Genomic DNA, 57,671 nt, shown 5'->3' with positions numbered 1-57,671 from the left:
CCTCGATTTCTTCCTCCCCATGCTGTGCGAACCTGCCATGCGCGCCAAACAGGAGCATTTCTTGCGCGAGCAGCTGAAGATCGCCCGCGACTTCGATTTGCCGGTGCTGACCCACGTGCGCCGCTCGCAGGACATCGTCCTCAAGCACGCGCGCCAGATCCGCCCGAACGGCGGCATCGCGCATGCGTTCAATGGCAGCTTCCAGCAGGCGCAAGGCTATATCGATCTCGGTTTCAAGCTGGGGTTTGGCGGCGCCATGACGTTTACCCGCGCCTTGCAGATACGCCGCATGGCCACGGACCTGCCTTTGGACGCCATCGTGCTGGAGACGGATGCGCCCGACATTTCCCCTGCCTGGATACACCCTGGCCGCAACAGTCCCGAAGAATTGCCGCGCATCGGCGCCGTGCTGGCCGGGTTGCGCGGCCTTGATATTGCGCAAGTAGCAGCTGCCACCAGCGCCAATGCGCGCGCCGTGATGCCCCGATTACCCCTGATGGAGTGAGACCATGAACAAGAAAATGCTTGCGGGCGCCCTGGCAGCCAGCCTTGCCGGCGCGTTTGCGCCCGCCATGGCGGCGACGGCCAGCGCTCAGTGCGACGGCTTGCCCCGTCTCGACGTCAGCACGCCGGCCGGCTTTTGCGTGGCCGTGCTGGCCGACGGCCTGAAATTCCCACGCGGCGTGCTGCCGCTGACGAATGGCGACATTCTCGTCACGGACATGGCGGGATGGGCGCCGAAGCAGGGTAAACTATGGCTGTTGCAGCCGAAGGCGGCTGGCGCCGGCTACGAGCGCAAGCTGCTGCTCGACAAGCTCGATCGTCCGAACGGCATCGTGCAGGGACCGGACGGCATGGTCTACGTGGGCGAAGTGGGACGTATTTTCCGTTTCGACTTGCGCGACACCACGCGCACGCTGACCGACGTGATCGGCGGCACGGCCAAGACGCCGCGCCTGCCGGGCCTCGGTTTGCACCTGTTGACGAACATGCGTTTCAGCCCCAAGGGCGACCTGTATGTGAACGTGGGCTCGAGCACCGACCATTGCGAGAACGATGGCAAGGCGCCCGATCCGGCCAAAGCCTGTCCTTCGGCGGAAGGCCCGGAAGCGCTGGGCGCCATCCGCGAATACACGATGGCGTGGCCAGCCGGCACGGTGACGAGCTGGCGCACGCATGCGCGCGGCTTGCGCAATTCGATGGCGCTGGCCTTCCACCCTGCGACGGGCGAGCTGTGGCAGGCGGAAAACTCGCGCGACGCCATCCAGGCGGCCATGCCGCAACTGAAAAGCGACGAAAACCTGCCGCACGAAGAACTCAATCTGATCAAGGCCGACCGGCACTATGGCTGGCCCTACTGCTACGACGACAACGTCGCCAGCCCTGAATATCCGAAGACGGCATGCGACGCCCAATATGCGGCGCCGCAGCGTCTGTTGCCCGGCCATGCCGCGCCGCTGGGCATGACCTTTTATACGGCCAGCCGCTACCCGGCGTTGTACAAGAATAGCCTGATTATCGGCTACCACGGCTACCGCAGCAACGGTCACCGCCTGGTCGCCCTGCTGCCCGACAAGGCCGGCGCGCCGCTGGGCAAGTCCGTCGACTTGATCAGCAACTGGGAACGCAAGGGCAAGCAGGGCAGGGGCGCGCCCGTCGACGTGAAACAGGGGCAGGATGGCGATATCTATATGGCCGACGATCACAATGGGCTGGTGCTGAAACTGCATTACGCGGCGGCCAAGCCGTAATGCATATCGCTTGACCTCGCTCAGTGCGGGTTTGCCGCATCCTTCTACAATCGGCCTGAGGTTCCCTGTCGACCAGGGGCGACGGGAGGCTGACGTGAAACCTGCATTCATCAAGCTGCGTGAAAATTACGCGAGCGTGGCCGCCGTCGATCAGGCGGCCCTGTTCCGCGAAATCGGCTGGGAAGACTTGATCGGCAAGGACAGCTTTGCCAATACCTGCGCCATCCGCGTCAGCCTGGCCCTGATCAAGGCCGGCGTCCAGGTCAAAGGCCGCATGGCGATTCGCAAGGGGCCATTCAAGGGCGCGCTGATCGAGCCGGGACAGGCCAAGCTGGCGCACATGCTGGCCAGCCCGTCGATGTTCGGCGCGCCCGAAAAATTCAGCCGCGATGCGGCCATGGCCGGCATTGGCCAGCGCCAGGGCCTGGTCGCCTTCTTCCGCATCCCCGGCTACCTGGGCGGCGCGGGCGGCCATATCGACCTCCTGCTGCCATCCATCGGCGCCAAGGTGTGCGGCACCGAATGCTACTGGGATTGTGGCGAGGTCTGGTTCTGGCCACTCGGTTGACGCTTGCTTTTTACGCTTATTTGAACTTCTTCGAGCGTCCGCGCGACGCCGCATTGTGCGCGCGCAGGATGGAATCGACCCGCTCGGACGCGTCGCGCGACAGATTTTGCGCCACGGCGATATCGGGGAAGAATTCGGGCAGGCGGTAGCTGAGCCACGCATACGCCGAGTAGTAGCGGCAGGTGTCTTCCACCTGCTGCAAATTCTGCGTGCCGCCGCCGTACGCGTGCTGGCGCAAGGTGCTCGTTTTTCCCTGCGACAGATTCCTCGCCCAGTGTTCCCACGCCGTTTGCAGCGAGGGCACCTTGCTCGATATCGGCACCAGCGACAGGGTGAACTTGTCTGCCACGGACAGGGGCAGGGTGTCGAGCCAGACGGCGCGCTCCTTCTGGTCTTCCGTGATGCGGGGGAAGAAGAAGCCGTCCGGCACGTCGATATTGTGGATGAAGCGGCGCAGCAGTTTTGACAGCGACAGTTCGCCCGTCACCGACGAAATGCGGTGCAGATGTTCAAGCGAGGGCGCCACGGCAAAGCCGCTGGTGTTCAGCGGATGCAGCTTTTCCTTCAGCAGGGCGCGCATCACTTCATGCGTCTCGTTGTCGTAGCCTGCCACCAGGCCCTCTTCATGCACGCCGTAGCGGCCCGCGCGGCCGGCGATCTGGCGCGCCAGCGCGGCCGAAATCTCTTCCTCTTCCCGGCCATTGTATTTGACGCAGGTAGTCATGACGATGCGCGCGATCGGCATGTTCAGGCCCATCGCCAGCGCATCCGTGCCGACGACGATATCGGCCGTGCCGTCGCGGAAGCGTTGCGCCTGCGCGCGCCGCACTTCGGGCGACAGGTTGCCGTAGACGGTAGCCACCGACAGGCCCGTTTCCGTGATCATGTCGCGCCACATCAGCACTTCGCGGCGCGAAAAGGCGATGACGGCGTCACCGCGGCGCAGGTTGCGCACCTTGCGCACGGCGCTCGGTTCCATCGACAGGGGCGCCATGCGTTTTAATACATGCACGACCAAAGGGCAGTCGAGGCGCTCGGCCAGCGCCTCGATGGCGTGCCGCGCTTCGGGCGCCCCTACCAGGTAGACGGTGTGGGCGGGCGCGCCGCAGACGGCCGCCGTCCACGCGGCGCCCCGGTCCGGGTCGGCCAGCATCTGGATTTCATCGATGACGGCCACCTCGACGACGGTTTTCGTGTCCAGCATTTCCACCGTGCTGGCCACGTGCGTGGCGCCGTCGACGACCCGGCGCTCCTCGCCCGTGATCAGGCTCACGGCCAGCGGCTTGCCGTGCGGCGCGGCTTCCTGCAGGCGTTCGTAGTTTTCCAGGGCCAGCAGGCGCAGGGGCGCCAGGTAGATGCCGCTTTTCGCCTTGACCAGCGCTTCCATGGCGCGGTGCGTCTTGCCGGAATTGGTCGGACCCAAGAGGGCGATGAAGCGGCGCGGCAGGCGGCGTGCCATTTCGAACGAGGCCGGATACTCGGCCAGGTTGATGCTCTGGCGCGTGCGCGCCGCATGCTGTTCTTCCTGCTGGCGCTCGATGGCGTGATTGAAGCGCTGGCGGATGCGGTCGAACACCATGCCGGCCGGCTCGGACGTCTGCATGTCGGCCAGCGTGTGCAGGAAAACCATCGGGTCCGTGTCCACATCCTCGCTCAAGCCCGCGATATCGGCGACGAAATCGATCACGTGCTGGCGCAGTTCCTCGAACACGGCCGCGCTGGCCCGTTCGCGCACCAGGGCCAGCTTGGTCTCGCGGTCCATCTTGCGCCACTTGGCCGGCCGTGCCAGCACGCCCTGGCTTGGTACCAGCGCATACGGCACCACGAGATGGCCAGCCTTGACCACGCCGGAAAAGCGCACGAAGACGCGGCCTTCCATTTTCACCAGGCGGATATGCTCGGCCAGTTCCCCCAGTTCCGCGACCAGGGTGGCGTCGTTATTGTCTTCGCTGCTGTCGGAAATGTCGGTGGAAGTATCGGGGGGAAGTGCGGAGGAAGTCATGTCGTGCCTGGGTGTTGAAGTAAGCGAGGCCGATTATACCGTGTGCAGGACAAAGACCTTACCCCGTGCGCCGTGCGGCTGTCACAAGAGCACTGATTTTTAAAGCGATGATTCTTTGTGCCGGATAAGCAACTGGCAGGCATTGAGAGCGGCGCTTCCATTCTGGCGAGTCACCTTGCTTGAGCGTGGAATCGGAATGCGATATCTGGTACTTTTCGCTTATCGTATTTTTCCTGTTCCATTTTTATTCGGCTGAATTTTTAAATATATTTTCATTAAGTTCGTTTGATTTGTTAAATTTAATTGTGAAACTTTAATTGCCGTAGCGTCGATAATAACAAAGAGTAAGTTTCTATTGATATCCACGGTGGTGATATTCGTATCATGTGCAGATTGTTTTTCTGGATGCGAGGTCGCAGGTGTTCTCTTGCACGCATCCGGCAGTGGCTAATTATCGCCACGCTCCCGTGGTGCCAGCAGCATCTGGCATGACTGAACGCGCCTTACCACGCTGTCGATTTGAAATTAAGCACGGCGGGATCGTTTCCTTATCGCGTCTGTATTTTTCATTGCGTGAGAAATTATCCGCCGGTGCGAAATGAATCGAATTAACTTGACAATTAATAAAGTCGAGCTGATGATGGCATCATATTTTACAAGGGGATTTTTGGCATGTTTTCAAAATAGCTGAAATTGACGGCGATGTGCGGCATTATTCTGGTTATCGAATGAGGCGCGCCGCGTTTTATATGAACGGCTTTGATTTGACGGTGCTCCAGGATGCGCTGGCGACCGCAATACTTTTCACTTCGCGCTGACGCACAGCCAGCTTGCGATGACACTCGACATACCTGTGTATGTGACCCTGCGCCAGAGGATGGCGCGCGCAGGGATTTATCAGCCATCCGACTTTGGGAGAACTCCATGAATAAAAAGCTCGCTGCATTTCTTTTTGCGTCAGGCCTCGGTTTGGCGGTGACTGCGACGCCAGCCTTTGCAAGCTGCGCTAGCGCCTGCGCCGCCGAATGGCGGGCTTGCATTGCTGGCGGTACCGCTCAAGCTGAGTGCAACGCCGAGCGGTCCGCTTGCCAGCAAACCTGCAATTGACAGAAGGAGTACTGCGCGCCGCGGCAGCAACTATCGTAGCCTGTTGCCTCTGACGCCAGCAAGCCATGGCATCGATGGCAGTTCAGGCTGCCCGTGCGCGTATGGCCCGTAGTCCCCAGCCGGTGGCGATCAATCCGTCACCGGCTTGCAGTGGCGTCACGGCATCCATGAACGCGCCGCGCAGGCGCTGCCTGCCGCCGTCGTCCAGGCGGTCGATATCGTAGGTGTCCAGCAGGGCGGCCCACAGTTCGCCCGGCGTGGGCGTCCATGGGACGTCGATGTCGTCAAATTCAACATCTGCGAAACTGCCATCGAGCAGTTCCCTCCAGCCGGCTTCCGACCCCGTGCGGCGGTCGCCGAAGCGCAGCGGCAGCAGCTCGGTGCTGGCGATCGGTTTGAACACGCGCATGAAAACGTCGTTCACTTCACCCAGCAAGAACGTCCTGCCGACGATGGCCGCGAACTGGCCAGCGGGACGCAGCACGCGGCGGATTTCGCGCATAACTTGCTCGATGTCGTCCATCAGCATCAGTGCCATGTGCGAGACGAGACAATCGATACTGGCCGATGGCAGGTCGAGAGCCTGGCCGCGGCCTTGCAGCAGTTGCACGGAGGCGGGCAGGGCTGCGCGCGCGACGGCAAGTTCCGCCTGGCTCATGTCGACGCCGAGCAGTTGCAGCTGCGGCTGCCGTCTGGCTGCCAGCAAGCCCAGCAGATAGCCGTCGCCGCAGGCCAGGTCGAGCACGCTCAATGGCGTATCCACAGCCGGTATCTGGCTGGTCAGTACATGGTAGGACGAGGCCCAAGTGCCTGCGGGGGAATTGGCCGGCAGATGGGCAAACGCGGCGCTGGTCACGCTCACTTGTCTTTGATGAAAGTCCTGCAAATAGGTTTCTGCCGCAGTCAGTGGGGTCATGCAGGGTCCGCAAAGTCGTGGCGCCTGGGCGCCGGATGGTCATCTTAGCATGCGGAAAGTTTCGCCAGCGGTGCTGCCGAATGGCATGCCTGAGCTTTCTTATTCAAGGCACCATTGCGCCAGATCAGAGGGCAAGGCGTGGAAAGCGATCATAGTAGCTGAGCCCCTTTCGCAGCGAGCGAAGATTCTGCCTTGATCCTGCCTTCTCATGCGCACCCTGATACTCGGCTTTGCCGCTGGCGCCGCCTGGTTGCAGACGCAGGCAAGCTTGCCATCGCAGGCGGGCACGTTGCTGTGGGTGATCGCTGGCGTAGGGTTTATTGCTAGTCTGGCGCTGCGCCACTACGCGCACTGGCGTTGCGTTGTTACGCTTGCCGCTGGCGTGGGACTGGGTTTTTACTGGGCCGCCTGGCTGGCCCAGGCCGCCATGGCGCCGCAACTGGCGCTGGCTGATGAAGGCCAGGACATTGTTGTCACGGGTACGGTAGCCAGCCTGCCGTACCGCTTCGAGCAGGGCGTGCGCTTCAATTTTGCCGTGGAAAAGGCTGTTGGGGCGAAGGTGCCGCCCTTGATCGCCCTGTCTTGGTACGCAGGTTTTCGTGATGAAGTGACGAACGAGGTGGGCGACGTGCAGCCGGGCGAGCGCTGGCGCCTCACGGTGCGGCTGCAGCGTCCGCACGGCAACGCCAATCCCATGGGTTTTGACTATGAAGCGTGGCTGCTGGAGCAGGGCGTGCGCGCCACGGGCTATGTGCGGCCGCAGCCGCGCGCCGATACGCCGAACGTGCGCCTGGCCGCCTTCGTGCCCGGCTTTGGCAACGTGGTGGAAGCCAGTCGCGCGGCCCTGCGCGCGCGCATCTTGCGCAGCCTGGAAGACAGGCAGTATGCGGGCGTGATCGTGGCGCTGGTGGTGGGCGACCAGCGCGCCATTCCCCAGTCGGATTGGCAAGTGTTCAACCGCACGGGCGTGAGCCATCTGATTTCGATTTCAGGCTTGCACATCACCATGATCGCGGGACTGTTTGCCATGGGGGCGGGTGCCTTGTGGCGCCGCTCGTTTTTTACCGACCGGCAACTGCCACTGCGACTGCCGGCGCAAAAGGTGGCGGCCCTGGCCGGCGCGCTGGCGGCATTTTTGTATGTGCTGCTGGCCGGCTTTGGCGTGCCCGCGCAGCGCACCTTGTATATGTTGCTGGTGGTGGCGCTGGCCCTGTGGCTGGAACGCATCACCAGCATAGGCCATATCCTGTGCCTGGCACTGGGTGTGGTCGTGCTGCTCGACCCGTGGGCCGTGCTGTGGCCTGGCTTCTGGCTGTCGTTCGGTGCCGTCGCCACTATGCTGTACGCCACGGCAGGGCGCACCACTGCGCCGATGCCGCTGCAGGCCGGCCGCTGGCGCCGTTTGCGCGCGGCCGTAGCGCTGGGCGCGCATACGCAGTATGTGGTCACGGTAGGGCTGGTGCCGTTGACGATGCTGCTGTTCTCGCAAGTGTCGCTGGTGTCTCCCGTCGCCAATGCGCTGGCCATCCCCATCATCAGCCTGGTCGTCACGCCCTTGTCCCTGGCTGGCAGCCTGCTGCCGGCGCCCCTGTCTGACGGTTTACTGTTGCTGGCGCACGCCATCGTGCAGATGCTGGCGCAGGTGCTGGAATGGCTGGGCGCGCGCCGCTTTGCCATCTGGACGGCGCCCGCGCCACCATGGTGGAGTTTTTGCTGGGCACTGTTTGGCACTGGCTGGCTGCTGGCGCCACGCGGATGGCCGCACCGCTGGGCGGGCATGCTGGGCTGGCTGCCGCTGCTGACGGCCTTGCCGTCCAGCCCTCCGCCCGGCCACATGTGGATCACGGCCTTTGATGTGGGACAAGGCATGGCCGTGTTTGTGGAAACGCATGGCCACCGCCTGCTGTACGACACGGGCCCCGCCTACAGCCTCGATTCCGATGGCGCCAGCAGGGTCATCGTGCCTTACCTGCGTGCACGCGGCATCGCCAAACTCGATGGCGTGATCATTTCTCACAGCGACCTCGATCACGCGGGTGGCGCCGTGTCGCTGCTGGAAAACGTGCAAGTGGGCTGGCTGGCCTCGTCCCTGTTCGACGGCCACCCGGCCGTCGAGGCGCGACGGGAGTTGCACAAACCCTATCTGCACTGCATGGCGGGCCAGAGCTGGACGTGGGAAGGCGTGCACTTCGCCATGCTGCACCCCTTGCCCGCCAGTCACATGGACATTGCACTGAAGCCGAACGCCCGTAGTTGCACCGTAAAAATCACGGCAGGGAAACATTCAATCTTGCTGGCCGGCGACATCGAGGCGGCGCAGGAGGCGCAGTTGCTGGCGCGCTCCGCCGAAGGCGAACTTGCCGCCGACGTGCTGCTGGCACCGCACCACGGCAGTGGGACGTCTTCCACGCAGGCATTTTTGAACGCCGTCCATCCGACCCTGGCGATTTTTCAGGTCGGGCACAGGAATCGCTATAAACATCCGAAGGCGCAAGTGTATGCGCGCTATGGCGAGCTGGGGATTGCCCGGCTGCGCACGGATGTGGAAGGGGCGGTGGTGCTGGAGTTTGGGGAGGGGATAGCTGTGACGCGGTATCGGGACATGCATCCGCGGTATTGGTATTATTAATGCTGTAAGGCAATTTTATAATATATCCCTTGGCCGATCACTCTTCCCATTTACTAACTCGTATATTTTTAAAATGAATAATTATCGCTACCCCCATGAAACGAATGGGCCTGATGCCAAAGAAATTGCACTGTTTCATCGACCACCAAGCTTTTCGGAATGGATTACTTTGTTGTCCAATAGCGAGAAGAAAAAAACGCCTACTTCATGGAAAATTTCCCTTTCGATACTAGGATGCTGTTTTTTAGTAATTTTGGTATTACTTTTGGCGCATGAAATGAACTGGTGGAACCGCGAGCTGCTAAGCAATGCTTCACTTATCTGTTTGCTTATCATGTGGGTCACTTGGATAGTAGTAACGCTATGGGACGTTTGGAAGCTGATTCGAAGTTTGACGAGCCCTAGTAAATTCATGGCCCAGCAATTGGATCGGCAGTATCTTAGAGAGCGTGACCTCGTTGCTAGGTTTCGAGCCATTCCGAACGCAGTTTTAATCGGACAATATAGACGATTGGATGCCTATCTAATTGTGTGGGAGAAGTGGCTCGATATAGCCCGTATCTTTGGTTTGCTGGGAACGGCATTGGTATTGATGTTAAAAGGTGATGCCTTGGGGTTGCCTATGGCTGTGAAGCAGTATGCTGAAATTTATGTGTCAGCCACTGTGATAGGCGTACTGTCCGGTGCACTGATTGTTAGAACAGGTATCCGTGACCTTCAACAGATTCTTGCGGCCCTTAAGACCATATCCGCGCAAAAGGAGGGAAAACGCTCGCGATCAGAGAGGAAGGCAACTTCTGAATCTTGACTTGGAAATCGGTTAGTCAGATAGCCATTGCATCCTCTCATCGGGTATCTCCAGCCCCCGCTGCCGCACATATTCCAGAAACAGCCGCGCCCCTTTGGCCATCCTCGACGTGCCGTAAACGGCATGGATGCTGGGGTCGAGTTCCTTCGACGAAGTCAGCCGATACGCCGTGCAGACCCGGCGCAGGGTGCCTGCGGCTACGGCGGGCTCGGCCAGCCAGCTGGCCAGGCGCACGATGCCGGCGCCTTCCAGGGCCGCCTGGAACGTGGCGATGCCGGAAGTGAAGCGGAAGCGCGGTTGCACCTGGTAGCGCACGTTGCGTTCGCTGGAAACGAAATGCCAGTCGCGCAGGATGCGGGGGGCCGAGTGCATGATGATGTCGTGGCTGGCCAGCTCTTCCGGTTCCTCGGGCGCGCCCATGCGCTCGATATAATCGGGCGAGGCGTACATGTAGCGGCGGTAATTCCACAGTGGGTAGCCGATCAGCTCGCTCGACTGAGGGAAGGCGCCGCGGATGGCAAAGTCCAGCTTTTCCTGGATGGGGTCGATCGATTTGTCCGAAAAATGGATGTCCACCGACACGTTCGGGTAGTCGCGCGAAAATTGCGCTACCACCTTCGGCAAGAAACCCAGCGACAGGATTTCCGGCGCCGAGAGGCGCACCCAGCCTTGCGGCGAGTTGCTCAATTCCGCCAACTGGTCTTCCGCCTCGGCCTGCGTTTCCAGCAAGTGCTTGGCGGACGCGTAATACGTTTCGCCGGCCGTCGTCAGGGTGAACTGCTTTTGCGTGCGCAGGATCAGCTCGGCGCCGATGGCGTCTTCGAGGAACTGGATGGCGCGCGTGACGGCGGACGGCGAGCGTCCCAGCATGCGCGCCGCGTGGATAAAGCTGCGCTTTTCGACTACGGTACAGAAGGCGCGGATCTCCCACATCAGTTTCATCGACATCGGTGACTCCCGGCAAAAGAGGCCAGTAGACCGCATGGAGCGCATTCCGTCAAGCGTTACGCCTGATTGCGTTTTCCGCAACATGAAGTTGCATCCGGAAAAATCCACGGCGCCTATACTGCCGCTGTCGCCCATTCCTCCTTGCCTATCATGCTGACCATCTCGCTGCTGTGTTTATTTGCCTTCTTTGCCGGCCTGATCGATGCCGCCGTAGGCGGGGGTGGGCTGATACAGCTGCCGGCCCTGTTCAACCTGATGCCGAACATGGCCTCGACCTCGTTGCTGGGCACGAATAAACTGGCGTCCGCCTGCGGCACCACGTTTGCCGCCCGTTCCTTCGTTGGCAAGGTGCACATTCCGTGGTTGCTGGTGCTGCCGGCCGTGGCCAGCGCCTTCATCATGTCGTTTATTGGTGCGGCCGCCGTGTCCTACGTGCCGCAGCAGGTGGTGCGCCCGATGGTGCTGGTGTTGATCATCATCATGGCCATCTACACCTTCATCAAGAAGGATTTCGGCACGACGCGCGAAGCGCGCCCCATCGGTCCGCGCGAACGCATCCTCGCCATCGTCATCGGCGGCGCCATCGGCTTTTATGACGGCCTGTTCGGTCCAGGCACGGGCAGCTTCCTGATTTTCCTGTTCATCCGCGTCTTCGGCTTCGATTTCATCCTCGCCTCGGCCTGCTCGAAACTGGTGAATATCGCCACCAACGTGGCTGCGCTGGCCTTCTTCATTCCCGCCGGTCACGTGGTCTACGCCGTGGCTGCTCCAATGGCTGTGTGCAATATCCTGGGCGCGCTGACGGGCACCTGGATCGCCGTGCGCCGCGGCGCCGCCTTCGTGCGCATCCTCTTCCTCGTGCTGCTGGTGCTGCTGATTGTGAAATTGTCTTACGACATCTTCTTCAAGTAAGTTTTTGAACGACAACAAGCCATGAAAACCATCCAGGGCGTGCTGTGGGACAACGATGGCGTGCTGGTCAACACCGAGCAGCTGTTTTACGAAAGCAACCGCGACTTGCTCTTGCCCTACGGCATAGACCTGACGCCGAAGCAATTTTTTGACTGGTTCCTGGACAATAACTACGGTGCCTGGCATGTGCTGCTGGGGCAGGGCCACGACATCGAGCTGGTCGAACGCCTGCGGGCCGAGCGCACCGTGCTGTTTGCGCAGCGCCTGCGCCAGGCGCGCCGGCTGGCCATGCCCGGCATCGGGCAAGTGCTGGCGGCGCTGCGCCCGCACGTGGCCATGGGCGTGGTCACCAGTGCCTACGAACAGCATTTCCGGATCAGCCATGCGGCCACCGGTTTGCTTGGCCACTTCGACTTCGTGCTGACGCGTGAAATGTATGGCGACAGCAAGCCGGCGCCCGACGGCTACCAGCTGGGCTTGCAGCGGCTGGGCCTGGCCGCCGCCGACTGCGTGGCCGTCGAAGACTCGCCGCGCGGCTTGCGCGCCGCGAATGCGGCCGGACTGGAATGCATCGTCGTGCGCAATCAGATGAACCGTCACCACGCGTTTGACGACGCTTTTTGCGTGGTGGATTCAAACGCCGAGCTGGGCGAGGTATTGGCCTCGTTCGTGCCCGGCATGACGCGGTCGCAGGGACAATTAGAGGCCTTCCTCTGATCCGTCTTGCCGGCATGCCATTACAATTGTTTATCGCATTCACCGGCACAGCCCTACGATGACTCTCCCGCAACTGCATTTTGCCCATGCCAACAGTTATCCTGCCGGCACCTACCGCAAGCTGTTCGGCCTGCTGGGCCAGCACTACACCGTCCAGGCGCTCGACATGCATGCGCACGACCCCGCGTACCCCGTCAGCACGGGCTGGCCCGAGCTGGTGCGCGAGTATATCGACGAGCTGGAGCGCCGCTACAGCGCGCCCGTCATCCTCGTCGGCCATTCGCTGGGAGGCATGCTCAGCGTGATGGTGGCCAAGCAGCGGCCCGATCTGGTGCGCTGCGTGGTCTTGCTCGATTCGCCCGTGGTGGCGGGCTGGCGCGCCTTGCTGGTGCGCCTGGCGCGCAACACGGCGCTGGGCGAGCGGTTCTCGCCGTCACGTTTTTCAGCCCGGCGGCGCAAGCTGTGGCCCGATGCGCAAGCCGCGTATGAACATTTCGCGGCCAAGGACATGTTCGCCGTCTGGGCGCCGCAGGTCTTGCGCGACTACATCGACAACGGCCTGGTGCCCCATCCGGAAGGGGTGCAGCTGCGCTTTACGCGCGAAGTGGAAACGCAGGTGTACCGCAGCTTGCCGCATCATATTGGCGGCCTCGTCAAGGATGGCTTTCCCGTGCCCATCGGTTTTATCGGCGGCACGGAATCGGTGGAATGCCGCCAGGCGGGTTTGACGGCCACGCGCAAGCTGGTCGGCAAGTTTTTCCGCCAGGTGCCGGGCGGCCATCTGTTTCCCATGGAGGACCCGGAACTGACGGCGCAAGTGGTGCGCGAGATGATCACGGCATTGCTGGCGAAACAATAGCCGATCGCCAAGGATTTTCAGGGGATGGGGGCCAACAGCGGCGGATTTTCGCGTAAAATCCTGCCATCCGGGCCGTGCCTGCAGCAGGCGTGCGGCCCCAGCCATTCCGATATTCTAGAAAGATACCCCTGCGATGACGATTAAAAGCGATAAATGGATACGCCGCATGGCGGAAACAACGGGCATGATCGAGCCGTTCGAACCGGGCCAGGTCAAGGAACGCGACGGCAACCGCATCGTGTCCTACGGCACCTCCAGCTATGGTTATGACATCCGTTGCGCCGACGAGTTCAAGTTGTTTACCAATATCAACACCACCATCGTCGACCCGAAGGATTTTGACGCGAATAACTTTGTCGACGTATCGGGCAAGGGCTATTGCATCATTCCGCCGAACTCGTTCGCGCTGGCCCGTACGGTCGAGTATTTCCGCATTCCCCGCAATGTGCTGACGATTTGCCTGGGCAAGAGCACCTATGCGCGCTGCGGCATCATCGTCAACGTCACCCCGTTCGAACCGGAATGGGAAGGCTTTGTGACCCTGGAGTTTTCCAACACGACACCGTTGCCGGCAAAAATCTACGCCAACGAAGGCGTGGCGCAAGTGCTGTTCTTCGAATCCGATGAAGTGTGCGAAACGTCGTACAAGGATCGCGGCGGTAAATACCAGGGCCAGGTTGGCGTGACCTTGCCGAAGACCTGATTGCTGGAAGGGCGGGGTGCCAGCCGTCTTTACCTGCCTTTACACCCGCCGCCCTACATCCACCCCCATGCTTGCCGTTAACCTTGGTATTGAAACACTGAGGAGGCATCATGGTAGCGGCAATCGGTTCAGGCGGCGCAGTCAGCGCGGCCAGTAGCGCCAGTTCGGGCAGCAGTTCGCAGATCGCGGCGCTGCAAAAGCAGATCACGGCGGCGCAAAAACAGTTGACGGAATCGCAGAAGGGCGAGCAGACGGAGGCGTCGCAAAAGCTGCAGCAGCAGCTGGCGCAGCAAATCCAGGCCTTGCAGGCGCAAATTGCCCAGTTGCAGGCTGCCGCCGCGCAGGCGCAGCAAGACGCTCAGCCGGCCAGCAGCGCCGATACGGCGACGAGTCCGGCCAAATCGACCTCGTCCACCCTGGGCAGCATCATCGATACGCAGGCATAACAGCACATCCGCACAGATAAAACGCCAGGCTCGCCGACAGGTCAGCCTGGCGTTTTGACGGGCAACAACATTTCCACGCACAGTCCGCCACCACTGCGCAAGCTGGCACTGATGCGGCCGCCATGGGCGTTGATGACGTGCCGGGCGATGGCCAGGCCCAGGCCGTGGCCATCCGTGCTGTGCTGGGTATTGCTGGCGCGGAAGAACGGTTCAAAAATACGGGCCAGGTCGGCTGCGGCCACGCCAGGACCACGGTCCTGCACGGCGATGCGCAGCCATTCTTGCTTGCCATCATGCAGGCGCGACAGTTCCACGTGCACCGTGCCGCCATCGGGACTGTGTTTGACGGCATTGCGCACGACGTTTTCCACGGCGCGCGCCAGCAGTTCCGGCTGACCCGTGACGCTGGCGTCCGCCGTGGCCGCGTCGCCCGCCAGGGCTATGCCCAGCAGGCGCGCCCTCGCTTCATAGCGGGCATCGTCCACGATGTCGTGCACGAGATCGGCGATGCTGACGTCTTCGCTGTGCGTCTGCCCGGCTCCCGCTTGCCCGGCGCCCGCTTCCAGCCGGGACAGGGTCAGCAGTTCACCGATCAGTTTATCCATGCGCTCGCTTTCGCGTTCGATGCGCTGCATCGAGGCGGCCATTTTTTCCGGCTGCTGGTGCGCCAGGCCGATGGCGGCCTGCAAGCGCGCCAGCGGCGAGCGCAGCTCGTGCGACACATCATGCAGCAATCGCGTCTGGCTATCCATGAGGCTGCGCAAGCGGCCCGTCATGCGGTCGAAATCGCGTCCCAGGTCCGTCAATTCATCGCCGCGCTTGCCGCTGGCGTAAAAGCGCGGCGCCAGGTTGCCGTGCGAGGCGGCCTCGAACGCTTGCCGTAGGTCGCGGATGGGGCGCGCAAAATACCAGGCCAGCAGGAAAGAGAACAGCAGGCTGGCGGCGATGGCGGCGGCCAGGGGAATGAAGGTGCGGTAGGGGCTGTCCATGCGCGGGCCGGGCGGCATGCCGCGGCCGAAGTCGCCGCGTGGCGGCGGCGCGCCCGCTTCGTGGGGCCGTGGGCCGGCTCCCATGGCGCGCGGGCCGCTCATGGTGACGGCATTGAGCGTGTCGCGCGCGGCGCCCGCCTCGGCATTGCGGAAACGTTCGGACGAAGGCAGGAACAGCAGGTAGCGCTTGCCATCGCTGCCGGCCGCTTCGCGCACGACGGCATGGGCCTGGCTTTGCTCCAGCATGGCGCGCGCCTTGGCCAGCATGGCGGGATGCACCGTGCGGCCCATCAGTTCTTGCCCTTTGGCATCGACGGCAAACACGCGCATGCGTTCGAGCTTGCCCAGGAATTGCCGCAAGGCCTGGCTGCCGCCCGCTTCCACGGTGGCGCTGGCGGCCTCGATGATCATTTGCGCGGGCGGACTGGTGTCGATGTCGAGGGCCCGTTCCTGCTGCGCGGCCCGGTTTTTCAGCCAGAAGGTGCCGCCGATGCCGATGGTGGCCGTCACTTGCGCCAGCATGATGCACAGAAAAAACTTCCAGAACAGACGGCCCACGCTTACTCCTTGATCAGCTGGTAGCCGAGACGGTACACGGTCTGCAGGCAGGAGCGGCCATCGGCCAGGCTGCCGAGTTTGCGGCGCAGGCTGCTCAAGTGCACATCGATATTGCGGTCGAAGCGGGCCATGGGCCGGCCCAGGCCCAGTTCCGACAATTGATTCTTGCTCACGGGCTTGCCCGCATGGCGTACCAGCACTTCCAGCAGGTTGAACTCCGTGCTCGTCAGTTCCAGGTGCGCGCCGGCCCAGGCAACGCGGCGCTGTTCTGGCCACATCGTCAGTTGCCCCACGGCCAGCGGCGCCAGCCCCGATGTGTCGTGCGGCGCGGCTTGCGCACGGCGCAGGATGGCGCGGATGCGCGCCGTCAGCTCGCGCGGCGTGCACGGTTTGGTGACGTAATCGTCGGCGCCCAGCTCCAGGCCCACGATGCGGTCCGTATCGTCGCCGCGCGCCGTCAGCATCAGGATGGGCAGGTTGCTGCCGGCGCGGATGCGGCGCAGGGTTTCCAGGCCATTCATGCGCGGCATCATGACGTCGAGGATGGCGATGGCGTACAGGCCCGTCAGCGCCTCAGCCGCGCCGCTTTCACCGTCATGCACGGCGCGGGCGTCAAAACCTTCCTGCGTCAGGTATTCCTGGAACATGCCGACCAGTTCCACGTCGTCATCGATTAACAAAACCTTGCTCATGCCTGTGCTTTTTTCGGGTGAATATCGCCCGATGATAGCAGCCAAAGGGTGCCGTTCAGGGCGGTTTTACCCGCTTTTACATACCTCCGCTTACATTTGCGCAGCTTCCTTTACATGCTTTTACGCCGGCCTAACGTTGCTTTACACGTCAGAGGCCGACAATCAGGGCTGATCGCCACGAAAGGAAAGCCCGATGAAATACCTGAGCATTGCCGTATCCCTGTTGCTGTTGTCCGCCTGCAGCATGCCGCTGCTGGCACTGGCCCAGCAAGAACCTGCAGCGGACGGCCCGCCGCCGCGTGCCATGGAAGGGCCGCCGCCAGGCTTGCCGCCGTTTCTGCGCGACATGGACTTGAGCGAAGCGCAGCAGGACAAGATTTTCGCCGCCACTTACGCCCAGGCACCCTTGCTGCGGGAACAGGAAAAGATTGCCTTCAAGGCCCATGAACAGCTGCGCGCGCTTGCCGGGTCCAGCGCCTACGACGATGCGAAGGCCAGCGCGCTGGCCAGTACGGCGGCGCAAGCCATGGCGAAGATCAGCTTGCAGCAGGCGCGGCTGGAGCAGCAATTGCTGGCCGTGCTGACGCCGGAACAGCGCCAGCGGGCGCAACAGCGTCAAGACAGCCGTCCCGGCCCACGCCGCCGCCAATAAGCACAGGAGATTAAGCATGAGCATCAGTGCATTGAGTTCGACCAGCGCCACCAGCCAGTTGAGCGCGTTCAGCCGCCTGGGCGGCAGCGGCAGTTCCAGCAATACCAGCAGCGTGGACGGGACGCGGCCGCCAAAGCCCGACGATGGCGCATTTCTCGACGCCATTTCCAGCGCCTTGTCATCGATAGGTGTGGCGGTCGATACCAGCGATAGCGCGACGGACAGTACCGGCGCCACCGCCAGCAGCGACGTGGGCCAGGCGCTGGGCGCCTTCCTGCACCAGATGATGGGCAGCCTGCACGCGCAGGGTGGCGGCAGTGCTGGCGGGCAAGAGGAGGGTGGCGAACCGCCTGCCGCGCCACCACCCGGCGGTGGCGCGCGCGGCGGCCCCGGCAATATCGAATCGGATTTGCAAAGCCTGCTGCAAAAACTCTCGTCGTCCGGCAGCGACAGCGCGGAGAGCACGGACAACAGCGTGATGGACTTGCAGTCCAGCTTTGCCAGCCTGCTCAGCGCGCTGGGCGGCGATGAAGGCAGCACGAGCGCCAGTAACAGCAAACTGGGCAGTTTCCTGCAGGCGCTGTCGGGCAGCCTGGGCGCGGCGAATGCGGGCGGCAGCCTGTCTGCCAGCGGCAACCTGGTCAATACAACGGCCTGAAGCATGGAACGCAAGTTCGCCATTGCCGCCAGGAAGGCGCTTTCGCGCCATGCGACACAGGCTCTGTTCCTGTGCGCCAGCCTGAGCCCCGCCTTGGCGGGCTTGCCCCACTTGATGGAATATATATGGAATTACATGATCACGGTCTGGCATCCGACCTCGAAATGATGCGGCAACAGGCGGCTGAGCGGCGGCAAGTCCTGCGCTGGCTGCTGGCCGGCGCCGCCACCTTGCCTTTGATGAGCTGCGGCGGCGGGTCGGACGCCAGTGGCACGGCGGCGTCCAGCGGCGCTGGCACGGGCACTTCCGGTACGGCAGCGGTAACGATACCTGCCACGGGCGCCTGCACGGTGATTCCCGAGGAAACGGGAGGGCCGTATCCGGCCGATGGCACGAACACGAGTGGCGGCAGCATCATCAACGTGCTGAACCAGTCGGGCGTCGTGCGCAGCGATATCCGCGCCAGTTTCAATGGCGCCACGGGCGTGGCGGCAGGCGTGCCCTTGACCATTCATTTGCAGTTGCTCAACGCCAGCGGCGGCTGCGCCAGCCTGGCCGGCTACGCCGTTTATCTGTGGCATTGCGACCGCGACGGCCTGTATTCGCTGTATTCGAGTGGCGTGACGGCGCAAAATTACTTGCGTGGCGTGCAGGAAACGGACAGCGCCGGCAACCTTGCCTTCACGACCATCTTTCCCGGTTGCTACGCAGGGCGCATGCCGCACGTGCATTTCGAGGTCTACCCCAGCCTGGCGAAGGCGGCCAGTGCCGCGAACCGCATCAAGACGTCGCAGTTCACTTTCCCGATGGCAACGCTGAACGAGGCCTACACGGCCAGCGGCTACACGGCCAGCGTGCGCAACCTGGCGCAGATCAGCTATGCCACCGACAATGTTTTCAGCGACGGCACCAGCTTGCAGATGGCCACGGTGACGGGCAATGCCACGCAGGGCTATGTCGTCACCTTGACGGTCGCCGTGAACGGCTAAGTTGCTGTCATGAAACCCAGGTCGCGCCGGCTGAAGTTACCGATATTCGGGAACACTTCGGCCAGCTGGCTGTCGGCCACGCCGAACCATTTGGCCAGGGTAGCGCCGTACTGGTCGACGGAGGTGGTCGGCAGCAGGGCGCCGGAACCGACGTCCAGCTCATGGCCAAGGCCGGTGGTGGGGAAGGCGCCGTAGATGTCGCGGCCCTTCACGGCGCCGCCCACGACAAAGTGGTGCGCGCCCCAGCCGTGATCCGTGCCGTCGCCATTGCTGCTGAAGGTGCGGCCGAAGTCCGAGGCCGTAAACGTCGTCACCTGGCGCCGCACGTCGGCGCCCTGCAGGGACGCCAGGGTCGCGTCGAAATACGCCAGCGCGTGCGCCAGGCGCGCCATCAGGTCGCCATGCAGCTCCTTCTGGCGGTCATGCGTGTCGAAGCTGCCCAGGGTCACATAAAACACTTGCCGTTTCGCTCCAAGGGGGCCGCGCCCGCCGATGATGCGCGCCACCGTCTGCAATTGCACGGCCAGCTGGTTGACGCCGGACGCGCCCGTGTTCGGGTTGACGTAGGGGGGCGGATTGGGCACGCCGCCCGCGCCGGCCGCCAGCATGGCGCCGCTCAGCACGCTCTGGCTGGAAATGGCGCGCTGCACCGTTGCCACGTGTTCCTGCTCCATCATGTCGTCGCCCGCCGTACTGATGATGTCGCGCAAGGCAGTCTCGCCCTGGGTGGTGTCGAACAGATAGCCGCTGCCGATATTGCGGATCGGCACGGCGCCCGCCTGGCCCACCTGGAACTGGCGCACCTGGCGCCCGCTGAGGAACAGCGCATTCGACGCGGCCGAGATGGCGGTAAACGTCGCATTGGCGTTGCCGGCGCCGAGCAGGTCGCCCAGGCGTCCGCCCCAGCCGATGCTGGCGCCTTCGGGCAAGCCCGATTGCCACGTCGATTGCTGGTCGTTATGCGAAAACAGTTTCGGCGGCAGCGCCACATTGCCCGCCTTGTATTGCGCCAGGGTCACGGGCTGGATCAGGGTGCCGACATTGGCCACGATGGCGGCGCGGCCGCCGTCGAACAGGTCTTTCACGGGAGCGAGGGCGGGATGCAGGGCAAAGCTGCGGCCCGCCTGGGCCGTGGCGGGGGTGATCGGCAGCACGCCGCCCGTTTCGCCGACGCCGGGCAGGTGGATCGAATCGTTGTTGCCCGTATTGCGCAGGCGCATATATTCACTCCATGAAGGCGTGTCGGTGGCCAGCACCGTGTTGAAGGTATCGTTGCCGCCGTTCATGAACAGGCAGACGAGGGCCTTGTAGTCGTCGGCGGACTGGGCCGCAGCCTGACCCATGGCGGCCAGGTTGAGGGCGAAGGGCGCGGCCGTGCTGCCTGCCAGGCCCAGCATGGAACCGAGGAAGCGGCGGCGCGAGAAGTGAGTAGGGGTAGTCATGCAGCTTCCTTATTTTTGAACCAGGTATTCAGGCGAGGCCATGGCCAGGAAAATGGCCAGGTACACGCGGTTGGATTTCGCCTTCGTCACTTGCGCGGCATTGCTGCCGTTGGCGGCGGGAATGGCGATGCTCGTGACGGCCGACAGGATCTTGGTGCGCAGGCGGGACGACATATTGCCGGACATTAATAGCAAGTTGACCCGGTCCAGCAGGGCAGCGGGCTGCTCGGCCAGCGCCAGTTCGGCCGAGTAGTCGGCCCGCACGGCGCTGTTTTCCGCCACGCCGCCGCTGATGGCATCCTGCATGAAGTTCAGGTAACCGGTGACGGACGGCTCCGACGTGATCTGCATTTCCGGCGCCACCAGGCCCGCCGTCGCCAACGCCGAATTGGGCGGCACGTAGGACGGGCGGAAATAGTTGAAGACGGATGGCGCGTTCATGGGATTCTGGCCCAGTCCCGACAGCGGATCGCTGAGGTAATAGATGCGGTACTGCAAGGCGGCATCCTTGGCGTGGAATGCGCGCATCCAGTTGCCCAGACGCACGAGCGGTTCACGCAATTTGCCCGTGCGCAGGCTGCTGCCGGCTGGCGCCAGCGCTTCGGGATCGAGCAGCGCGGCGCGGATCACGGTCTGCATGTCGCCGCGCACGCCCGAACCATTGTTGGCGAAGGCGGCCGCGACCCTGCCCACATAAGCCGGGCTGGGGTTGCTGGTGACCAGGCGCTGGATCAGCTGGCGGCCAAAGAAGGGGCCAGCATTCGGATGGTTGAACAGGGTGTCGAGGGCCAGCGCCATGTCCGCTTCGCCGCCGGCGGCGCCCGCCGCGCTGACGCCCAGAAAGCGTTTTTCGCTGGTGGAGTGGTACGCCGCATAGTTTTGCATCGGCATCCAGTCGCGGTCCGGATCGGCCACGCTGCCAAAGAAACGGTTCGCGCCCTGGTCCGGTCCGGCCCAGCTCCAGCCCGTAAACACTTTCGCCAGGCCGCTCACATCGTCGCGCGTGTAGGTGTCGATGGGTTTGCCGCCGTTCAATTTCAATGAACCATCCGCATTCAGCTGGTACAGGCCGATGGTAAATAACTGCATCACTTCGCGGGCGAAATTTTCGTCGGGCGTGCGCGTGGCCGATTCCTTCTGGTTGCGCAGGTGCGACAGGTACAGCCCCATCATCGGATGCGTGGCCACGCCCTGCAGCAGGGTACGGAAGTTGCCGAACGCATGTTGTCCCAGCATGTCGTAGTAGCTGGCGACGCCCCGCGTTTGCGGCCACACGGCCTCGTTTTGCGTGGAGACGACGAAGATTTCCGACAGGGCAAAGGTCACGCGCTGGCGCAGCTGGTCGTCGCCGCGCACGGCTTGCTGCCAGAACGACTCATAAAAGTCGTTCGGCACGGCCTTGGTGGCCGCCGCGCCCGCAGTGGGATATTTCGCGTCGATATATTTTCGGTGCAAGGTTTGCGGCTTGGAAAACTGCGCGCGGAACCAGGCGTCGCTGTCGCTGGCGGCCAGGGCATCGATGGCCGCCATGTCCGGCCCGAACGTGGCGCGGCCCAGGAAACGCGACGCTTCCGGGCGCGTGAAGGTCGCCGTCTGGCCGCCCGGTGGCGTGGTCAGGGGCGGCGGTGGAATGGTGTCGCCCGGCTTGGTGCCGGGGGCGGTGGTCCCCGGTGGCACGGCCGAGATGTCCGGGTTCTGGGTGGCGCCGGTCTTGCTGTCGCCACCGCCGCCGCAGGCGGCAAGCAGGCTGAATAGGGTGATGGCCAATAAGCGGCGCAAAGTAGGGTCTATCATTTAGTTTCTTTCAGGCAATCAAATTCTGGCCCATTAATTGTAGGGCTTGCCTACCAAAATTCTGTTTTCAATTAACTATTTACGTGTTGGCCACGTTTATTTTTATCGCATGTTGAAGTGATGTTGATAGGGTTTTTGGCGGCGTAGCGCGAAGTTTGTTTTTTGAAAATGAAAAATATTTTTTGCCGATAACTAGCACTGTGGCGGATAGGCGACGTAATCATTCCTGCCAATTAAGCTTGTTTGAAAGCTCACCTTGACAACGAAACTCGCTTCGCCGGAAACCATGGTTTTTACGCTATCGGCGAAACGCCGTTCGCCGTCCTGTCTCTTTTTCCCCTGCGCCTGACGGGCATGCCCCTTGCATCAGGGAGGCATGGGCCAGCCGCCCGTCTTCACCGGAGCCTGTCATGACCAGCCGCCTGCTCGCCTATCGTCCTGAAATGGAATTGCCTGAAGCACCGGGCGCGCTGCCCCTGCAGCAGGAAGATGCGCTGGCCCTGGCGGCGCAGTTGCTGGAACTGCAGGGGCCGGCCCAATTCGACGCTTTCCTGGCGCGCCAGCTGGGCGCCACCGCGGCGGGGCGGCAAGTACGCGGTACGCCGCTGGAACGGTCGCTGCGCCAGTTGCTGGGCAAGGTGGTGGCGCCCTTGCTGCCCCTGCATGGCGGTTCGCCGCAGGCGCTCAAGCGGCGCGCTGCCGGCATCTTCGGCATGGAACTGGAAGGACTCAGCCCGGAAGACAAGGAATTCGAACTGGCGCGCCAGGTGGTGCACCTGATCGATGCCGTCAACACGGCGCTGGCGCAGGATGGCGGCCCGGGCGCGCGCACACCCGGGGCGCGGGTGGAGACGGCCCTGCTGCAAGTGGCACGCAGCGTGGCGCCAGGCTTGCTCAGGCAGGCGGCGCAAACGTCGGTGCGGGACGCTGGCCGCTGGCGCCGCGAGGGCGGGCACATCGTCGTGCTCGATTGTTAGCCGGATGGCCAGTCTGTCCGGCAAGGTAGTCCCAACCGAGGTAATCACTTTGAGGAGCTCATCATGCATGACTTGGATCGTACGACCCTGGAATACGGACAGGAAATGTCCGGCTTTGAAGCGGAACAGTTCGAGTTTGGCCAGGGCGAGTGGAGCGGCGAGGGCGGCGTGAACGCCATGTTTTCCGAGGCCGAGGAGATGGAACTGGCGAATGAACTGTTGTCGGTCAGCAATGAAGCCGAGTTGGAACAGTTTCTCGGCAATTTACTGCGCAAGGCCGCCTCCGTGGCGGGCGGCATCATCAAGTCGCCCGTGGGACAAGCCATCGGCGGCGTGCTCAAGGGCGTGGCGAAGAAGGCCATTCCCCTGGCCGGCGGCGCCATCGGCGGCTATTTCGGCGGTCCGCTGGGGGCCAAGATCGGCAGCGGCCTGGCCTCGGCCGCTGGCGGCGCCCTGGGGCTGGAAGCGGAAGCGTCGTCGAACGAGGACCGCGAATTCGAAGGCGCCAAGCAATTCGTTCGCCTGGCCGCCGATACCGTCAACCGCGCAGCGCAAGCGCGCGGTGCGGGCGACCCGCGCGCCATTGCCCAGGCGGCGGCCAGCGCCGCGGCGCGCCAGTTTGCGCCCGGCTTGCTGGGACGCCCCGGCAGCCAGGTCGCCACGCAGAATGGCAGCGGCGCCGGTGCGGCCGGCGGCATGGCGCAGGGCGGTGTGCGCAGCCAGGGCAGCCAGGGCGGCATGCGCCCATCCAGCGGCCGCTGGGCGCGCCAGGGCCACAAAATCGTCCTGTACGGCGTCTGACATCATGGCCATCGGCGCTTACGCTGCCTGGATGCTGGAGCAGGAGGCACGCTCGCTGCTGACGCGGCTGGCCCGGCTGGAACCGTTCGCGCTGATCGAGCCGACGGTGCTGGCCGCCGCCCTGATGCCCAGCGCCCAGTCGGCCATCGAAAGCCAACTGGTGCAGGGCCGGCGCGAACTGCGGCGCATGGTCGCCCGGTTCCAGTGGTGGCTGCGGCGCGAGCACGCCGACGGCGCCAGCATGGCCACGGCCGCCGAGGCGCAGCACCGTTTCACTTTCCTGCGCCTGAAATTCAATGCGGCGCTGACCCAGTTCGACCTGTTCAATGAAGTCATCACCCAGCGCAGCGAGCACAAGACGGGCGTGTGGCTGGCCGGCCTGGACATCGTTGCCGCCGACGCGCTGGCGCTGCCCGGCAATGTGTATCAGGCGCCGCCCGTGATCTGCTACCTGGACCGGGGGCCGGGGGCGGCCATCCGTCGCGCGCGCACGCGCCTGCCGGGTGGCGGCGACAATCCCGTCGCCATCATCCGCCTGCCGCGCGAACGCATGATCGGCAGCAGCATCGCTTCGTCGCTCGTGCACGAGGTGGGCCACCAGGGCGCGGCGCTGCTGGACCTGGTGCCGTCCCTGCGGCCTGTGCTGCAAGCCATGCAGCACGGCGGCAGCGGCCTCGTACACGTGTGGCAGTTGTGGGAGCGGTGGATATCCGAGATCGTGGCCGATTTCTGGTCGCTGGCGCGGGTCGGCGTGGCCGCCACCCTGGGCCTGATCGGCGTGGTCAGCCTGCCGCGCGTGTTTGTCTTCCGCCTCAATACCGACGATCCCCACCCGGTGCCCTGGCTGCGGGTGCGCCTGAGCTGCGCCATGGGGCGGGCCTTGTATCCGCATCCCCAGTGGGACCGCCTGGAACAGCTGTGGCTATCGTACTACCCGCTGGCCGGCCTGCCGCCTGCCCGGCAGCGGCTGCTGGAACAGTTGCAGGCCAGCATGGCCGCCCTGGTCGGCTTGCTGGTGCAGCACCGGCCGCCGGCCTTGCGCGGCGGGTCGCTGGTCGAGGCCATGGCCGTGCACACACGCCAGCCGGCCATGCTGGCACAGCTGTTTCGCAGCTGGACCCTGACGCCGGCGCAGATGTACCAGGCGACGCCGACCCTGGTGTTCGCCGTGCTGGGCCAGGCGCGCGCCAGCGGCACCTTGAACCCGGAAGACGAAAGCGAGCTGCTGGGGCGCTTGCTGACCCACTGGGCCCTGCGCAGCACCCTGGACACGTCGGAGCTGTGCGCGGATGTCGTGCGGCATGGCCGCCAGTCCGGCAGGCCGCTGCCGCCCCTGGCATCTCGTTTGATTATCCATTGAGGAGAATGACATGAGCAGCAAGATAAGCAGCAAAATAAGCAGCAAAAACAGGGGTGCGGGCCAGGCCGGTCCGAAACACCACGGCGGAAGCATCGCTGTCACGGTACACGAACAGGACAGCGGCGTGAGGGTCGTCAATGCCGCCATCAGCCTGTACCGGGGCATGGATGCCGATTGCCATCTGTTCAATGCCGCCACCTGGGTGCCCGATTCCGCCATGCTGGTGGGCGTGCGCTGGACCGATGGCAATGGTTGTACCGTGTTTGCCGACCTGGCGACGGGCAGCTACGTGGGCGTGTATGGCAATTTTCCCGCCACGGCGCCCCAGTGCGTGACGGTGCAGGCCGGCTGCAGCGCCGTGCTGTGCTTCACGCCGCAGCTCAATCCGCAGGTGGGGCTGGTGTTTAAAACGGCCGACTGCCATCCCAGCGACTGCAATTTTGGCAGGGTGGGCGACCGTGCCGTGGCCAGCGTCTCGTTTGATGGCGATCAAAGCGCCGACGGGCGCGACCAGGTGCAGGTGCTGGCCGCCGCGCCATGGGTGCCCATGCGCGGCGCGGCGAACGCCTTTTCCACACCCGTGCGGCGCGCCGGCATGCACCGTTTCATGGCGCAGATGATGCTGTCGCAGCGTCCCGAACTGCGCAGCGCCTTGCCCGTACCGGAAGGCCTGAGTCCGAACGCCATGCTGGCGCTGGATGCGGAGTACGAGACGGAAGAGCGCCAGCCGCAGCCCATCTCGGGCAATGTCGGCGTGTCGCTGACGCGCACGGAAACGGAGCCGACGGAAGACTTGCCGCTGTGGACCTTGATACGCAACAGCACCGAGGCGATGTCGTTTACCAATTATCTGCATTTCATGGACAGCCTGTTTTGCGGCGACCTGGCCAATGTGCGCGGCTTCGAGCAGGAGCGCTTCGTGAAAAAGGCCGACATGTTCCAGCAGCTCAAGCAGCGCCGCGCGCTGCCGTTTTCCGATGCCGATTCCTACCGCGTGCTGAAAGTGGCGACGGAAGCGTTCGTGATGGTCAATTGCGGCGTGCTGAACCAGCCGCTGGCGTTCAATCCCGCGGAAGACAACGCCTACCTGGACCGGCGCGACATCCCTCAGGGGCGCGACCTGGAAACCGTGCTGCGCAACGATTACCTGGAAAACATCGACGGATTCCAGACCTTGCCGTATCTGGCCGTGATCCGCCGCAAGCTGCCCGATATTCCCATCAGCATCCCGCGGGGCCAGGAAGGCGAAGTCGACCTGTGCTTTGGCATCATCCAGGAAAAGCTGGCCAATCCCTGTTTGTTGGAATTGATCTGGTCGTACTGGCATGAAGAGGGCATGCTGGTGCAAACCATGAACGCCATCGCGCAACGCTTCCAGAACCTGCGCGCGCCGGGCAACCATCTCGATCCCCTGTCGAACACGGAAATCGATATGCTGCGTCCGCTGAATAATTTACTCTGGGGGTACACGCAGGATGAACAGCATCGGCTGACCGTGATGCGCCGGAACTATGAGTATGACCATCACTATGGTGTGCGCCTGGACGGCAAGGCAGTGCAGCACTTCCGGCCAGCCGATAGCCGCTCCAAATTCCTGGAAGCCTTCCACCACTTGCTGCGCCTGCTGACCTCGTTCTACAAGCAGGATGACGACACCACCGTGAAGGCGGACGCCTTCCCCGTGCTGAATGCCTTGAAAGAAATCCACCTGATCCTGTCGCAGGGCGCGCACAACCAGTTCGGCGACTTGCCGTCGACGGCGCGCATCGAGATGCTGATGCAGCAATGGATGCTGGCACGCCCGGAATTCCGCGAATTTTTGCCCACGCGCGTGATGGTGGCGTATCCGGAGCCGTGGATGGACCGGGTCGATGCCATGAAGAAACTGCAGGGCTGGACGGACACGAGCGTGATGCACTTCCGCAACCTGGCCATCTTTGGCGAACAATTGCTGTTGTCCGTGCGCTATGGCAACTGGAGCGATATCTATGAACCCACGCAAGCGTTCAACTGGGCGCGCTTCTGGAGGCCGCAAGTGCAAGGCTATATCCACGGCTACCGCGCCGCCACCGGGGTCGATTTGTCCGTCGACAGCAGCGACCCGGTGGTTGAATCGACGATGCCCTCGGTGCTGCTGCGCCAGCGCCTGAGCCAGCAGCTGCGCAGCGTCTAGCGTCTAGGGTGGGAGCGGGGCGCGTGCATGCTCGACTTTAGCAGTGCCCTGTACCTGGGCATGCGTCATCCGGCGGCCGCGCTGGCGCCGTGGAGCAGCTTGAGCCTGGGCCAGCCGGCCGCGCTGCAGGAGCCGCCCGGCGCGCAGGCCCTGGCCGCAGACCTGGCTGCGCTGCAAGGTTGCGAGGCGGCTTGCGTGCTGCCGTCGACCCTGCATTTGTTCTGGGACCTGTTCGGCATGCTTGCTGCCGAGCGGCTGGTGATCCTCGTCGATAGCGGCAGCTACGCCATCGCGCGCTGGGGCGCCGAGCGGGCGCAGGCGCTGGGCTTGCCGCAGCAAGTGTTTCCCAGCGGCGAGATGGCGGCCTTGCGGCGGCTGGTGGCGGCCTGGGGCCGGCAGGGGCGGCGTCCATTGATCCTGGCCGATGGCTATGTGCCGGGCAGCGAACACTTCTTGCCGCTGGCCGGCTACGCGGCTCTGGCGCGCCAGGGGGGCGGTTATCTGCTGCTCGACGACACGCAGGTGCTGGGCGTGGCCGGTACGCAGGGCGGCGGCTCGGCGCGGCTGCATGGCTTGCATGGCGAATCGCTGATCGTCGGCGCTTCGCTGGCCAAGGGTTTTGGCGTGCCGCTGGCCGTGCTGGCCGGCAGCCGCAAGCTGCTGTGGCGCTTCGCGGCGCGCAGCCAGACGCGCGTGCATGCCAGTCCGCCTTCGGCCGCCGTGCTGGCGGCGGCGCGGCGCGCGCTGGCGCTCAATGCGCAGCATGGCGACGCCCTGCGCGCCAGGCTGGCGGACAGGGTGGCGCAGTGGCGCAGCGCGATGGCGGCGGCCGGCATCGCTTGCCGGGGCGGCAGCTTCCCCGTGCAGCGCCTGCCCGGGCGCGCCCATTTGCAGCCGGCCTTGCGCGCAGCGGGCGTGCTGGCGCTGGCGCAAGCGGGGGATGGTCCCGGCGCGCTGACTTTTCTGCTGCGGGCCGACCAGACGCCCGGGCAACTGGAGCAGGCGATGAACTTGCTTGAACTTGCTTGAACATCACATCAGGAGGCGATATGCACGAAGCATTTGAAATGCTGCCCTTTGCGGGCCAGCCAGGAGCGGGCGAAACGGAGTGGCTGGGTGAGTGGCAGTGGCAAGGCGAGGAAGAGGGGGAAGGCGAATGGGAGGAAGAGCGCATGCGTCCTGGCGGCGGGCGCGGCGGCCTGCGTGCAAGGCCGCCGCTGCGGGGGCCGCGCCGTCCCGCGCCGCCGCGCTACCAGGGACAGGGCCGCCGTCCGCCCCGCTTTGCTCCCCAGTCCTTGCCCTATCTGCCGCCGCGCTACCGGGGCTGGGGCGGCTATGCGCCCCTCTACCCGACCATTTATCCGCAGCAAGCCTATCCTGTGGCGGAACCTGCCTTTGACGACCGGCAGGAGCCGGACCAGGGCGCGGATGCAGGCCAGGACCAGGATCAGGACGATGAGCAGCAGCAGGGCGAAGTCCCGCCAACCCTGGCCGGCACCATGGGCCGGGTGCCGGAAACGGCCGCCTTGCGCTACCAGGCGCTGGGGACACTCGCCAACGCCTTGGGCAACGCGAATGGCCGGGGTCCGGGCCTGTACGTCATCGAGTTCGATGCGGGCGGACGGCGCCGTGCCTACAGCGGCCAGACGGACGATTTGCACCGGCGTTTGCTGCAGCACCGGCTGTGCGGCCAGATGTTGGCCGTCGACGTGAGCGCGCACCAGGTGTATGTGGCGCCGCTATCGTCGGCGGCGCAGCGGCGCCGCATCGAGCAGCGCATCCACGACGACATGTTCGCTAACCAGCGCGGCGTGCTGACCAACCAGCGGCGCGAACTGGAACTGGCCGTGCTCGGTGAAATGTGGGGCTGACGATAACAGGATGACTGCGAAGGAGAGCATCATGCACCAACTCGAATGCGAATGCGCGCAATGCCGGCAACGGGCCGGCGCCGCCTTTGAAGTGCTGGAGTTCGGCCAGGACTGGCCCGGCAAGGACCGCGCGCCGGCCCTCTTCAGCGAAGAGGAAGAGTTGCAACTGGCCATGGAATTGCTGGAAGTGTCCAGCGATGAGGAACTGGAACAGTTTCTCGGCAATGTCTTCAAGAGCGTGTGGAAGGGTGTCAAGACGGTGGGTGCTACCCTTGCCAAGGTGGCCAAGCCCCTGGGTGGCGCCTTGAAGGCCGTGGCCAAGACGGCCTTGCCCTTTGTCGGCGGCGCGCTCGGTTCGATGATCCCGATACCGGGCGTGGGCACGGCGCTCGGCTCGGCCCTGGGGCGCGCGGCCAGCAATGCGCTGGAACTCGAAATGGAGAGCGCAGCGCCGGCCGACCGCGAACTGGAACTGGCGCGCCGCTTCGTGCGCATCGCGGGGCAGGCGGCGCGCCTGGCGGCCGACGGCGACGGCAGCGCGCGCGCCGTGGAAAGCGCGCTGACGCGGGCCCTGCACCAGCAATTGCCGCACTTGCGCTCACCTGCGCCGCAGCAGGAAGATGAAAGCGGACGCTGGCGCCGGCGAGGCAACCGCATCGTCGTCATGGGCGACTGGCAATAGCGTGGCACGATGATCATCGATTGCCACTGCCATGCGGGACCGGGCGACGGCTTGAGCGGGCCGTGGGACAGCGATGCGCCGCTGCCAGCCTACCTGCACCGCGCCCAGGCGGCCGGCATCGCCCGCAGCGTGCTGTTCGCCGCCTTCCACTCCGACTACGCCATCGCCAACCATGGCGTGGCGCGCCTGGTCGCATCCGATCCGCAGCGTTTTTACGGCTTTGCCTTCGTGCATGCGCGGCGCGACCGGGGCCGCATCCAGGACCTGGTGCGCACGGCCGTCGAGCGCTACGGCTTTGTCGGCATCAAGGCGCACCGGCTTGACGCGCGCATCAGCGGCGAAGTGTGCGATGCGGCCCGTTTCTTTGGCTTGCCCGTGCTGTACGACCCGGCAGGCGAGGTGGCCGTGGCCGAGTTGCTGGCGCAGCAGTATCCGGACGTTAATTTCATCCTGCCCCATTTGGGCAGCTTTGGCGACGAATGGGCGGCGCAGCTTGCGTTGATCGACCATCTGGCGCGCCACCCGAACATTTACACGGACAGTTCGGGCGTGCGCCGCTTCGACTTGCTGCAGCAGGCCGTGCGCCGCGCGGGGCCGCACAAGGTCTTGTTTGGCTCGGATGGCCCCTGGCTGCATCCGGGGCTGGAATTGCACAAGATCGACCTGCTGGGTTTGCCGCCGCGCGATGCGGCGCTGATCACGGGCGGCAATTTCTTGCGCCTGACGGGGCTGGCTTGAGGTGGATCAAAGGGATCAATGGGAGGCGGGCCTGGACAGCGCCGCACAGGCGGCCGCCTTGCGGCGTATCTGCAGGGCGCGGTCGGACACGCCCAGGCGGGCGGCGGCGCGCTGGTTGTTGCCGTGTTCCTCGGCCAGCACGAGGCGGATGGCCACGTCGGTGGCGCAGCGCGTGATGTGCGGCAGCTTGCAGCCCTGCGCCAGGGCCCGCCGTACGGCCGCTTCGAAGTGCTGGTCGGGCCAGGGCGGCGCCAACAGCCGTTCTTCCGGGGGCAGGGCGCCGATGGTGATGGGGCCGGGGCCGCAATGGCGGTGCCAGATGCGCGTGACGGTCTGGCGCAGCTCGCGCACATTGCCCGGATAGTCGCGCAGCAGCAGGTATTCGCGCACGGCGGCGTCCAGCGGGGGCGGCGGCTGTTGTGCCAGTTCGGCGAGGAAATGCCGGGCCAGCGGCAGGATATCGTCCTGGCGTTCGCGCAGGGGCGGCGTCTGGCAACGCCAGCCGGCGATGCGGTAATACAGGTCGGCGCGGAAGGCGCCGCGCGCCACCTCGTCTTCCAGTTCGCGGTTGGTGGCGCAGACGAGCCGAAATTGCGTCGGTTGCCAGGTATTGCCGCCCACGCGCTTGTATTTGCGTTCCTGGATGGCGCGCAGCAGCTGCGCCTGCAGGGGCAGTTGCAGTTCACCCACCTCGTCGAGGAAAAGCACGCCGCCGTCGGCCAGGGCAAACGCGCCGTCGCGGGCCGCCGCCGCGCCCGTAAACGCGCCCCGCTCGTGGCCGAACAGCTCGCTGCCGGCCAGTTCCGGCGACAGGGTGGTGCAGTCGAGAATGGTGAAGTCTCCCCTGCAGTTGCCGAGACGGTGGACCAGTTGCGCCAGTAAATCCTTGCCCGTGCCCGTTTCGCCCGTGATCAGCATCGGAGCCTGGCTGAAGGCGGCCATTTCCACCACCTGGTGCAGCAAGGCGGTCCAGGCTGCGCTGTCGCCCACCAGGTGCTGGCGTACGGCGCTGGATGCCAGCAGCTGCGCCACGGCTTGCCAGCGCTGCAGGCGCGCCAGCACCTGGCCTGCATCGATGGTGCCGGCAGGCCACAGCAGCACATCGAGCGCGCCAGCGGCCATCAGGGCCCGCTGCTGCGCGCAGCTGGGAGCCTGGCCGCAGGCGGCAATGGCCAGCACGCGGGCATGGCGGCACAGCGCCGGCAGCGCTTGCAGCAACGTGGCATTGGCCTCGGCAAACAGCACGATGCCCGCTCCGTCCTCTTCGCCATCGTACCGCCGGGCTACAGTTACCTGAGCCTGCTTCAAGGCCGCCATCAGCAAGGCGCCACTGTCAGCCGCCGCCTGCTGCGCGATTTCCAGCCACACCTTGAGCGTCATATGCCTGCCGTCACGAGGGCACGAGTCGCCCATCTTAGTAGCCCGATACCGCAACCGTTTGATCTGGCGCAAGCGTGCGCGGTAGTCATCAAATGAAAAACGCCGCCTGATTTGCATCAGGCGGCGTTCATGACCGTAATTTATGGAACGACGACGTCTTTAGACGTTCTCGTCCAATTTTACGCAGTCAACAAAATAACCACGCTTGCCATCGACTTCGCGTTTCACTAGGCCATGCACATCCGTCTCGAAGCCGGGGAAGCGCTCGTTGAAGTCGCGTGCGAAGCGCAGGTAGTCGACGATGGTCTTGTTGAAGCGCTCGCCCGGGATCAAGAGTGGGATGCCCGGTGGATACGGCGTCAGCAGGATGGACGTGATGCGGCCTTCCAGTTCGTCGATGGCCACGCGCTCGATTTCGCGGTGCGCCATCTTGGCGAACGCGTCCGACGGCTTCATGGCCGGGATCATGTCGGACAGATACATTTCCGTCGTCAGACGCGCCACGTCGTAGGCCTTGTAGAAATCGTGGATCTGCTGGCACAGGTCGCGCAAGCCCATTTTTTCGTAGCGTGGGTTGGCCGCCGCAAATTCCGGCAGGATGCGCCACATCGGCTGGTTCTTGTCGTAGTCGTCCTTGAATTGCTGCAAGGCGGTCAACAGGGTATTCCAGCGGCCCTTGGTGATGCCGATGGTAAACATGATGAAGAACGAGTACAGGCCGCATTTTTCAATGATGACGCCGTGCTCGGCCAGATACTTGGTGACGATGGACGCGGGAATGCCCGTGTCGCCGAACTGGCCGTCCAACGACAGGCCCGGATTGACGATGGTCGCCTTGATCGGGTCGAGCATGTTGAAGCCGGGAGCGAGGTCGCCGAAGCCGTGCCAGTCATCCTCGGCGCGTATCATCCAGTCTTCCTGCTGGCCCATGCCTTCGTCGTTGAAGGTGGCCGGACCCCAGACCTGGAACCACCAGTCCTGGCCCCATTCCTGGTCGATCTTCTTCATGGCGCGGCGGAAATCGAGCGCTTCCATGATCGATTCTTCCACCAGGGCCGTGCCGCCCGGCGCTTCCATCATGGCCGCGGCCACGTCGCATGAGGCGATGATGGAGTACTGCGGCGACGTCGACGTGTGCATCAGGTAAGCCTCGTTGAAGGCGTCCTGGTCCAGCTTGACCGTGTCCGATTCGCGCACGAGGATTTGCGAGGCCTGCGACAGGCCGGCCAGCAATTTGTGCGTGGACTGGGTCGAGAAGATCATCGATTCCTTGGCGCGCGGACGGTCCTTGCCGATGGCGTGCATATTCTTGTAGAAATCGTGGAAGGTGGCGTGCGGCAGCCACGCTTCGTCGAAGTGCAGGGTGTCGATCTTGCCATCCAGCATCTCACGCAGGGTTTCCACGTTGTAGATCACGCCATCGTAAGTCGATTGCGTGATGGTCAGAATGCGCGGCTTCTTGTTCTTCGCTTCGCGCGCGAACGGGTTCGCCTCGATCTTGCGAGCAATGCTTTCCGGCGTGAATTCATGCAGCGGGATAGGGCCGATGATGCCCAGGTGGTTGCGCGTCGGCATCAGGAACACGGGAATGGCGCCGCACATGATGATCGAATGCAAGATTGACTTGTGGCAATTGCGGTCGACGACGACGATGTCGCCGGGCGCCACGGTCGAATGCCATACCATCTTGTTCGAGGTCGACGTACCGTTGGTGACGAAATAGCAATGATCGGCATTGAAGATGCGCGCGGCATTGCGCTCCGACGCGGCGACAGGGCCCGTATGGTCGAGCAGCTGGCCCAGTTCTTCTACGGCGTTGCAGACGTCGGCGCGCAGCATGTTTTCACCGAAGAACTGGTGGAACATCTGGCCGATCGGCGATTTGAGGAAAGCCACGCCGCCCGAGTGGCCGGGGCAATGCCACGAGTAGGAGCCGTCATTGGCGTAGTGCACCAGTGCGCGGAAAAATGGCGGCGACAGGCCGTCCAGGTAGGACTTCGCTTCGCGGATGATGTGGCGCGCGACGAATTCCGGCGTATCTTCGAACATGTGGATGAAACCATGCAGTTCGCGCAGGATATCGTTCGGAATATGGCGCGAGGTGCGCGTTTCGCCGTACAGGTAAATAGGGATGTCGGCGTTCTTGTAGCGGATTTCTTCGACGAAAGCGCGCAGCGATTTCAAGGCATGATCGGTTTCCTCAATGGAACCGCCGCCGAATTCTTCATCGTCGATCGACAGCACGAAGGCTGACGCGCGCGATTGTTGCTGGGCAAATTGCGACAAATCGCCGTAGCTGGTCACGCCCAGCACTTCCATGCCTTCTTTTTCCATTGCGGCGGCAAGGGCGCGAATGCCCAGGCCGGACGTATTTTCAGAACGGAAATCCTCGTCAATGATGACGATAGGGAAACGAAATTTCATGCATGTCTCCAAAAAAGCAAGCCGCCCCTGACTTATGTGGAGGGGCGGACTAGGGCGCGACTTCAGGCGGTAGTGCAACCCGGTAGCCACATAAAAAAAATAAGAACGGGATTCTCGCAGAAATGCGGCCTCTGCGGGAAAAAAATATCACCCTACAGCGTCACAAGCTTGCGCTAGCGTGACGCAACGGTGTGACAGGGGTATTACAGCAACATTCTGTCAATAACTCTCAACCTTATCAGGCTTTGCGTTGCAAGGTGACAAAGGCGTAAGGCAGGCCGGATTTCTCCGAAACATGTGCTTCGCGCGCAGTTTCTTGCCACACGGCATGATCAACGGTGGGGAAAAAAGCGTCGCAGTCAAACGTCTGGCCGATTTCCGTGATGATCAAACGCTGTGTCAGGGGCAATGCCTGCTTGTAGATTTCGGCACCGCCGATGACATAGCCTTCGGCACCGTCCAGCAGCGCGATGGCCGCTTCCACCGACGACACGGCTTCCACGCCCTCGTGGCGCCAGTCCGGATTGCGCGTGATGACGATGTTGCGGCGGTTCGGCAGCGGGCGGCCGATGGAGTCGAAGGTCTTGCGGCCCATGAGGATGGGGTGGCCCGTCGTCAGACGCTTGAAATGCGCGAGGTCTTCCGGCAATTTCCACGGCAGGGTGTTGTCGATGCCGATGCCGCCTTGCTGGTCGGTGGCGACGATGATGGTCAAATGGCTCATTGGTTCGGTGAAAAAGGTGGGGGCGAGGCCCGATGCCCGTCATTATCGTTGATATTGCCGGCAGCCTCCAGATGCGCACGCATGGCTTGCGCCAGCGCGCCTGGCGCTTCCAGCGGAATCATGTGGCCGGTGTTGTCTTTCAGCAGGTGCAGGGTGGCTTGCGGCAGGCGGGCCGCCATGGCGCGCAGATCGTCGGGATTGACGAGCTTGTCGTCTTCGGCACCCACGATCAGCACGGGAAAGGCGAGTTCCGGCAAGCGCGCCATCAGGTCGGGGCGGGCTATGGTGGTGATGAATTGCGCCAGCAGCACGTCCTTGCCCAGGTCCAGCCCCATCTGCTGGATCAGGCCCGTGATGGCGACATCGTCCAGGTGCGACGGGTGCAGCAGTTCGCGCAGGCGCTGGCGTGTGATGCCCGCATAGGCATTGCGCTCGAGCATGGCGACGATGCGCTGGCGCGCTTCGATTTCCGCCGGCAGCAAACCTTTGGCCGAATTGGCGATCAAAGTGAGGGACTTGACGCGCTGCGGGTGCGCCAGCGCGTGTTCGAGCGCCAGGTAGGCGCCCAGCGAAAAGCCCACCAGATGGGCTTGCGGCGCGCTGTGGCTGGCGATCATCTGCTGCATTTGCGGACGCGTGCGCGCCTGGTGCAGGGGCACGTGCTGCAGATCAATGGCGTCGCCCAAGGCAGGTGCCAGGCGCGACCACAGGCGCTCGTCGCACAGGGTGCCAGGAATACAGTCGAGTCGTATCTTGTTCAAGGACAAACCTTGGTGATAGTGAAAATTTTTGTCGAGCGGCATTATCCGTCATTTTGCACATCCGGGCAGCGGCACGATATTTTCCGCATGGCATTATTTTCAATAGTGCGCGGCTGGCAAGCCGGAACTTTATGGTAGGCTCATGGCTCATCAAGCCGGCGTGCCGGCGACGTGACCTGAAACACCGAATGCAACCCCCACATTAAAGAGGAAACACCATGGCGATCAGTTTGCAAAAAGGCGGCAATGTCAACCTGAGCAAGGAAGCTCCTGGCTTGAAGAAAATCGTGATTGGCCTGGGCTGGGACCCGCGCGCCACAGATGGCGCCGCGTTCGACCTGGACGGCAGCGCCTTCCTGCTGAAAACGGATGGCAAGGCCCGTTCCGATGCCGATTTCATTTTTTATAACAACCTGAAGTCGGCTGACGGCTCCATCGTCCACGCGGGCGACAACACGACGGGCGGCGGCGATGGCGACGACGAGAAAGTTGCCGTCGACCTGGCCAACGTGCCGGCCGACATCGACAAGATTGCCGTGGCCGTCACCATCCACGACGCGGAAAACCGCAAGCAGAACTTCGGCATGGTCGGCAAGGCCTATATCCGCTGCCTGAACGGCGACAACGGCGCGGAAATCGCCCGTTACGACCTGTCGGAAGACGGTTCGACGGAAGCGGCCATGATCTTCGGTGAAATCTACCGTGCCGGCAGCGAATGGAAATTCAAGGCGATTGGCCAAGGTTTCAAAGGCGGCCTGGGCCCACTGGCACGTTCCTTCGGCATTAACGCCTAAGAGCTCCGGAAAACGGCCCATGGCCGCGTTGCGTCACCTCGCCGTACTATTCGTACTGTCTTCGGTGACGCGCCTTGCCCTGAACCGTTGTCCGAAGCTCTTTTAGCTTTGTATAGAACCCAGAACGTCAGTCCATGGCGGCGTTGCTCCGCCATGGACTGACTGTACATTCGTACTGTCTTCGGACGACGGGCCTTGCCTTGAGCCCTTGTCCGAAGCTCCCACACCTGAATAAATAATCGCATGGAAAACCTGATCAAGGGGCAGCGCCTGGCGCTGTCCGGCCTCGTCACGGGCAATGTCGTGCAACTGGGTCTCGCCAGCGCTGGCGTGCCGCTGGACTTTGCCTGTTTCGGCCTCGATGCCAACGGCAAGCTGTCCGACGACCGCTACATGACCTTCTTCAACCAGCCGCGCACGCCCTGCGGCGGCGTGGAAGCGGCGGCGCCGTCCGGCGATGCGGCCGGTTTCAGCTATCAGCTGGACCGTTTACCGGCTGCCATCGAGCGCCTGGTCGTCACGGCTGCCATCGATGGCGCGGCCACCATGGCGCAGCTGGGCAGCGGCCATCTGCGCCTGCTCGACGGCGGGCGCGAGCTGGCCCGCTACGCGTATGCGGGTATTGATTTTGCGCAAGAAAAAGCCGTCATGCTGGGCGAGTTCTACCGCAAGGACGGGAGCTGGCGCTTCATGGCCGTGGGCCAGGGTTTCAATGGCGGCCTCGATGCGCTGGTCGCGCATTTCGGCGGCGAAGTGGCGCAGGCGGTCGAGGAACCGGCGCCGTCGCCCAAAATTTCCCTGTCGAAAATCTCGCTGACCAAGGCGGGCCAGACGCACAAGGTGTCGCTGGAAAAGGGCGCCGGCGCGCCGAGCAAGCTCACCGTCAAGGCGACCTGGGTAGATAACGGCGATGGCGACGACGACAACGACGACCTCGATTTAAGAGTCGGCATCCTCTTGCCGAATGGCCAGATGCGCTTCATCCAGGCGCCCGATACGCCCGGCAACTTTGACGCCATGCCTTTCGTGCGCCATCTGGGCGATGTGGCGGGCGCATCGGGCAAGGAGCCGGCCACGGAAACGGTGGAAGTCAATCCTGCGCTGGCGCAACATTACGGCGGCACGGTGGGCCTCGTCTTCAGCGTGTATTCGGCGGTGGCCAACGGCGCCGTGTCCGTCGCTTCCATGCGGCCGAAGATGGTCATGCAATACGGTGAACAGATCGTCGAGTGCGCGTTCGATTTTCGTTTGTCCAAGGCGGCCGACGACGATTCCGTCTACACCTATGTGATCGGCATGGCGCGCATCACGCCTGACAGCATCATCCTTGAACCGTCCGGCAAGACGTCGGAACCGGGCAGCGAAGCGACGCCTTGGCTGAGCTGGCAGGGCGAGAACCTGCAGCTGGCCTTCAACGGTCCCGTCGTCTTCAAGGGCGAGGACAAGGAAGATGAAGATGATTGCAATGCGGACAATCCACGCCGCTATATCGCCTAGGAGGCACTGATGGAAACCTTGTCCAAGGGACAGCGCTTGCCGCTGGCCAATCTCGTTCCCGATGGCGTATTGCAGATCGGCGTGGCCGCGCAGGGCCTGGCGCTCGACGTGGCCTGTTTCGGCCTCGATGCCAACGGAAAACTGTCCGATGAGCGCTACATGACCTTTTTCAACCAGCCGCGCACGCCGTGCGGCGGCGTGGAGGCGCGCGCGGGCAGTGGCGGCGACATGGCCGAGTTTGCCTTGCAACTGGCGCGCTTGCCGGCCGGCATAGACCGCCTCGTCGTGACGGCGTCCATCGATGGCGGCGGCGTGATGTCGCAGCTGCAGGCTGGCCACGTGCGCCTGCAGGCAGGCGGACGCGAGCTGGCGCGCTTCGCCTTCGCGGGATCTGATTTTGCGCAAGAAAAAGCCGTCATGCTGCTTGAACTCTACCGCAAGGATGGCGGCTGGCGCTGCATGGCCGTGGGGCAAGGTTTCAATGGGGGGCTCGATGCGCTGGTGCGCCACTTCGGCGGCGAAGTCGATCAGGCCGTGCCTGCCGCTGCTGCCACCCCTGCGGCGGCGTCGGCCGTCATGCAGGCGAAGATCAACCTGGAAAAACGGGTCGAACGGGAAGCGCCGCAACTGGTCAGCCTGGTCAAGCAGGCGGGCGTGTCCCTGCAAAAAGTGGGACTATCGGAGCATCGCGCCAAGGTCTGCTTATGCCTGGATATTTCCGGCTCCATGGGGCGGTTATATAAAGAAGGGCTGGTGCAGCGCTTTGCCGAACGCATCCTGGCCCTGGGCTGCAAGTTCGACGACGATGGCGAGATCGATGTTTTCCTCTTCGGCAAGAACGTCCACCATCCGGCGCCCATGGCTTTAAGCAATTGCAATACCTACGTGGGCCAGGCGATACAGCGCCATCCGCTGGAAGGCGATACGCGCTATGGCGCCGCCATGCAGGCGATACGCGCGTTTTATTTCCCCGACTCTGCTGGCGGCGAGCGCACGCGGCCCGTCGCCGCCGAATTGCCCGTGTACGTCATGTTCGTGACCGATGGCGGCACGAGCGACCAGGCGACGACGGAGAAACAGTTGCGCTGGGCCAGCAATGAACCGATCTTCTGGCAATTCATGGGCATCGGCAAGGGGCGCAAATCGAAAAGCAAGTTCCTCGCCGCCTTCGCCGATTCCGACTTCCCCTTCCTGGAAAAGCTCGACGAATTGCAGGGCCGCCTGGTCGACAATGCCAATTACTTTTCCGTCAGCTCGCCCGATGAGCACAGCGATGCGGAACTGTATGATTTGTTGATGACGGAGTATCCGGGCTGGCTGAAATTGGCGCGCGGCAATGGCTTGCTCAGCTAGCGTAACGGTAGCGCAAAGTTCATCGGATGAGGCTGTATGACCACAAGTGCGAGAGATTTGTAAATTGAAGTAAATAACAATGGTTCGCATTTGCTTTGCTCCTTGCAATCGTGGCATGCTTTGAATGTGCCCACACATGTGCCCTCACGCTGCGGCGTAGTGCCTCATCCGTAGCGTCTCGATTATTTTTTAAGCAAATGCATAAAATCCTCTTTCACTGTCTGGCGGGCGGCAGCCTGCTCGTCTCCGGCGCCGCCGTCCAGGCGCAAACTGTCACTGGCGATACCGTCGTCAAACCCGCACCAGCCAAGGCGCCCGCGGCTGAATCTACGCCTTCCGTCAGTGTGACGGCTGAACGCCCCACGGGCCGCATCGACCGGCAAGTCTACGACGTCAAGTCCGACGTGGGCAGCAGCAATGGCACGGCGGCCGATGCCTTGAATAATGTGCCGTCCGTCGCCGTCGACCCCGATGGCAGCGTGTCCCTGCGCGGCAGCAGCAATGTGCAGATATTAATCGATGGCAAGCCGTCGGCCATGCTGCAGGGCGATTCGCGCGGCGCTACTCTGAACGCCATGGCGGCCGACGATATCGAGTCCGTGGAAGTGATCAACAATCCCGGCGCCCAGTTCGGCAACGAAGCCGGTGGCGGTCCCATCCTGAACCTGGTGATGAAGCGCAACCGCAAGCCGGGCGGCTTTGCCACCGTCAACGCGAATGCCGGTATCGCGGGGCGCTACAACAGTGCCGTGTCCGGCACCTACAACGAAGGTCCGTGGGGCTACCAGGGCGGCATCAATGTGCGCCATGACGGCCGCAATTCCGTGGGCGAGGTCAGCCGCGAACGCCTGGAACGCGACACGGGCGCTTTCGCCCCCAGCAGCCAGCAATCCAGCAACAATGGCTTGAATGACTCGCTGGGCTTGCACGGCACCGTCAATTACAATCTGAACGCCAATGATACGCTGGCCGCCAGCGTGTCATATAACGGGCGCAGCAACGACCAGCGCTCGCTCGACCGCTACATCAATGGCGACAGCACGGGCAGCACCATCGGCGACTATGTGCGCAGCACCGTGCGCAACGGCGACAGCCGCAACTACAGCTGGGGCGCGCGCTACGACCACAAGGGAGAATTGCCGGGCGAAACCCTCAAAATCGACTTGCGCGTGTCCTCGTCGACCAACGAGAGCGACAGCGATTACGCCAATACCTACGCGGTGACGCCCGTCAACGCTTTCGACAGCCGCGCGCGCCAGCATAGCGAGACGGGCAACCGCATCGTCGACTTCAGCGGCGACTACGAGCGTCCGCTGGCGGGCGGCACGGCCAAGCTGGGCTACAAGGTGGCTGACAACAAGAGCAGTTTTGACACTTTATATACGGACATCAACCCGGCCAGCCTGGCGGAAACCGTCAACCCCATGCGCAGCAACCGTTTCGAGCTCGACGAGCGCACCATCGCGCTGTACGGCTCCTACCAGATGCGCCTGAACGAACGCTGGGGCGCGCTGGCCGGCCTGCGCGCCGAATACACGGACTTGAACGTGCGCCAGATCACCAGCAGCGTCGAGGCCAGCAACAATTACGTCAATTACATCCCCAGCCTGTTCGCCACCTACAAGGTCAGCGACGAGAGCAATGTGCGCTTCAGCTATGCGCACCGCATCCGCCGCCCGAATGCGGGCGACCTGAACCCGTACGTGGTCTACCGCGACGAGTTCAATGTGTCGGCCGGCAACCCGAAGCTGAAACCAACACAGACGGATTCGTTCGAGATCGGCTATGAAACGAAAATCGCGGGCCTGGAAAGCAGCTTGCGCGCCTACCACCGGCGCGACACGGACGCCATCGTCGATTACCGCTACTTTATCAGCGACAATGTGCTCTTGACCACGCGGGAAAACGGCGAAGGCAGCCATTCTAGCGGCCTGGAATTCAGCGTCAGCGGCAAGCTGACGCCATCCTTGACCCTGAACACGAGCGGCAACCTGGCGCGCAGCCAGCAAACGAGCTCGGACGACCTGGGCAACCGCAGCACGCGCACGGCGAATGCCCTGAGCGGCCGCGCGCGCCTCAATTACCAGTTCAACACCGCCAACCAGCTGCAGCTGGCCCTGCAAATGCAAGGCAAGATGCTGTCGGGACAGGGTTATCGCTCGCCGAACAACACCTTGAATGTGAGCTGGCGCCACACGGTGACGCCGCAGTTGAGCCTGGTCATGAATGTGACCGATGTGTTCAGCAGCAACAAGATGGAAACCGTCATCAACAGCGCCTCGCTGCGCGAAACGAGCACGCGGCGCTTCGATGGGCGCATGATTTATGTGGGGCTGTCGTACCGCCTGGGCGGTGCCACGTCGGCGGCGAAAGAGGGGGAGCGTGAACCGCGTTTCGCTCCGCCGGGCGGACGGGGGCCAGGCGGGCCAGGCGGCCCCGGTCCGGGCGGACCGGGAGGCGAAGCAGGCTAGACCGCCAGCGCGATTTCGTTCAGGAAGTCGATGAAATCGTCCGTATGGAGCTCAAAGCGCCATTCGCCCGTGCCATGGGTGGCGCGGTACACGGGCAAGTCGCCGTCGATGCTTCTTTCTTCCAGAGGCACGCAGTACGGGTCGCCGCCCGCATCGGCAATCACCACCAGCTTCGGCGGCCAGCCCGCGATGTTGTGCTGGTGCACGGCATGGACGGAGTAGCCGTGCTGGGCCTTCACCAGCTGCGCCGCGCCGTACAGGTGCAGTCCCTGGGGAAAGCGCTTGCCATCGACATGCACGCGCAGCGGCGAATACCATTCCAGGAAGCGGCGGTATATCTCCGGCAATACCCAGTGTGCGTCGATGGCGGCCATGTCCTCGGCGCTGGCGAGTGTCAGCCAGTTCGACGGTTGCGCCAGGTCCTGTTCGCGCTGGCGCCGCAGCGCCAGTTGTCGTTCCAGGAAGGCGGCTGTCTTTTCCAGGCGCGACAGCGGCTGGGCCAGCGAGTAATGCCTGGCGGGCGCCTTGTAGCCTGCGCCGTCCGGGTAGCCATCCGCTTGCCAGGCCAGCACGGCGCTTAGTCGCAACTGCTCTGCCTTCCAGTGGCCGGGATCGGATGGCAAGCCCTGGTCAAACGGCTGGCGGCTGAACACGGCCAGGCTCTTGATCGCCTTGGCGCGCACGTCCAGGCTGGTGGCGCCGGACGCTGCCAGCGCGACCAGGGGCGCATACGCGTCCACGCCTGTACTTTTCAGCAAGCCATCGACGGCCCAGTACGCCAGTGCGGGCTGTTCCAGTGCCCAGGCGAAAAAGGCCGCATGTTGACTGCCTTCCACCAGGTGCACGATATCGCTCATCAAAAAACTGCGCCAGTGCAGCAGTTGCCCATCGCGCGCATATGCCGTCAGGATATCGAGCACGGCAAGGCGGTCGTCCGCGGCATGTTTTTTCAGCAGGCGTTCTTTCAGCCGGGCAAACTTGCTGCCATCCGTTTCGTCAAACAGCTTGCGGTGCAGGGCGGCGAGTGCTGTGACCGCCATCAGACGGCCATCGCCGCCTTGATGGGCGCATGGTGTTCATAGCCTTCCAGCGAGAAATCCGACGGTTCGATCTTTTCCAGCCATTCCGGCTCGTACTTGCCCGTTTTTGCGTAGTCGGGCACGCGGTCGGAAATGACGAAGCGCGGCGCCGGGAAGGGCGTGCGCTTCAATTGTTCTTCCACCATGTCGAGGTGGTTTTCATAGATGTGTGCGTCGCCGATGAAATACGTGAACCAGCGCGGCGTGTAGCCCGTCAGGCGCGCCACCAGGTGCAGCAGGGCGGCGCCTTCGGCGATGTTGAACGGTGTGCCCAGGCCGATATCGTTGCTGCGCACATATAAACACAGCGAGATTTCGCGCGTGCTGGCGTTCGGGATGAACTGGTACAGCAAGTGGCAGGCGGGCAGGGCGACGGCGTCCAGCACGGCCGGGTTCCAGCCGTGGAACAGGATGCGCCGGCTGCCCGGGTTCGTCATGATGGTGTCCAGGCATTCGCGCAACTGGTCGACGGCCTTGTACAGCAGCACTTTTTGCACGCCGTCTTCGGCGATGGGGGCGATCAAGGTAAAGCCGTTGGCTTGTGCGTCGGCAATTTGCGCTGGCTGGTCGGCGTCGAGCAGCTTGTACGCGGGCCACTGGCGCCATTGCACGCCGTACACGGGGCCGAGGTCATCCTCGCCTTCACGGTAGGGGTTGGCCAGCCATTGCGCGTTTTCATTGGCGTTCTGATCCCAGACCTTGCAGCCGAGCGCGCGGAACTCGGCCGCGTTGCGCGAGGCGCGCAGGAAGGCGCACAATTCGCCGATCACGGATTTGAAAGCCAGTTTCTTGGTCGTCACGGCAGGGAAGTTGCCGTTGGCCAAGTCGAAACGCATCATGGCGCCCGGCACGCTCAGGGTGCGGATGCCCGTGCGGTTGTCTTGCCAGCTGCCCGTTTCGAGCACGGTCTTGATCAAATCTTGATATTGCTGCATGTATTTCTCCAACGGTAAGGATGGTGATTGTAACGCAGGCGCGACAGGCGGGCCGCGGCCCACACACATAATTACGCTGCTGCCTTACCTGCAAACATGACTCTGTGGTAATTTGTGTGTCCTTAAAGAAATACATAGAAACGGCAGATGCTGCACCATGTTCTTGCGACAATTTGTAAATAATAATAACGCCGCCGTGGTGGAGATGAGCAGGGCCGATTTTCTCAAGGCTAATCTGCGCCTGATCCTGGCCTGGCCCTTGCTGGGCCTGGTCCTGTGCGCGGTGCTGTGGACGGCCACCTTGCTGCAACTGGAGGCGGAAAAGAAGGTGGCGCAGCAGCAGGCGCTCGACAGCGTGTCTTCGTTGTCGAAAGCGTATGGCCAGTATCTGTTGCGCACCCTGGAGCAGATGGACCAGCTGACCTTGCAGCTCAAGTACGAGTGGGAAAACTCGCGCGGCCACCTGCGTCTCGACCAATTGAAGACGCAGGGCATGTATGCCTTGCCGCAATTTGCCATCGTCGCCATCCTCGACCGCAAGGGCCATCCCGTGACGGCCACGGCGCCGCTGCAGCGCCTGCGCGTCAACGAGCGCAGCGATTTCCTGTTGCGCCACTGGCGCAGCAATTCCAGCGCGCTGCGCATTGCGCTGGGGCGGGCCAATGCGGCCAACGCGCCCAATGCGCCCAATGCAGGCAGCGAGGCCACGGCGCCCGACGACAGCCTCGTGCATTTCACGCGCCGGCTGGAAGACGAGGATGGCAATTTCGACGGCGTGTTGCTGATTTCACTTCATTCCAGCTATTTTTCCGAATTCTATAACAGTGTCAATTTTGGCAAGTTCGGCATGTCCGCCATGGTGGGCGAGGAGGGCGAGCTGTTCAGCACGCGCCTCGGCTCGCGCGTGCTGCCGACCCAGAACGCCCAGGGCACGCCGTTTCTCGACACCAGCTTCCTGGAAACGGAGAGCGGCGCCCTGCATTCGGGCGGCCGAATCGCTTTTTCCGACAAGCAAAATCGCTATGTGGGCTGGCAGGCGCTGAAAGCCTATCCGTTTACGGCCGTGGTCGGACTGTCGGATGGCGAAATGCTGCATCCCTACGAGGAAACGCGCACGATTTATCTCGGCATCGCCCTGGCCGTCACCTTGCTGCTGCTGGCTTTTGCCGCCGTCGCCACCGTGCTGTCGCTGCGCCTGGCGTGGCGCCACCACCAGTCCGAAGGCGTGCGCAATGCCTACCGCATGGCCACCGAAGGCACGAGCGACGGCTTTTATATCATCGCCGCCCTGCGCGGCACGGATGGCAGCATCCTCGATTTCGAGATCGTCGATTGCAACGAGCCGGGCGCCGGCTACTTTGGCGTGCGCCGCGAACAGTTGCTGGGCATGCGCCTGCAGTCGCGCGCCCACGAGCCGTATTTCCGCGACCTGATCCATAATTACCGGGCTGCCATGGTCTCCGGTTTTTCCGAGGAAGAAATCGAGTTGCCGGAAGGTAACCCGTTCAAGCTGCGCTGGATACGCCGGCGCCTGGTGCGCAGCGGCGACCGCCTGGCCGTCACCCTGCAGGACATCAGCACGGCCAAGGAGCACGAGCGCGACTTGCGCCGCCTGGCCAATGAAGATGGCTTGACGGGCTTGCCCAACCGCTACTGGCTGCAGCAATTCCTGCCCGGCGCCCTGGGCCGCGCCGCCATTGCGCGGCACATGCTGGCGCTGCTGTTCATCGACCTGGACGGCTTCAAGGATATCAACGATACGCAGGGCCACGCCGAGGGAGACAAGGTGCTGCGCGCCGCCTCGCTGCGCCTGAAGGCCGTGCTGCGGCCGGGCGACCACGTGGTGCGCCTCGGTGGCGATGAATTCGTCGTCGTGCTCGACCCGGTGGAAGACGACAGCCGCGCCGAACAGGTGGCGCAGCGCATCGCCATCGCCTTCGACGAACCGTTTTACCTGGGCAGCGAACGCCACAAGATGGGCGCCTCGATCGGCATCAGCCTGTATCCGCGCGATGGCGCCGAGACGGAAGTGTTGTTGAAGAACGCCGATATCGCCATGTACGCCGTGAAAGTGGCGGGCAAGGGCCATCACCGCTTCTTCCAGCCGGAGTTGTTCGAAACCATCCGCAACCGCCGCGAACTCGAGCAAAGCCTGGTGGCGGCGCTGGAGCAGGACCAGTTCCTCGTCGTCTACCAGCCGCGCGTCGACGCCATGAGCGGGCAGCTGTGCAGCATGGAGGCGCTGGTGCGCTGGCACCATCCGCAGCACGGCATGGTGCCGCCGCTGGAATTCATCCCCGTGGCCGAGAGCAGCGGCCTCATTTCGCAGCTGGGCGAAGTCGTCATCGAAAAGGTGTGCCTGCAGATGGCGCGCTGGCAGGCGAGCGGACTGGAACTGGTGCCCGTCTCCATCAACGTCTCGGCGCGCCAGTTCGGCCGCGGCGACGTGCACCAGGTGCTGGCGTCCGCCCTGACGCGCCACCGCATCGATGCGCGGCTGATCGAGGTGGAAATCACGGAATCGGCCATGATGGATGAACAGAACCGCGCTGTGGAGCAGCTGTCTGCCATCCGCGCGCTGGGCGTGCGCCTGCTGGTCGACGATTTCGGCACGGGATACTCTTCGCTGTCGCAGCTGCAGAAGTTCGCCATGGATGGCTTGAAGATCGACCGCGCCTTCACCATGGAGCTGGGCCGCTCGGAGCAGGGCGAAGTGTTCGTGCGCGCCATCCTGTCGATGGCGCATGCGCTGGGTATGAGCGTGGTGGCTGAAGGGGTGGAGACGCGCGAGCAGCTCGACATCCTGCGCGCGCTGCAATGCAATGAGGTGCAGGGCTATTTCATTTCGCGTCCCGTACCCGCCGAACAGATGCTGTCGCTGATGCATCAGCGCTTTCTGATACCGCTTCCAGCCCCGGCGCTGGCGCTGTAGAACGTCGCGACTGGCGAGGAAAACAACGCTGTTTCAATAAAAGAGCGAACGTTCGCTTTTTTCTAAAAAATATTATATGCTTCGCTCATGCCGTCAGTGAATTGGAGTTCACGGCGGCAAGAAAAGTGCAAGACGGGGCAGCTTGAGACGCCCGCGATAGTGTGCCGAAGACCTTCATATAATAAAGAGAGACCAACTTGAAACATAAATATCTGCCCCTCCTGATCGTTGCCGCGTTCGCCGGCATTTCCTCCACCGCACAAGCATCGGGCTACCGTTTCGGTTCGCAAAGCGTGTCCGCCCAGGGCACGGCTGATGCCAGCGGCGCCGAAGCGGCCGACGCTTCGACCATTTTCTACAACCCGGCCGGCCTGTCGCGCCTGGAAGGCACGCAGTTCATGGGCGGCGGCACCCTGGTGGTACCGCATTCGACCTATGAAGACACGGGTTCGAGGACTTTCACCGGCCGCACGCCGGGCGGCACGACCAAGGACTACGCGCCGGACGCCGTCTTCGCACCAGCCCTGTATGCCAGTAAGAAGGTCAATGACCAATGGACCGTCGGCATGGGCCTGTTCGTGCCATACGGCGCCAAGCTCGATTACGGCAATGACTGGAGCGGCCGCTATGCGATCACCAACATCAAGCTCGAAGCCATCGCCCTGAATCCTTCTGTTTCCTTCAAGGTCAATGAACACCACTCCTTCGGTTTCGGCGTCACCGCTGAACACATGAAGGCGGAACTGGGCCAGGCAGTCGACGTGCCGGGTTCCGTGGCCTTCCTGGCCCAGCACGCGCCAGCCGCATCGACAGCCTTCCTGACCAATATCGCCAAAACGCAGGGCCAGGCCGCCGCGCAGGCAGCTGGCGCCGCACTGAAGGGCGCCAAGGATGGCCATGCCTCGATGGATGGCGATGACTGGGGCTTCGGCTTCAATCTGGGTTATCTGTACCAGATGAATGAAGGTACGCGTTTCGGTATTTCCTACCGTTCGTCGATTTCGCACAAGCTGAAAGGCGACACGATCTGGGACTTCTCGCAAGTGTCGAACAATGCCGCCGTGAATGGCTTCATCAGCGCCGCATCGGGCAAGGTTAACTCCAAGGCGCTGGTGGAAGTGCGTACGCCGGAAACCCTGTCGGTCAATGCCTTCCATCAGATGGATGACAAGTGGGCCCTGATGGGTGACGTCACCTGGACCCGCACTTCGCGCCTGGAAAACCTGGATATCCAGTTCCCGCCGACGGCCGAAGGCCCGGAGCGCATCCGCCAGCAGTGGAAGAACACCTACCGCGTATCGCTGGGCACCAACTACAAGTACAGCGAAAACCTGCTGCTGCGCGCCGGTATCGCGCATGACCAGGCGCCAGTGCGCAGCGCCGAACTGCGTCATCCAGCCCTGCCGGACAGCGACCGCATGCAGTACTCGATCGGCGCGAACTGGAAGCTGAACGCCAATTCCTCGCTCGACCTGGCCTACAGCTATATCGACTTCAAGGATGCCACTGTCAACTACAAGAATGACTGCTCGCCGGTGACCCCTGGCTGCACCGGCAACGGTGAAACCACCAAGGGCCTGTTCAAGACCCGCATGCAGTTGATCGGTCTCGCTTATAACTACAAGTTCTAAGCAGGTAGTGGCGGCCGACCCGGCCGCCATGAAATGAAAAAAGCGCCTTCGGGCGCTTTTTTTTGGTGTCACGATTGTCGATTAAGCCCTGGCGTGCATGGCCTGATCCAGCAGGCGCAAGGCATGCCGCACGCTGTCGTCCGGCAGTTCCAGCAACTGGTCTCCCACATACCATTCCACCACGCTGTGGTCGGGAAGCGCTGCGTGGCTGGCGCGGCTGAACAGCCAGATGCCGTGGTCGGCGGCCAGCTGGTTGCGGATGGCCATGGCCCGCTCGCGCGAGACGGGCAAGTGCAGATGCAACATGTTGGCCTGCGGCTGGGCGGGATTGACGGCTATTGACGGGAAGTCGCGCAGCAGCGCGTACAGCCACTGCGTACGTGCAAAATACTGCGGCATGGCGGCCATGCGCGCGTCGAACTGCATGGCCGCGGCCACCACGTAGGGCGTGCGGTGCACGATATTGCCGCCCTGGCGGCGGAACCATTCGCGCGCCCGTTCGACAAAGCCGCGGCTGCCGGCCAGCATGGCGCCACCGAGGCCGCCGATGCCCTTGTACAGCGACACATACACGGAATCAAAACCATCGCAGATGGCGGGCAGGGGTTGCTTGAAACCCGCTTGCGCTTCCCACAGGCGCGCGCCATCCATGTGCAGGTGAATATTGTGCTCGTGGCAGTGCCGTTTGATCTGGCTCAAGTCCTCCCACGATGGGCACTGGCCGCCGATTTCGCGCATCGGCAGTTCAAGCTGCACGGCGCCCAGCGCATCGGGCACGGCGCGCAAGTCGTCCACCGTCCACGGACGGTGCGGGTCGCCGAGCATCAAGCCCTTGAAGTGATCGAGCAATTCATGGTTGCCCCGCTCGTGGCGCAGGATGTGCGAAGTGGGATGCAACGCCACCAGGCGCGAACCCCGGTCCTGGCACGCCAGGCGCAGGGCGGTGACCTGCGTCATGGTGCCCGTGATGCAGAACGCGGCCGCCTCGAAGCCGAGCAGGCTGGCGATCTTGTTCTCGAACTGTTCGATCAGCGCGCCGTCGCCATAGGTATCGTGCGCAACATCGTTGGCTTCGCACCAGGCGGCCATGGCGGCGAAGGTGGCTGCTGGCGTGGGCTGGCGGTGGCCCGGCAGGACGGTATGGCAGTGCTGGCGCAGCTCAAGTTCGTTCACGGTGTTTTCCTTACAGTGTGGCCGTGGCCAGTTTCGCGCCGAAGCCGATGAACATGGCGCCGACCCCGCCGCCCATGCCGGCCGACAGGCGGCGACGGCGGCGGAAGGTCTCGGCCAGGCGGGCGCCGACAAAGATGATGGCCGTCAGATAGGTAAAGCTGATCACCTGGCAGATCAGACCCAGGCCGATGAAGGACAGCACAGGATTCGGGAAGGCCGGATCGACGAACTGGATGAAGAAGGAAATGAAAAACAGGATGGCTTTCGGGTTCATCAGACTGATGATCAGGGCCTTGCGAAACGGGTCGCTTTCCTTGACGGGGGCAGGTACGGCTGCCGCTTCACCGTCGGCCGGTGCGGGCGCGCGCAGCTTGCTCCAGCAGCCTATCAGCATTTGCAGGCCGATCCAGCCCAGGTAGGCCGCGCCGATGTATTTCACCACGTAGAACAGGGCCGGGCTGGCTTTCAGCAGCGAGGCCACGCCGCAGGCCGACAGCACCATCAAAATCAGGTCGCCGGCGAAGATGCCGAAGGCGCCCTGATAGGCGGGGCGCACGCCACGCTGGGCGGCGACCGACAGCACATACATGGAATTGGGGCCGGGCAGGATGACGATGAAGATCGTTCCCAATAAAAAGGTCCAGAAATCGGTGATGCCCAGGTTGGCGTGGAATAAGGCGTTCATGGCGAGTCGTGTTTAGTTGAGTTGTACGTGATGAAATTGCAGGGCAGCCAGGTTGGCGTAAATGCCACCCAGGGCCACGAGCGACGCGTGCGTGCCCGTCTCGACGATCTTGCCGTCTTCCATGACGATGATGCGGTCGGCCCGTTGCACTGTCGCCAGGCGGTGCGCGATGATGACGGTGGTGCGGCCCACCATGGCCGCTTCCAGCGCCTTTTGCACCAGGCGTTCCGATTCCGCGTCCAGCGCGCTGGTCGCCTCGTCGAGCAGCAGCAGCGGCGGGTTTTTCAGCAGGGCGCGGGCGATGGCGATGCGCTGGCGCTGGCCGCCGGACAGGCGCACACCCCGTTCGCCGAGGAAGGATTTGTAGCCGTTCGGCAGGCGCTCGATGAATTCGTGGGCGGCCGCCATTTTCGCGGCCGCGATCACTTCCTCGTCGCTGGCGCCGGCACGGCCGTAGCGGATGTTTTCCATGGCGTCGGCCGAGAAGATCACGGTATCTTGCGGCACGATGCCGATGGCGTCGCGCAGGGTATGCAGTTCCAGTTGCTTGATATCGACGCCATCGAGGCGGATGCTGCCGCTTTGCGGGTCATAGAAGCGCAGGAATAGCTGGAACAGGGTGGTCTTGCCAGCGCCGGAAGGGCCGACGACGGCCACCGTTTCGCCGGCGCGGATGTCGAGGCTGACGTGATCGAGCGCGTGGGTGTCCGGGCGCGACGGATACGAGAACATGACATCGTCCAGCGACAGCGCGGCGCCAGTGGCGGCGCGCGCGGGCAGCGGCAGCGGCGTGACAGGCGATTCGATTTCCGATTTGACGGCCATCAGTTCCAGCAGGCGCTCGGTGGCGCCGGCGGCGCGCTGCGCTTCGCCCATCACTTCCGACAAGGCGCCGATGGCGCCGGCCACGATGGACGCGTACAGGATGAACTGGCCCAGATCTCCGCCCGTCATCGAGCCTTCCAGCACGGCGCGCGCGCCCAGCCACAGTACGAAGACGATGGTGCCGAAGACCAGCAAAATCGCGATCATGGTGAGCAAGGCGCGGGCACGGATGCGGCGCATGGCCGTCATGAAGGCGCCTTCGACGGAGTCGCCAAAGCGTGTCGATTCGATTTTCTCGTGCGTAAACGCCTGCACGGTGGGCATGGCGTTGAGGATTTCACCGGCCATGGCCGAGGCGTCGGCGATGCGGTCCTGCGAATCGCGCGACAGCTTGCGCACACGGCGGCCAAAGACGATGATGGGCACGACGACCAGGATCAACAGGCCGATGATGATGCCGGCCAGCTTGGCGCTGGTGACGAACAGCATCACCAGGCCGCCCAGGAACAGCAGTACATTACGCAGCGCCATCGAGATGCTGGTGCCGACGACGGCCTGTATCAGGGTCGTGTCGGTGGTGATGCGCGACAGGACTTCGCCCGTCTGCGTCGTTTCAAAGAAGGCGGGGCTTTGCGTGACGACATGGCGGTACACGGCGCTGCGGATGTCGGCCGTGACTCTTTCGCCCAGCCACGACACCGTGTAGTAGCGCGCCGCCGTGGCCAGCGCCAGGATGGACGCCACGCCGAACAGGGCGAGGAAGACCAGGTCGACGTGCTGGATGCTCTTGGAGCCGGCCGCGCCGCCGAAACCGAGGTCGATCATCTGCTTGAAGGCGGCGGGAATGGCCAGGGTCGAGGCGGCGGCCACCACCAGCGCGATACCGGCCAGGAAGAACTGCTTGCGGTACGGCGTCAGAAAGGGCATCAAACCCTTGAAGGCGGCCAGGCTGCCTTTTTTTAGTTCGCGGCTGGTGCCGGTGTCGGGAGTCGGTGCGGTGCTTGCGGCGGTTGCTGTACTCGTACTGCCTGTTTCTGTGCTGGTTGTCATTGTTTTTCGCTTAGTATTTACTGTATTTTGTACTGCTTATAACTTCATCGGCTGCACGTAGCCCGTCATTTCCAGGTAGGCGCGGCCGACCGGCTGGCCGTCGCGCTCCACCGTCACGGCGCCTTCCCAGTACACGGCGCCCGTCGAGCGGCGCGAATCGAGTTCCTGGTCCGGCTGCAAAGGCTTGATGTGCCAGCGCGTGGCGCCCGTGCGGATCTCTGTGGCGACCGGGTATTCGGCCTGCGTGCGGGGCGAGCGCCACAGCTGCGTGGGCGTGAAATCGACGTCGCCGGGGGCGAACTGCGTCATCTTACCGGACGCATCGCGCCATGTCGCGTGCGCCCATAGTTTAGCACCTGTCTTGCTGCGGATCTGGAAGGCCATCAGGGCGCCGCCGCCGTCGAGGTTGGCGCCTATCCAGTTCCAGCCGCTGGCGTTCGCATCGAGCACCTGGCTGGACCACTCGTGATCGAGCCAGGTGGTGCCCGTCACGGCTTCCGGCTTGCCGCCCGCGCGCGCGATCGTGCCACGGGTGGCAAGCTGCGGCTCGCTGTAGTAGTAACTCGATTGCGCGGGCCGCGCGCCCTTGCGCGAGTAGCCGCCTTCGCCCTGCAGCAGCACGGGCTGCGTGGGGGCGAGGGTCAACTGCAAACTGAATTCGCGCGCGGCCAGGCTGACCCGGTAGCTGCCGTCCGCCTGCCGCTGCATGCGCCAGTCATCGAGCTTCACGTCCGTGTTGCCCACCTTGGCGTAGGCCAGGCCGAAGCCCTCGCGCGCGCTTTTCTCGTCGTGCAGCAGCTTGCCCACCTTCGGGTCGGACAGGGCCGCATGGCCGATGATCAGCTGCTTGGGCGCAAAGGCGCTGGGGTTGTCCGCATCGGTGGCCGTGGCGCTGCGAAAGAAGGTCACCTGGTAGCCCAGTTGCTCGCCGCCGGCGGTTTTTACCCAGCCCGTGGCGTACCACCATTCCGTTTTGTACGCGGGATGGGCGCCGAAGTCGTGCGGCAGACGCAGGGTCTGGCCGGCCGGCAGTGGCGTGACGGGGGCGAAGGCGGGCGGCGCGGCGATGGCGGCGGCGCTGCAGAACGCGAGTAAAAGAGTCAAACGACGCATTACCAGTCCTCCCTGACGGCGCGGATGGGGCTAGCGGACAGGGCTTGGCGGCCCGCGATGAGGGCTGTGAGGGCGGCCGCCGTCAGCAGGGCGGCGGCCACGGTAGCGATCAAGGGCCACGGCAGGTGCAGCTGCATGGTCCAGTGGAACGATTGCGGATTGACGATGAAGACGAGCACAAAGCTGATCAACAGGCCGAGGATAAAACCGGTGGCGATGCCCAGCGCCGTCAGCGCGCCGCCTTCGAGCGCCAGGATGGACAAGATCTGCCCGCGCGTCACGCCCACGTGGCGCAGCATGCCGAATTCGCGGGCGCGCGCCAGGGTTTGCGCCGAGAACGTGGCGGCCACGCCGAACAGGCCGATGACGATGGCGATGGCTTCCAGCAGATACGTGACGGCGAAGCTGCGGTCGAAAATCTGCAGGCTCAGGGCGCGGATGGTCGAAGGATTCGACACTTCCAGGCTGGCGCCAAACGGCAGCGCTTTCAGGCGTTGCTGCAGCGCGTCGCCCGTGGCATCCTTGGCCAGCCACAGGGCCGCATCGCTGACATCGAGGTCGCCCGTCAGCGCGCGGTAGTCGTCCAGCGGCATCTGGATGGCGCCGGACGAGCGCGCGTAGTCGCGCCAGATGCCGGCGACAAAGAAGGTGTGCAGGCCGCCCGCCAGCGGCAGGGCGATCTGCTGGCCCGGTTTGACGTTGTACAGGTCGGCCGCCGCTTCGGACAGCCAGACAGGTTTCGCGCCCGCTGGCACGGGCAGCGTGTCGCCCACCAGCACCATGCTCTTGCCCGGGTCTGGCAAATTGACGGGGCGCGCCAGCAGCGCCACGTTCGGGCGGTCGGGCGCCAGCGACAGCGAACGCACGCGCTGGAAATCCACCCTGGCCACCTCGGGCAGGGCGGTGATGCTGGCCTGTTCGCGCGGATTCAAGCCTGCCGTGCCAGCGCTGGCGGTCGTGCGCGCATACACGTCGGCCGGCAAGATCTGCAGCAGCCAGTCGTCGACGGAAACGCGGAAACTCGACACCATGATGGCCATTGCCACCATCAGGCTAAAGCTCGACAGCACGCCACCGAGGGCGATGCCGGCCTGGCCCGAGGCGTTCGCCAGGCGGGCCAGGGTCAGGCTGCGCACGGGCGCGTGTGCGCTGGTGTCCGTGCGCAGCCAGGCGCGCTGCAGGAAGCGGAAGACGACGGCGGCCAGCTGCGGCATCAGGGCGATGGCGCCGATCAGCAGCAGGGCGATGGATAGATAGCCGAACAGGGGCAGTTCGAACACGGGCGGCAGGAACGTCAAGGCGCCGGCCAGCAGCAGACAAGCCAGCGCAGGCCAGGTCTTGGCCAGGCGCGTCGTCACCACTTCCTCGCTGCCTGATTTCAGGGCGATGGCGGGTGCCGCGCGCGCCGCTTCCAGCGCGGGCGCGGCGCAACCCAGCAAGGCGACACCGAGGCCCAGGGCGAAGTACACGAAGGCGGCGACGGGCGTGAACTGCACCTGCGGCTGCACGCCCGCGAAATAGCCTGCGCCCAGGTCGCCGCCGAAGAAGCGCAGGGCGACGGCCGCCATGACATAACCGCCGGCGATGCCCAGCGCCGCGCCGACGATACCCAGGCTGGCGCCTTCCAGCAGCACCTGGCGCAGCAGTGTGCCCCGTTCCATGCCCAGCACGCGCAGCAGCGCGAACTGGCCGCGGCGGCGGATGACGGAGAGGGCCTGCGTGGAAAAGACCAAAAAGGCGCCCGTAAACAGGGCGACGAGGGCCAGCACCGTCAGGTTGACCCTGTAGGCGCGGCTGAGGTTATTGTTGCGGCTATTCTGGTTTTCGTCATTCGGCTGGCCCACCTGGAAACGGCCCGGATACTGCACTTCCAGTGTGCGCGCGAGATCCGCCTGGAAGGCGTCGCGGTTCACGCCCTGGCGCAGTTTCAAGTCGATGCGCGACAGCTTGCCCAGTTTGTTGAAGCGCCACTGCGCCGCGCCGATATCCATCACGGCGATGCGCTGGCCGGCGCGCGCCCGCTGCAGCGAACCGGCCACGCGCAGCGCTACCGTGCCCGTGCCCGATTGCAGGGCCACCTGGCCGCCTTCGGCGACAGCCAGCCAGCGCAAGGCGGCTGGCGACAGAAAGACGGCGTCGTCGGCCAGGGTGTCGAAAGGTTGGCCTTCGGCGGGTGCGCCGATCAGGTCGGGCGAGATGAAGCCGGCGCGGAAGACGTCGAGCGCCAGGATGTGCAGCGGGCCGCCGTCCTTCTTGCCGGCCACCGTGGCTTGCAGTTCCAGCACGGGCGAAGCGACGGCCACGCCGTCGTGCTGCGCCAGCCACGGGTAGATGGATTCGTCGAACAGCGCTTCGCGCCCCGCCACCTGCACATCGGCCTGGCCGGACAGGCTTTTGACGGCCGTGGAAAATTCGTTGAAGGCGGCCGCGTTGATCAGATGGATGGCAAAGCCCAGCGACACGCCGATGGCGATGGCGAGGATGGCGACGAGGGCGCGCACGGGATGCGCGCGCCATTCGCCCAGCAGCAGCCAGCGCGACAGCAGGCGCGTGCCCGCGGGATTTGCTGCCGGCGCACTCAATTCAAGCATTCGACGGCCAGGCGTTCGCCGGCGCGCCGCGCTTTCAATTGGGCCGCATCGCGGTTCTTGTCGCCCGCGCCAACGGCGTCCTGCGCCGCCCATTTTTGTTCCAGGCGCAGCTGCGCGCAGTGCTTGTCGCGCGCCTCAAGCTGCTTGGCGGCCCGCTCGCGCGCCTGGTCTTCCAGTGTTTCCTGTTTCTTGCGTGCCGCTTCCAGCTGGCTCGCCACCCGCTCCTGGCGCGTGGCCGCGCCCTTGTCGACGGCAGGCGGCGGTGCGGGCACCTCCAGGATTTGCAGCTGGCCGCCCGTGCATGGCGTGGCGCTATAGCTGGTCTGGCCATCCTTCACGCATTTGTAGACGTCCTGCGCACTGGCGGAACCGGCCAGCAAGGCCATGGCGCAGAGCAGGAGGGATGGCGATCTCACAATATCTTCCCCGGATTCATGATGTTCTGCGGGTCCAGCGCCTGCTTCACGGCGCGCATCAGCTGCAGTTCCAGCGGCGATTTATAACGCGCCAGGTCGTCCTTTTTCAGGGCGCCGATACCGTGTTCGGCCGAGATGGAACCACCAAATGCGTGGACCTGGTCGTGCACGATACGATTGATGGCATCCTGATTGGCCAGGAAGTCACGGTCCGTCATGCCGGCGGGCGGCGCCACGTTGTAATGCAGGTTGCCGTCACCCAGGTGGCCGAAGCACACGAGCTGGCAGCCGGGGAAGGCCGTTGCCAATGCGGCATCCGTGACGCTGATGAAATCGGCGATGCAGGAAATCGGCAGCGAGATATCGTGCTTGATGTTCTTACCCGCCTGCGCCTGCGCCAGCGGGATGTGCTCGCGCAGCTGCCATAGTCCCTCGGACTGCGCCACGGAACTGGCGACGACGGCGTCCTCGATCAACTCATCTTCCAGCGCCGCGCCGATGCTCACTTCCAGCAATTCGACGGCGTGCGCCTCGGACTGGCTGCTCGATAATTCGAGCAGCACATATTGGCCATGCGCCTCGGCGAAAGGCCGCGGCAGCTGCGGGAACTGTTCCGCCACCAGTTGCAAACAGTATTGCGACATCAATTCAAAACCCGTCAGGCTGGCGCCGCAATGGTCCTGCATCAGGCTTAATAAACGCAGGGCGTGGGCGGGCGAGGGCATGGCGGCCAGCGCCGTGATGCAGGCTTTCGGCTGCGGGTACAGTTTCATCACCGCGCCGGTAATGACCCCCAGGGTACCTTCGGCGCCGATGTACAGGTCGCGCAAATCGTAGCCGGTATTGTCCTTGCGCAAGCCGCGCAAGCCGCTCCAGATCTCGCCTTGCGGCGTAACCACTTCCAGGCCCAGGCACAGCTCGCGCGTATTGCCGTAGCGCAGCACGGCCGTGCCGCCTGCGTTCGTCGCCAGGTTGCCGCCGATGGTGCAACTGCCCTCGGCCGCCAGCGACAGGGGGAACAGACAGCCGGCGGCGCTGGCCGCTTCCTGGATGGTTTGCAAAATGCAGCCCGCGTCCACCGTGATGGTGCGGTTG

At 63.7% G+C, this 57,671-nt stretch carries 48 protein-coding genes (2 of these 48 only partly in view); 28 read left to right on the top strand and 20 right to left on the bottom strand.

The genetic code is table 11. From position 1 onward, the window contains the following. The 3 genes from CSQ93_RS07275 to CSQ93_RS07265 all read left to right on the top strand — a co-directional run. Window positions 1–505, top strand: the 3' portion of a protein-coding gene (locus CSQ93_RS07275; protein WP_099377458.1) for a TatD family hydrolase. The gene continues 293 nt to the left of window position 1, outside the view; the window shows 505 of its 798 coding nt (coding positions 294–798); its start codon lies off the left edge, out of view; the stop codon is at window positions 503–505. Window positions 506–509: 4 nt separating this feature from the next. Next, the gene (locus CSQ93_RS07270) at window positions 510–1,751 is read left to right on the top strand and encodes a PQQ-dependent sugar dehydrogenase (RefSeq protein ID WP_099377457.1); all 1,242 of its coding nucleotides are present in this window, start codon (window positions 510–512) and stop codon (window positions 1,749–1,751) included. A gap of 94 nt (window positions 1,752–1,845) precedes the next feature. Beyond that, entirely contained in the window at window positions 1,846–2,319 is a 474-nt protein-coding gene (locus CSQ93_RS07265) for a T6SS effector amidase Tae4 family protein (RefSeq protein ID WP_158301162.1), read from the top strand. 16 nt (window positions 2,320–2,335) lie between these two features. Here the strand turns inward: CSQ93_RS07265 and CSQ93_RS07260 are convergent, their stop codons facing one another. Then, a complete protein-coding gene (locus CSQ93_RS07260) occupies window positions 2,336–4,321 on the bottom strand; it encodes a helicase-related protein (RefSeq protein ID WP_099377455.1) in 1,986 nt (661 codons plus the stop codon). A gap of 1,189 nt (window positions 4,322–5,510) precedes the next feature. Beyond that, complete coding sequence (locus CSQ93_RS07255; protein ID WP_099377454.1) at window positions 5,511–6,344, bottom strand: class I SAM-dependent methyltransferase; 834 nt, start codon at window positions 6,342–6,344, stop codon at window positions 5,511–5,513. A gap of 208 nt (window positions 6,345–6,552) precedes the next feature. Between CSQ93_RS07255 and CSQ93_RS07250 the strand changes: the two genes are divergently transcribed. After that, a complete protein-coding gene (locus CSQ93_RS07250) occupies window positions 6,553–8,973 on the top strand; it encodes a DNA internalization-related competence protein ComEC/Rec2 (RefSeq protein WP_099377453.1) in 2,421 nt (806 codons plus the stop codon). Window positions 8,974–9,046: 73 nt separating this feature from the next. After that, the gene (locus tag CSQ93_RS07245; RefSeq protein WP_158301161.1) at window positions 9,047–9,781 is read left to right on the top strand and encodes a hypothetical protein; all 735 of its coding nucleotides are present in this window, start codon (window positions 9,047–9,049) and stop codon (window positions 9,779–9,781) included. 12 nt (window positions 9,782–9,793) lie between these two features. On the opposite strand, the gene CSQ93_RS07240 is transcribed toward CSQ93_RS07245, so the two are convergent. After that, complete coding sequence (locus CSQ93_RS07240; RefSeq protein ID WP_099377451.1) at window positions 9,794–10,729, bottom strand: LysR family transcriptional regulator; 936 nt, start codon at window positions 10,727–10,729, stop codon at window positions 9,794–9,796. Window positions 10,730–10,879: 150 nt separating this feature from the next. On the opposite strand from CSQ93_RS07240, the gene CSQ93_RS07235 reads away from it, so the two are divergent. The 5 genes from CSQ93_RS07235 (at window position 10,880) to CSQ93_RS07215 (ending at window position 14,366) form a co-directional block, all read left to right on the top strand. Further along, window positions 10,880–11,641 carry a sulfite exporter TauE/SafE family protein gene (locus tag CSQ93_RS07235; protein ID WP_035819546.1) on the top strand — a complete coding sequence of 254 codons (762 nt, stop codon included), beginning with the start codon at window positions 10,880–10,882 and terminating at the stop codon, window positions 11,639–11,641. Window positions 11,642–11,662: 21 nt separating this feature from the next. Beyond that, complete coding sequence (locus CSQ93_RS07230) at window positions 11,663–12,358, top strand: HAD family hydrolase (protein ID WP_099377450.1); 696 nt, start codon at window positions 11,663–11,665, stop codon at window positions 12,356–12,358. Window positions 12,359–12,416: 58 nt separating this feature from the next. Next, complete coding sequence (locus CSQ93_RS07225; RefSeq protein WP_099377449.1) at window positions 12,417–13,217, top strand: alpha/beta fold hydrolase; 801 nt, start codon at window positions 12,417–12,419, stop codon at window positions 13,215–13,217. A gap of 133 nt (window positions 13,218–13,350) precedes the next feature. Further along, on the top strand, window positions 13,351–13,920 hold the full coding sequence (gene dcd, locus CSQ93_RS07220) for a dCTP deaminase (RefSeq protein ID WP_035819543.1): 570 nt from the start codon (window positions 13,351–13,353) through the stop codon (window positions 13,918–13,920). A 110-nt stretch (window positions 13,921–14,030) separates the two neighbouring features. Next, window positions 14,031–14,366, top strand: coding sequence for a FlxA-like family protein (locus CSQ93_RS07215; protein ID WP_099377448.1), 336 nt, complete (start codon window positions 14,031–14,033; stop codon window positions 14,364–14,366). A 41-nt stretch (window positions 14,367–14,407) separates the two neighbouring features. Here the strand turns inward: CSQ93_RS07215 and CSQ93_RS07210 are convergent, their stop codons facing one another. Beyond that, window positions 14,408–15,913: a sensor histidine kinase gene (locus tag CSQ93_RS07210; protein ID WP_099377447.1), complete on the bottom strand. Its 1,506-nt coding sequence runs from the start codon at window positions 15,911–15,913 to the stop codon at window positions 14,408–14,410. 2 nt (window positions 15,914–15,915) lie between these two features. Then, window positions 15,916–16,605: a response regulator transcription factor gene (locus CSQ93_RS07205; RefSeq protein WP_099377446.1), complete on the bottom strand. Its 690-nt coding sequence runs from the start codon at window positions 16,603–16,605 to the stop codon at window positions 15,916–15,918. Between the two features lie 193 nt (window positions 16,606–16,798). On the opposite strand from CSQ93_RS07205, the gene CSQ93_RS07200 reads away from it, so the two are divergent. Genes CSQ93_RS07200 through CSQ93_RS07190 form a run of 4 tightly spaced genes read left to right on the top strand, consistent with a single transcriptional unit; the run spans window position 16,799 to window position 18,904 of the window. Further along, window positions 16,799–17,257 carry a Spy/CpxP family protein refolding chaperone gene (locus tag CSQ93_RS07200; RefSeq protein ID WP_099377445.1) on the top strand — a complete coding sequence of 153 codons (459 nt, stop codon included), beginning with the start codon at window positions 16,799–16,801 and terminating at the stop codon, window positions 17,255–17,257. Window positions 17,258–17,273: 16 nt separating this feature from the next. Next, window positions 17,274–17,915: a hypothetical protein gene (locus CSQ93_RS07195; RefSeq protein ID WP_099377444.1), complete on the top strand. Its 642-nt coding sequence runs from the start codon at window positions 17,274–17,276 to the stop codon at window positions 17,913–17,915. 3 nt (window positions 17,916–17,918) lie between these two features. Continuing rightward, a complete protein-coding gene (locus CSQ93_RS28765) occupies window positions 17,919–18,083 on the top strand; it encodes a hypothetical protein (RefSeq protein WP_158301160.1) in 165 nt (54 codons plus the stop codon). Beyond that, entirely contained in the window at window positions 18,041–18,904 is an 864-nt protein-coding gene (locus CSQ93_RS07190; protein WP_099377443.1) for a dioxygenase family protein, read from the top strand. The genes CSQ93_RS28765 and CSQ93_RS07190 overlap by 43 nt, the downstream gene beginning before the upstream one ends. On the opposite strand, the gene CSQ93_RS07185 is transcribed toward CSQ93_RS07190, so the two are convergent. Then, window positions 18,901–20,346, bottom strand: a complete 1,446-nt coding sequence (locus CSQ93_RS07185) for a DUF1501 domain-containing protein (RefSeq protein ID WP_099377442.1) — start codon at window positions 20,344–20,346, stop codon at window positions 18,901–18,903. The two genes, CSQ93_RS07190 and CSQ93_RS07185, sit on opposite strands and share 4 nt — an antisense overlap. A gap of 9 nt (window positions 20,347–20,355) precedes the next feature. Beyond that, window positions 20,356–22,140: a DUF1800 domain-containing protein gene (locus CSQ93_RS07180; RefSeq protein ID WP_099377441.1), complete on the bottom strand. Its 1,785-nt coding sequence runs from the start codon at window positions 22,138–22,140 to the stop codon at window positions 20,356–20,358. A 410-nt stretch (window positions 22,141–22,550) separates the two neighbouring features. Here CSQ93_RS07180 and CSQ93_RS07175 point away from each other — a divergent pair, with 410 nt between their 5' ends. From CSQ93_RS07175 to CSQ93_RS07140, 8 genes are all read left to right on the top strand, one after another. Beyond that, complete coding sequence (locus CSQ93_RS07175; protein ID WP_099377440.1) at window positions 22,551–23,117, top strand: hypothetical protein; 567 nt, start codon at window positions 22,551–22,553, stop codon at window positions 23,115–23,117. Between the two features lie 63 nt (window positions 23,118–23,180). Next, on the top strand, window positions 23,181–23,918 hold the full coding sequence (locus CSQ93_RS07170; protein ID WP_099377439.1) for a hypothetical protein: 738 nt from the start codon (window positions 23,181–23,183) through the stop codon (window positions 23,916–23,918). A gap of 4 nt (window positions 23,919–23,922) precedes the next feature. After that, on the top strand, window positions 23,923–25,278 hold the full coding sequence (locus tag CSQ93_RS07165) for a hypothetical protein (RefSeq protein WP_099377438.1): 1,356 nt from the start codon (window positions 23,923–23,925) through the stop codon (window positions 25,276–25,278). Between the two features lie 10 nt (window positions 25,279–25,288). Then, entirely contained in the window at window positions 25,289–27,451 is a 2,163-nt protein-coding gene (locus tag CSQ93_RS07160; protein ID WP_099377437.1) for a hypothetical protein, read from the top strand. Window positions 27,452–27,478: 27 nt separating this feature from the next. Next, complete coding sequence (locus CSQ93_RS07155; protein ID WP_099377436.1) at window positions 27,479–28,480, top strand: aminotransferase class I/II-fold pyridoxal phosphate-dependent enzyme; 1,002 nt, start codon at window positions 27,479–27,481, stop codon at window positions 28,478–28,480. A 20-nt stretch (window positions 28,481–28,500) separates the two neighbouring features. Next, complete coding sequence (locus tag CSQ93_RS07150) at window positions 28,501–29,322, top strand: GIY-YIG nuclease family protein (protein WP_099377435.1); 822 nt, start codon at window positions 28,501–28,503, stop codon at window positions 29,320–29,322. A 31-nt stretch (window positions 29,323–29,353) separates the two neighbouring features. Continuing rightward, entirely contained in the window at window positions 29,354–30,004 is a 651-nt protein-coding gene (locus CSQ93_RS07145) for a hypothetical protein (RefSeq protein ID WP_099377434.1), read from the top strand. Between the two features lie 9 nt (window positions 30,005–30,013). Then, window positions 30,014–30,742, top strand: coding sequence for an amidohydrolase family protein (locus CSQ93_RS07140; RefSeq protein ID WP_099377433.1), 729 nt, complete (start codon window positions 30,014–30,016; stop codon window positions 30,740–30,742). Window positions 30,743–30,757: 15 nt separating this feature from the next. On the opposite strand, the gene CSQ93_RS07135 is transcribed toward CSQ93_RS07140, so the two are convergent. The 4 genes from CSQ93_RS07135 to CSQ93_RS07120 all read right to left on the bottom strand — a co-directional run bounded on the left by CSQ93_RS07135 (window position 30,758) and on the right by CSQ93_RS07120 (window position 36,031). Then, complete coding sequence (locus CSQ93_RS07135) at window positions 30,758–32,122, bottom strand: sigma-54-dependent transcriptional regulator (protein ID WP_233516090.1); 1,365 nt, start codon at window positions 32,120–32,122, stop codon at window positions 30,758–30,760. A gap of 159 nt (window positions 32,123–32,281) precedes the next feature. Beyond that, the gene (locus CSQ93_RS07130; RefSeq protein WP_099377431.1) at window positions 32,282–34,546 is read right to left on the bottom strand and encodes an arginine/lysine/ornithine decarboxylase; all 2,265 of its coding nucleotides are present in this window, start codon (window positions 34,544–34,546) and stop codon (window positions 32,282–32,284) included. Between the two features lie 238 nt (window positions 34,547–34,784). Further along, window positions 34,785–35,270 (bottom strand): dihydrofolate reductase, encoded by a 486-nt coding sequence (locus CSQ93_RS07125; protein ID WP_099377430.1) that lies wholly within the window; start codon window positions 35,268–35,270, stop codon window positions 34,785–34,787. Then, the gene (locus tag CSQ93_RS07120) at window positions 35,267–36,031 is read right to left on the bottom strand and encodes an alpha/beta fold hydrolase (RefSeq protein ID WP_233516089.1); all 765 of its coding nucleotides are present in this window, start codon (window positions 36,029–36,031) and stop codon (window positions 35,267–35,269) included. The genes CSQ93_RS07125 and CSQ93_RS07120 overlap by 4 nt, the downstream gene beginning before the upstream one ends. A 218-nt stretch (window positions 36,032–36,249) precedes the next feature. On the opposite strand from CSQ93_RS07120, the gene CSQ93_RS07115 reads away from it, so the two are divergent. From CSQ93_RS07115 to CSQ93_RS07100, 4 genes are all read left to right on the top strand, one after another. Continuing rightward, on the top strand, window positions 36,250–36,825 hold the full coding sequence (locus tag CSQ93_RS07115) for a TerD family protein (protein ID WP_034784423.1): 576 nt from the start codon (window positions 36,250–36,252) through the stop codon (window positions 36,823–36,825). A gap of 243 nt (window positions 36,826–37,068) precedes the next feature. Next, window positions 37,069–38,322 (top strand): TerD family protein, encoded by a 1,254-nt coding sequence (locus CSQ93_RS07110; RefSeq protein WP_099377428.1) that lies wholly within the window; start codon window positions 37,069–37,071, stop codon window positions 38,320–38,322. Between the two features lie 9 nt (window positions 38,323–38,331). Next, window positions 38,332–39,675 carry a VWA domain-containing protein gene (locus CSQ93_RS07105; protein ID WP_099377427.1) on the top strand — a complete coding sequence of 448 codons (1,344 nt, stop codon included), beginning with the start codon at window positions 38,332–38,334 and terminating at the stop codon, window positions 39,673–39,675. A gap of 197 nt (window positions 39,676–39,872) precedes the next feature. Continuing rightward, window positions 39,873–42,146 carry an outer membrane beta-barrel family protein gene (locus tag CSQ93_RS07100; protein WP_099377426.1) on the top strand — a complete coding sequence of 758 codons (2,274 nt, stop codon included), beginning with the start codon at window positions 39,873–39,875 and terminating at the stop codon, window positions 42,144–42,146. On the opposite strand, the gene CSQ93_RS07095 is transcribed toward CSQ93_RS07100, so the two are convergent. Next, window positions 42,143–43,186, bottom strand: coding sequence for an SMI1/KNR4 family protein (locus CSQ93_RS07095; protein ID WP_099377425.1), 1,044 nt, complete (start codon window positions 43,184–43,186; stop codon window positions 42,143–42,145). The two genes, CSQ93_RS07100 and CSQ93_RS07095, sit on opposite strands and share 4 nt — an antisense overlap. Then, entirely contained in the window at window positions 43,186–44,160 is a 975-nt protein-coding gene (locus CSQ93_RS07090) for a thymidylate synthase (RefSeq protein ID WP_099377424.1), read from the bottom strand. Before CSQ93_RS07090 ends, CSQ93_RS07095 begins: the two co-directional genes overlap by 1 nt. Window positions 44,161–44,365: 205 nt before the next feature. Between CSQ93_RS07090 and CSQ93_RS07085 the strand changes: the two genes are divergently transcribed. Further along, window positions 44,366–47,092 carry a bifunctional diguanylate cyclase/phosphodiesterase gene (locus CSQ93_RS07085; protein WP_233516088.1) on the top strand — a complete coding sequence of 909 codons (2,727 nt, stop codon included), beginning with the start codon at window positions 44,366–44,368 and terminating at the stop codon, window positions 47,090–47,092. A gap of 197 nt (window positions 47,093–47,289) precedes the next feature. Beyond that, window positions 47,290–48,723 carry an OmpP1/FadL family transporter gene (locus tag CSQ93_RS07080; protein WP_099377422.1) on the top strand — a complete coding sequence of 478 codons (1,434 nt, stop codon included), beginning with the start codon at window positions 47,290–47,292 and terminating at the stop codon, window positions 48,721–48,723. An 81-nt stretch (window positions 48,724–48,804) separates the two neighbouring features. Here the strand turns inward: CSQ93_RS07080 and CSQ93_RS07075 are convergent, their stop codons facing one another. The 7 genes in view from CSQ93_RS07075 to CSQ93_RS07045 are tightly spaced (at most 36 nt apart) and all read right to left on the bottom strand, a layout consistent with a single transcriptional unit that may run on beyond the window. Then, window positions 48,805–49,896, bottom strand: coding sequence for a threonine aldolase family protein (locus CSQ93_RS07075; RefSeq protein ID WP_099377421.1), 1,092 nt, complete (start codon window positions 49,894–49,896; stop codon window positions 48,805–48,807). Window positions 49,897–49,906: 10 nt separating this feature from the next. Next, window positions 49,907–50,581 (bottom strand): leucine efflux protein LeuE, encoded by a 675-nt coding sequence (leuE, locus tag CSQ93_RS07070; protein ID WP_099377420.1) that lies wholly within the window; start codon window positions 50,579–50,581, stop codon window positions 49,907–49,909. 12 nt (window positions 50,582–50,593) lie between these two features. Next, on the bottom strand, window positions 50,594–52,456 hold the full coding sequence (locus CSQ93_RS07065; RefSeq protein WP_099377419.1) for an ABC transporter transmembrane domain-containing protein: 1,863 nt from the start codon (window positions 52,454–52,456) through the stop codon (window positions 50,594–50,596). Between the two features lie 36 nt (window positions 52,457–52,492). Further along, window positions 52,493–53,569 carry a lipocalin-like domain-containing protein gene (locus CSQ93_RS07060; RefSeq protein ID WP_099377418.1) on the bottom strand — a complete coding sequence of 359 codons (1,077 nt, stop codon included), beginning with the start codon at window positions 53,567–53,569 and terminating at the stop codon, window positions 52,493–52,495. Further along, window positions 53,569–56,160 (bottom strand): FtsX-like permease family protein, encoded by a 2,592-nt coding sequence (locus CSQ93_RS07055; protein WP_099377417.1) that lies wholly within the window; start codon window positions 56,158–56,160, stop codon window positions 53,569–53,571. Before CSQ93_RS07055 ends, CSQ93_RS07060 begins: the two co-directional genes overlap by 1 nt. Beyond that, window positions 56,148–56,576 (bottom strand): DUF4124 domain-containing protein, encoded by a 429-nt coding sequence (locus CSQ93_RS07050; RefSeq protein ID WP_158301159.1) that lies wholly within the window; start codon window positions 56,574–56,576, stop codon window positions 56,148–56,150. Before CSQ93_RS07050 ends, CSQ93_RS07055 begins: the two co-directional genes overlap by 13 nt. Next, window positions 56,573–57,671, bottom strand: partial view of an FAD-binding oxidoreductase gene (locus CSQ93_RS07045; RefSeq protein WP_199534294.1) — the 3' portion only. Its footprint extends 317 nt past the window's final position; the window shows 1,099 of its 1,416 coding nt (coding positions 318–1,416); its start codon lies off the right edge, out of view; the stop codon is at window positions 56,573–56,575. The genes CSQ93_RS07050 and CSQ93_RS07045 overlap by 4 nt, the downstream gene beginning before the upstream one ends.

Source organism: Janthinobacterium sp. BJB426 (assembly GCF_002735705.1).
In the GTDB taxonomy this organism is placed as follows: domain Bacteria; phylum Pseudomonadota; class Gammaproteobacteria; order Burkholderiales; family Burkholderiaceae_D; genus Janthinobacterium.
Note: the sequence above shows the minus strand (reverse complement) of the source record. Positions and strands in the feature narration are given on the sequence as shown.

Coding starts and splice junctions, on each gene's coding strand:
- CSQ93_RS07270 (WP_099377457.1), top strand. CDS start 510: ATGAACAAGAAAATGCTTGCGGGCGCCCTGGCAGCCAGCCTTGCCGGC.
- CSQ93_RS07260 (WP_099377455.1), bottom strand. CDS start 4,321: ATGACTTCCTCCGCACTTCCCCCCGATACTTCCACCGACATTTCCGAC.
- CSQ93_RS07255 (WP_099377454.1), bottom strand. CDS start 6,344: ATGACCCCACTGACTGCGGCAGAAACCTATTTGCAGGACTTTCATCAA.
- CSQ93_RS07250 (WP_099377453.1), top strand. CDS start 6,553: ATGCGCACCCTGATACTCGGCTTTGCCGCTGGCGCCGCCTGGTTGCAG.
- CSQ93_RS07245 (WP_158301161.1), top strand. CDS start 9,047: ATGAATAATTATCGCTACCCCCATGAAACGAATGGGCCTGATGCCAAA.
- CSQ93_RS07240 (WP_099377451.1), bottom strand. CDS start 10,729: ATGTCGATGAAACTGATGTGGGAGATCCGCGCCTTCTGTACCGTAGTC.
- CSQ93_RS07235 (WP_035819546.1), top strand. CDS start 10,880: ATGCTGACCATCTCGCTGCTGTGTTTATTTGCCTTCTTTGCCGGCCTG.
- CSQ93_RS07230 (WP_099377450.1), top strand. CDS start 11,663: ATGAAAACCATCCAGGGCGTGCTGTGGGACAACGATGGCGTGCTGGTC.
- CSQ93_RS07225 (WP_099377449.1), top strand. CDS start 12,417: ATGACTCTCCCGCAACTGCATTTTGCCCATGCCAACAGTTATCCTGCC.
- dcd (WP_035819543.1), top strand. CDS start 13,351: ATGACGATTAAAAGCGATAAATGGATACGCCGCATGGCGGAAACAACG.
- CSQ93_RS07215 (WP_099377448.1), top strand. CDS start 14,031: ATGGTAGCGGCAATCGGTTCAGGCGGCGCAGTCAGCGCGGCCAGTAGC.
- CSQ93_RS07205 (WP_099377446.1), bottom strand. CDS start 16,605: ATGAGCAAGGTTTTGTTAATCGATGACGACGTGGAACTGGTCGGCATG.
- CSQ93_RS07200 (WP_099377445.1), top strand. CDS start 16,799: ATGAAATACCTGAGCATTGCCGTATCCCTGTTGCTGTTGTCCGCCTGC.
- CSQ93_RS07195 (WP_099377444.1), top strand. CDS start 17,274: ATGAGCATCAGTGCATTGAGTTCGACCAGCGCCACCAGCCAGTTGAGC.
- CSQ93_RS28765 (WP_158301160.1), top strand. CDS start 17,919: ATGGAACGCAAGTTCGCCATTGCCGCCAGGAAGGCGCTTTCGCGCCAT.
- CSQ93_RS07190 (WP_099377443.1), top strand. CDS start 18,041: ATGGAATTACATGATCACGGTCTGGCATCCGACCTCGAAATGATGCGG.
- CSQ93_RS07185 (WP_099377442.1), bottom strand. CDS start 20,346: ATGACTACCCCTACTCACTTCTCGCGCCGCCGCTTCCTCGGTTCCATG.
- CSQ93_RS07180 (WP_099377441.1), bottom strand. CDS start 22,140: ATGATAGACCCTACTTTGCGCCGCTTATTGGCCATCACCCTATTCAGC.
- CSQ93_RS07175 (WP_099377440.1), top strand. CDS start 22,551: ATGACCAGCCGCCTGCTCGCCTATCGTCCTGAAATGGAATTGCCTGAA.
- CSQ93_RS07170 (WP_099377439.1), top strand. CDS start 23,181: ATGCATGACTTGGATCGTACGACCCTGGAATACGGACAGGAAATGTCC.
- CSQ93_RS07165 (WP_099377438.1), top strand. CDS start 23,923: ATGGCCATCGGCGCTTACGCTGCCTGGATGCTGGAGCAGGAGGCACGC.
- CSQ93_RS07160 (WP_099377437.1), top strand. CDS start 25,289: ATGAGCAGCAAGATAAGCAGCAAAATAAGCAGCAAAAACAGGGGTGCG.
- CSQ93_RS07155 (WP_099377436.1), top strand. CDS start 27,479: ATGCTCGACTTTAGCAGTGCCCTGTACCTGGGCATGCGTCATCCGGCG.
- CSQ93_RS07150 (WP_099377435.1), top strand. CDS start 28,501: ATGCACGAAGCATTTGAAATGCTGCCCTTTGCGGGCCAGCCAGGAGCG.
- CSQ93_RS07145 (WP_099377434.1), top strand. CDS start 29,354: ATGCACCAACTCGAATGCGAATGCGCGCAATGCCGGCAACGGGCCGGC.
- CSQ93_RS07140 (WP_099377433.1), top strand. CDS start 30,014: ATGATCATCGATTGCCACTGCCATGCGGGACCGGGCGACGGCTTGAGC.
- CSQ93_RS07135 (WP_233516090.1), bottom strand. CDS start 32,122: ATGACGCTCAAGGTGTGGCTGGAAATCGCGCAGCAGGCGGCGGCTGAC.
- CSQ93_RS07130 (WP_099377431.1), bottom strand. CDS start 34,546: ATGAAATTTCGTTTCCCTATCGTCATCATTGACGAGGATTTCCGTTCT.
- CSQ93_RS07125 (WP_099377430.1), bottom strand. CDS start 35,270: ATGAGCCATTTGACCATCATCGTCGCCACCGACCAGCAAGGCGGCATC.
- CSQ93_RS07115 (WP_034784423.1), top strand. CDS start 36,250: ATGGCGATCAGTTTGCAAAAAGGCGGCAATGTCAACCTGAGCAAGGAA.
- CSQ93_RS07110 (WP_099377428.1), top strand. CDS start 37,069: ATGGAAAACCTGATCAAGGGGCAGCGCCTGGCGCTGTCCGGCCTCGTC.
- CSQ93_RS07105 (WP_099377427.1), top strand. CDS start 38,332: ATGGAAACCTTGTCCAAGGGACAGCGCTTGCCGCTGGCCAATCTCGTT.
- CSQ93_RS07100 (WP_099377426.1), top strand. CDS start 39,873: ATGCATAAAATCCTCTTTCACTGTCTGGCGGGCGGCAGCCTGCTCGTC.
- CSQ93_RS07095 (WP_099377425.1), bottom strand. CDS start 43,186: ATGGCGGTCACAGCACTCGCCGCCCTGCACCGCAAGCTGTTTGACGAA.
- CSQ93_RS07090 (WP_099377424.1), bottom strand. CDS start 44,160: ATGCAGCAATATCAAGATTTGATCAAGACCGTGCTCGAAACGGGCAGC.
- CSQ93_RS07085 (WP_233516088.1), top strand. CDS start 44,366: ATGAGCAGGGCCGATTTTCTCAAGGCTAATCTGCGCCTGATCCTGGCC.
- leuE (WP_099377420.1), bottom strand. CDS start 50,581: ATGAACGCCTTATTCCACGCCAACCTGGGCATCACCGATTTCTGGACC.
- CSQ93_RS07065 (WP_099377419.1), bottom strand. CDS start 52,456: ATGACAACCAGCACAGAAACAGGCAGTACGAGTACAGCAACCGCCGCA.
- CSQ93_RS07060 (WP_099377418.1), bottom strand. CDS start 53,569: ATGCGTCGTTTGACTCTTTTACTCGCGTTCTGCAGCGCCGCCGCCATC.
- CSQ93_RS07055 (WP_099377417.1), bottom strand. CDS start 56,160: ATGCTTGAATTGAGTGCGCCGGCAGCAAATCCCGCGGGCACGCGCCTG.